The organism is Streptomyces sp. 11-1-2, assembly GCF_003595545.1.
GTDB classification, from domain to species: domain Bacteria; phylum Actinomycetota; class Actinomycetes; order Streptomycetales; family Streptomycetaceae; genus Streptomyces; species Streptomyces hygroscopicus_B.
The window spans coordinates 8,467,864-8,524,904 of sequence record NZ_CP022545.1 but is presented as its reverse complement, the minus strand read 5'-3'; the positions used below and the strand labels follow the sequence as shown (position 1 = coordinate 8,524,904).

General features: G+C 71.0%; 52 protein-coding genes (2 of these 52 only partly in view). 29 read left to right on the top strand and 23 right to left on the bottom strand.

Translation table 11 applies throughout. The features are described 5' to 3' along the window. The 3 genes from CGL27_RS36625 to CGL27_RS36615 all read left to right on the top strand — a co-directional run. Positions 1-1,150, top strand: partial view of a serine hydrolase domain-containing protein gene (locus tag CGL27_RS36625; RefSeq protein WP_119992007.1) — the 3' portion only. 140 nt of this gene lie to the left of the window's left edge; 1,150 of the gene's 1,290 nt are visible here — the last part of the coding sequence; its start codon lies beyond the left edge, outside the window; the stop codon is at positions 1,148-1,150. Positions 1,151-1,222: 72 nt separating this feature from the next. Continuing rightward, a complete protein-coding gene (locus CGL27_RS36620) occupies positions 1,223-1,585 on the top strand; it encodes a MerR family transcriptional regulator (RefSeq protein ID WP_119992006.1) in 363 nt (120 codons plus the stop codon). 410 nt (positions 1,586-1,995) lie between these two features. Beyond that, a complete protein-coding gene (locus CGL27_RS36615) occupies positions 1,996-3,891 on the top strand; it encodes a sialidase family protein (RefSeq protein WP_119992005.1) in 1,896 nt (631 codons plus the stop codon). Between the two features lie 25 nt (positions 3,892-3,916). Here CGL27_RS36615 and CGL27_RS36610 read toward each other — a convergent pair whose 3' ends face one another. From CGL27_RS36610 to CGL27_RS36590, 5 genes are all read right to left on the bottom strand, one after another. Next, the gene (locus CGL27_RS36610) at positions 3,917-4,375 is read right to left on the bottom strand and encodes a VOC family protein (RefSeq protein ID WP_119992004.1); all 459 of its coding nucleotides are present in this window, start codon (positions 4,373-4,375) and stop codon (positions 3,917-3,919) included. A 272-nt stretch (positions 4,376-4,647) separates the two neighbouring features. Further along, on the bottom strand, positions 4,648-5,022 hold the full coding sequence (locus CGL27_RS36605) for a nuclear transport factor 2 family protein (RefSeq protein ID WP_119992003.1): 375 nt from the start codon (positions 5,020-5,022) through the stop codon (positions 4,648-4,650). A 55-nt stretch (positions 5,023-5,077) separates the two neighbouring features. Further along, complete coding sequence (locus CGL27_RS36600; RefSeq protein ID WP_119992002.1) at positions 5,078-5,845, bottom strand: DUF1684 domain-containing protein; 768 nt, start codon at positions 5,843-5,845, stop codon at positions 5,078-5,080. 179 nt (positions 5,846-6,024) lie between these two features. Further along, on the bottom strand, positions 6,025-6,900 hold the full coding sequence (locus tag CGL27_RS36595; protein ID WP_119992001.1) for a class I SAM-dependent methyltransferase: 876 nt from the start codon (positions 6,898-6,900) through the stop codon (positions 6,025-6,027). 130 nt (positions 6,901-7,030) lie between these two features. Continuing rightward, positions 7,031-7,636 carry an XRE family transcriptional regulator gene (locus tag CGL27_RS36590; protein WP_205587807.1) on the bottom strand — a complete coding sequence of 202 codons (606 nt, stop codon included), beginning with the start codon at positions 7,634-7,636 and terminating at the stop codon, positions 7,031-7,033. Positions 7,637-7,727: 91 nt separating this feature from the next. Between CGL27_RS36590 and CGL27_RS36585 the strand changes: the two genes are divergently transcribed. From CGL27_RS36585 to CGL27_RS36575, 3 genes are all read left to right on the top strand, one after another. Continuing rightward, positions 7,728-8,735 (top strand): NAD(P)/FAD-dependent oxidoreductase, encoded by a 1,008-nt coding sequence (locus CGL27_RS36585; RefSeq protein ID WP_162953141.1) that lies wholly within the window; start codon positions 7,728-7,730, stop codon positions 8,733-8,735. Between the two features lie 134 nt (positions 8,736-8,869). Then, positions 8,870-10,468 carry an MFS transporter gene (locus tag CGL27_RS36580; RefSeq protein ID WP_119991998.1) on the top strand — a complete coding sequence of 533 codons (1,599 nt, stop codon included), beginning with the start codon at positions 8,870-8,872 and terminating at the stop codon, positions 10,466-10,468. Between the two features lie 277 nt (positions 10,469-10,745). After that, on the top strand, positions 10,746-11,486 hold the full coding sequence (locus CGL27_RS36575) for a class I SAM-dependent methyltransferase (protein WP_119991997.1): 741 nt from the start codon (positions 10,746-10,748) through the stop codon (positions 11,484-11,486). Between the two features lie 2 nt (positions 11,487-11,488). Here CGL27_RS36575 and CGL27_RS36570 read toward each other — a convergent pair whose 3' ends face one another. Continuing rightward, complete coding sequence (locus CGL27_RS36570) at positions 11,489-12,565, bottom strand: bile acid:sodium symporter family protein (protein WP_119991996.1); 1,077 nt, start codon at positions 12,563-12,565, stop codon at positions 11,489-11,491. 165 nt (positions 12,566-12,730) lie between these two features. Between CGL27_RS36570 and CGL27_RS36565 the strand changes: the two genes are divergently transcribed. From CGL27_RS36565 to CGL27_RS36525, 9 genes are all read left to right on the top strand, one after another. Then, the gene (locus tag CGL27_RS36565; RefSeq protein ID WP_078640227.1) at positions 12,731-13,624 is read left to right on the top strand and encodes a LysR substrate-binding domain-containing protein; all 894 of its coding nucleotides are present in this window, start codon (positions 12,731-12,733) and stop codon (positions 13,622-13,624) included. A gap of 185 nt (positions 13,625-13,809) precedes the next feature. After that, positions 13,810-15,636 carry an AMP-dependent synthetase/ligase gene (locus CGL27_RS36560; RefSeq protein WP_078640229.1) on the top strand — a complete coding sequence of 609 codons (1,827 nt, stop codon included), beginning with the start codon at positions 13,810-13,812 and terminating at the stop codon, positions 15,634-15,636. A 19-nt stretch (positions 15,637-15,655) separates the two neighbouring features. After that, positions 15,656-16,336: a hypothetical protein gene (locus CGL27_RS36555; RefSeq protein WP_119991995.1), complete on the top strand. Its 681-nt coding sequence runs from the start codon at positions 15,656-15,658 to the stop codon at positions 16,334-16,336. Positions 16,337-16,402: 66 nt separating this feature from the next. Then, the gene (locus tag CGL27_RS36550) at positions 16,403-17,218 is read left to right on the top strand and encodes an effector-associated domain EAD1-containing protein (RefSeq protein WP_119991994.1); all 816 of its coding nucleotides are present in this window, start codon (positions 16,403-16,405) and stop codon (positions 17,216-17,218) included. An 88-nt stretch (positions 17,219-17,306) separates the two neighbouring features. Further along, positions 17,307-18,137: an aldo/keto reductase gene (locus tag CGL27_RS36545; RefSeq protein ID WP_119991993.1), complete on the top strand. Its 831-nt coding sequence runs from the start codon at positions 17,307-17,309 to the stop codon at positions 18,135-18,137. Between the two features lie 215 nt (positions 18,138-18,352). Next, positions 18,353-19,528: a S1 family peptidase gene (locus CGL27_RS36540; RefSeq protein WP_119991992.1), complete on the top strand. Its 1,176-nt coding sequence runs from the start codon at positions 18,353-18,355 to the stop codon at positions 19,526-19,528. Positions 19,529-19,711: 183 nt separating this feature from the next. Beyond that, complete coding sequence (locus tag CGL27_RS36535; RefSeq protein WP_078640236.1) at positions 19,712-20,296, top strand: sigma-70 family RNA polymerase sigma factor; 585 nt, start codon at positions 19,712-19,714, stop codon at positions 20,294-20,296. Next, entirely contained in the window at positions 20,293-21,069 is a 777-nt protein-coding gene (locus CGL27_RS36530) for an anti-sigma factor (RefSeq protein WP_119991991.1), read from the top strand. The genes CGL27_RS36535 and CGL27_RS36530 overlap by 4 nt, the downstream gene beginning before the upstream one ends. 59 nt (positions 21,070-21,128) lie before the next feature. Beyond that, a complete protein-coding gene (locus CGL27_RS36525; RefSeq protein WP_119991990.1) occupies positions 21,129-22,493 on the top strand; it encodes a deoxyribodipyrimidine photo-lyase in 1,365 nt (454 codons plus the stop codon). A 48-nt stretch (positions 22,494-22,541) separates the two neighbouring features. Here the strand turns inward: CGL27_RS36525 and CGL27_RS36520 are convergent, their stop codons facing one another. Continuing rightward, positions 22,542-22,853, bottom strand: a complete 312-nt coding sequence (locus CGL27_RS36520; protein WP_078640241.1) for a 4a-hydroxytetrahydrobiopterin dehydratase — start codon at positions 22,851-22,853, stop codon at positions 22,542-22,544. Positions 22,854-22,932: 79 nt separating this feature from the next. On the opposite strand from CGL27_RS36520, the gene CGL27_RS36515 reads away from it, so the two are divergent. Then, positions 22,933-23,736: a helix-turn-helix transcriptional regulator gene (locus CGL27_RS36515; protein ID WP_119994738.1), complete on the top strand. Its 804-nt coding sequence runs from the start codon at positions 22,933-22,935 to the stop codon at positions 23,734-23,736. On the opposite strand, the gene CGL27_RS36510 is transcribed toward CGL27_RS36515, so the two are convergent. Together CGL27_RS36510 and proP are read right to left on the bottom strand one after the other, a co-directional pair. Continuing rightward, entirely contained in the window at positions 23,723-24,094 is a 372-nt protein-coding gene (locus CGL27_RS36510) for a nuclear transport factor 2 family protein (protein ID WP_119991989.1), read from the bottom strand. The two genes, CGL27_RS36515 and CGL27_RS36510, sit on opposite strands and share 14 nt — an antisense overlap. Before the next feature lie 155 nt (positions 24,095-24,249). Beyond that, a complete protein-coding gene (gene proP / locus CGL27_RS36505; RefSeq protein WP_078647257.1) occupies positions 24,250-25,713 on the bottom strand; it encodes a glycine betaine/L-proline transporter ProP in 1,464 nt (487 codons plus the stop codon). Positions 25,714-25,965: 252 nt separating this feature from the next. On the opposite strand from proP, the gene CGL27_RS36500 reads away from it, so the two are divergent. Genes CGL27_RS36500 through CGL27_RS36490 form a run of 3 tightly spaced genes read left to right on the top strand, consistent with a single transcriptional unit; the run spans position 25,966 to position 28,322 of the window. Continuing rightward, positions 25,966-26,829, top strand: coding sequence for an isocitrate lyase/PEP mutase family protein (locus CGL27_RS36500; RefSeq protein WP_078640244.1), 864 nt, complete (start codon positions 25,966-25,968; stop codon positions 26,827-26,829). 16 nt (positions 26,830-26,845) lie between these two features. Further along, complete coding sequence (locus CGL27_RS51125) at positions 26,846-27,283, top strand: hypothetical protein (protein WP_205587806.1); 438 nt, start codon at positions 26,846-26,848, stop codon at positions 27,281-27,283. Continuing rightward, the gene (locus CGL27_RS36490) at positions 27,276-28,322 is read left to right on the top strand and encodes a bile acid:sodium symporter family protein (protein WP_078640248.1); all 1,047 of its coding nucleotides are present in this window, start codon (positions 27,276-27,278) and stop codon (positions 28,320-28,322) included. Before CGL27_RS51125 ends, CGL27_RS36490 begins: the two co-directional genes overlap by 8 nt. Before the next feature lie 62 nt (positions 28,323-28,384). On the opposite strand, the gene CGL27_RS36485 is transcribed toward CGL27_RS36490, so the two are convergent. The 4 genes from CGL27_RS36485 to CGL27_RS36470 all read right to left on the bottom strand — a co-directional run bounded on the left by CGL27_RS36485 (position 28,385) and on the right by CGL27_RS36470 (position 34,841). Continuing rightward, complete coding sequence (locus CGL27_RS36485) at positions 28,385-29,491, bottom strand: PP2C family protein-serine/threonine phosphatase (protein ID WP_119991988.1); 1,107 nt, start codon at positions 29,489-29,491, stop codon at positions 28,385-28,387. A 65-nt stretch (positions 29,492-29,556) separates the two neighbouring features. Next, a complete protein-coding gene (locus CGL27_RS36480) occupies positions 29,557-31,017 on the bottom strand; it encodes an amino acid permease (protein WP_119991987.1) in 1,461 nt (486 codons plus the stop codon). Between the two features lie 37 nt (positions 31,018-31,054). Next, complete coding sequence (locus tag CGL27_RS36475) at positions 31,055-33,490, bottom strand: phage holin family protein (RefSeq protein WP_119991986.1); 2,436 nt, start codon at positions 33,488-33,490, stop codon at positions 31,055-31,057. A gap of 160 nt (positions 33,491-33,650) precedes the next feature. Continuing rightward, the gene (locus CGL27_RS36470) at positions 33,651-34,841 is read right to left on the bottom strand and encodes a methyltransferase domain-containing protein (protein ID WP_119991985.1); all 1,191 of its coding nucleotides are present in this window, start codon (positions 34,839-34,841) and stop codon (positions 33,651-33,653) included. A 115-nt stretch (positions 34,842-34,956) separates the two neighbouring features. Here CGL27_RS36470 and CGL27_RS36465 point away from each other — a divergent pair, with 115 nt between their 5' ends. Further along, complete coding sequence (locus CGL27_RS36465) at positions 34,957-35,670, top strand: AAA family ATPase (RefSeq protein ID WP_078640256.1); 714 nt, start codon at positions 34,957-34,959, stop codon at positions 35,668-35,670. A 224-nt stretch (positions 35,671-35,894) separates the two neighbouring features. Here the strand turns inward: CGL27_RS36465 and CGL27_RS36460 are convergent, their stop codons facing one another. Continuing rightward, complete coding sequence (locus CGL27_RS36460) at positions 35,895-36,971, bottom strand: hypothetical protein (protein WP_119994736.1); 1,077 nt, start codon at positions 36,969-36,971, stop codon at positions 35,895-35,897. Positions 36,972-37,218: 247 nt separating this feature from the next. Continuing rightward, positions 37,219-37,596 (bottom strand): ATP-binding protein, encoded by a 378-nt coding sequence (locus CGL27_RS36455; RefSeq protein ID WP_119991984.1) that lies wholly within the window; start codon positions 37,594-37,596, stop codon positions 37,219-37,221. Positions 37,597-37,751: 155 nt separating this feature from the next. On the opposite strand from CGL27_RS36455, the gene CGL27_RS36450 reads away from it, so the two are divergent. Both CGL27_RS36450 and CGL27_RS36445 read left to right on the top strand, forming a co-directional pair. After that, positions 37,752-38,573 carry a helix-turn-helix transcriptional regulator gene (locus CGL27_RS36450; protein WP_119994735.1) on the top strand — a complete coding sequence of 274 codons (822 nt, stop codon included), beginning with the start codon at positions 37,752-37,754 and terminating at the stop codon, positions 38,571-38,573. Beyond that, positions 38,570-38,806 (top strand): DUF397 domain-containing protein, encoded by a 237-nt coding sequence (locus tag CGL27_RS36445; protein ID WP_119991983.1) that lies wholly within the window; start codon positions 38,570-38,572, stop codon positions 38,804-38,806. Before CGL27_RS36450 ends, CGL27_RS36445 begins: the two co-directional genes overlap by 4 nt. 43 nt (positions 38,807-38,849) lie before the next feature. On the opposite strand, the gene CGL27_RS36440 is transcribed toward CGL27_RS36445, so the two are convergent. Then, a complete protein-coding gene (locus CGL27_RS36440) occupies positions 38,850-40,016 on the bottom strand; it encodes a Dyp-type peroxidase (RefSeq protein WP_119991982.1) in 1,167 nt (388 codons plus the stop codon). 87 nt (positions 40,017-40,103) lie between these two features. Here CGL27_RS36440 and CGL27_RS36435 point away from each other — a divergent pair, with 87 nt between their 5' ends. Continuing rightward, complete coding sequence (locus tag CGL27_RS36435) at positions 40,104-41,450, top strand: right-handed parallel beta-helix repeat-containing protein (RefSeq protein WP_162953140.1); 1,347 nt, start codon at positions 40,104-40,106, stop codon at positions 41,448-41,450. A 7-nt stretch (positions 41,451-41,457) separates the two neighbouring features. On the opposite strand, the gene CGL27_RS36430 is transcribed toward CGL27_RS36435, so the two are convergent. From CGL27_RS36430 to CGL27_RS36405, 6 genes are all read right to left on the bottom strand, one after another. Further along, positions 41,458-42,138, bottom strand: coding sequence for a hypothetical protein (locus tag CGL27_RS36430; protein WP_119994733.1), 681 nt, complete (start codon positions 42,136-42,138; stop codon positions 41,458-41,460). Positions 42,139-42,457: 319 nt separating this feature from the next. Further along, entirely contained in the window at positions 42,458-44,902 is a 2,445-nt protein-coding gene (locus CGL27_RS36425) for an SdrD B-like domain-containing protein (RefSeq protein WP_119994732.1), read from the bottom strand. Between the two features lie 646 nt (positions 44,903-45,548). Then, complete coding sequence (locus CGL27_RS36420) at positions 45,549-46,763, bottom strand: sugar ABC transporter permease (protein WP_119991981.1); 1,215 nt, start codon at positions 46,761-46,763, stop codon at positions 45,549-45,551. Positions 46,764-46,765: 2 nt separating this feature from the next. Continuing rightward, positions 46,766-47,548, bottom strand: a complete 783-nt coding sequence (locus CGL27_RS36415) for an ATP-binding cassette domain-containing protein (protein WP_119991980.1) — start codon at positions 47,546-47,548, stop codon at positions 46,766-46,768. Between the two features lie 12 nt (positions 47,549-47,560). Then, positions 47,561-48,844: a substrate-binding domain-containing protein gene (locus CGL27_RS36410; protein WP_240450756.1), complete on the bottom strand. Its 1,284-nt coding sequence runs from the start codon at positions 48,842-48,844 to the stop codon at positions 47,561-47,563. Beyond that, positions 48,841-51,390, bottom strand: coding sequence for a SpoIIE family protein phosphatase (locus tag CGL27_RS36405; protein WP_240450755.1), 2,550 nt, complete (start codon positions 51,388-51,390; stop codon positions 48,841-48,843). The genes CGL27_RS36410 and CGL27_RS36405 overlap by 4 nt, the downstream gene beginning before the upstream one ends. 266 nt (positions 51,391-51,656) lie before the next feature. Between CGL27_RS36405 and CGL27_RS36400 the strand changes: the two genes are divergently transcribed. The 4 genes from CGL27_RS36400 (at position 51,657) to CGL27_RS36385 (ending at position 54,352) form a co-directional block, all read left to right on the top strand. Continuing rightward, positions 51,657-52,145 carry a GNAT family N-acetyltransferase gene (locus CGL27_RS36400; RefSeq protein ID WP_119991979.1) on the top strand — a complete coding sequence of 163 codons (489 nt, stop codon included), beginning with the start codon at positions 51,657-51,659 and terminating at the stop codon, positions 52,143-52,145. 183 nt (positions 52,146-52,328) lie between these two features. Continuing rightward, positions 52,329-52,988, top strand: coding sequence for a cinnamyl alcohol dehydrogenase (locus CGL27_RS36395; RefSeq protein ID WP_119991978.1), 660 nt, complete (start codon positions 52,329-52,331; stop codon positions 52,986-52,988). A 12-nt stretch (positions 52,989-53,000) separates the two neighbouring features. Next, complete coding sequence (locus CGL27_RS36390) at positions 53,001-53,609, top strand: hypothetical protein (RefSeq protein ID WP_119991977.1); 609 nt, start codon at positions 53,001-53,003, stop codon at positions 53,607-53,609. Continuing rightward, positions 53,606-54,352 carry a fibronectin type III domain-containing protein gene (locus CGL27_RS36385; RefSeq protein ID WP_240450754.1) on the top strand — a complete coding sequence of 249 codons (747 nt, stop codon included), beginning with the start codon at positions 53,606-53,608 and terminating at the stop codon, positions 54,350-54,352. The genes CGL27_RS36390 and CGL27_RS36385 overlap by 4 nt, the downstream gene beginning before the upstream one ends. A gap of 11 nt (positions 54,353-54,363) precedes the next feature. Here CGL27_RS36385 and CGL27_RS36380 read toward each other — a convergent pair whose 3' ends face one another. After that, positions 54,364-55,092: a TetR/AcrR family transcriptional regulator gene (locus CGL27_RS36380; RefSeq protein ID WP_119994729.1), complete on the bottom strand. Its 729-nt coding sequence runs from the start codon at positions 55,090-55,092 to the stop codon at positions 54,364-54,366. Between the two features lie 133 nt (positions 55,093-55,225). Between CGL27_RS36380 and CGL27_RS36375 the strand changes: the two genes are divergently transcribed. Both CGL27_RS36375 and CGL27_RS36370 read left to right on the top strand, forming a co-directional pair. Next, entirely contained in the window at positions 55,226-56,398 is a 1,173-nt protein-coding gene (locus CGL27_RS36375; protein WP_119991976.1) for an NAD(P)/FAD-dependent oxidoreductase, read from the top strand. Beyond that, on the top strand, positions 56,395-57,041 hold the 5' portion of the coding sequence (locus CGL27_RS36370; RefSeq protein ID WP_119991975.1) for an alpha/beta hydrolase. Its footprint extends 121 nt past the window's final position; the window shows 647 of its 768 coding nt (coding positions 1-647); it begins with the start codon at positions 56,395-56,397; its stop codon lies off the right edge, out of view. The genes CGL27_RS36375 and CGL27_RS36370 overlap by 4 nt, the downstream gene beginning before the upstream one ends.

Below are 57,041 nucleotides of genomic sequence, written 5' to 3'. Positions count from 1 at the left end.
GCCCGCAGCGCCCGGCTCCGACTCCCCCGACCACCGGCTCACCGAGGACGAGTTGCGCCGCGAGGTGGCCCGGACCCTTGAGGACGCCGGTTTCATCGGCCTGACCGTGGAGGTGCGCGACGGCCACCGCCGGATCCACGCCCGCGCGGGCGAGGCGGAGCTGAACACCGGCCGTCCCATGCCGTACGGGGCGCACTACCGGGCCGCGAGCGTCACCAAGTCCTTCGTGGCCACGGTCGTCCTCCAACTGGTCGCCGAGGGGCGGCTCTCGCTGAGCGATCCGGTGGACAAGTGGCTGCCGGGTGTGGTGAGCGGCAACGGCAACGACGGCCGCCGGATCACCGTCAGGAATCTGCTCCAGCACACCAGCGGCATCCACAACTACGCCTACAGCGACGACACCGGCGACACGGCGGCGGACTTCGATCGGACCCGGTTCGACCATGTCTCCCCCGAGCAGGTGGTCGCCGGGGCGATGAAGCACCGGCCCGACTTCCCGCCCGCCCCGGCCGATGACCAAAAGCCCGACTGGAACTACTCCAACCCCGGCTATGTCCTCGCCGGAATGATCATCCAGAAGGTCACCGGACGCGCGTGGCCGGAGGAGGTCCGCGACCGCATCATCCGCCCGCTGGGCCTGACCGGCACCCACGAGCCGGGGGACGATCCGCGGCTGAAGGCCCCGTACGCACATACGTATCAACGCTTCCCCGGCTCCGGCACCTGGACGGACACCACGCTCCGGAACGTCTCCTGGGGCGGCGCGGCCGGTTCGCTCATCACCACCGATCGCGATCTGGACCGGTTCTACACCGCGCTGCTGAGCGGCCGTCTGCTGCCCCCGGCGCAGCTGGCCGAGATGCGCCGGACCGTCCCCGTCGGACCGGACTTCGAGGTGGCCTTCCCGCACGCCCAGTACGGGCTCGGGATGATGCGGCAGCCGCTCAGTTGCGGCGGCTACCGCTGGGGCCACGGCGGCGACCTCGAAGGGGCCACGGTGCGGACCGGCTTCACCGAGGGCGGGCGGCGCTCGGTGACCATCAGCTCCAGCGGCAAGACCGCCGACGACGAGCAGCTGCTCCGGGCCGAGGCGGCCCTGCAGCGCCTCACCGATCGCGTCCTGTGCGACGGCGCGCGCCCGAAGCCGTAAACTCTGACATCCATTGGAGAGTTTCGGGGCGTGAAGAGAGTTCCGGGCGTGAGGGCGTGAGGAGGAGGGCCCATGCGTATCGGCGAGCTGTCCCGCCGCACCGGGGTGAGCGAACGGCTGCTGCGCTACTACGAACAGCAGGGCCTCCTCCAGCCCGAGCGGCTGCCCAGCGGCTATCGCGCATACCGCGCGTCCGATGTGGCGGTGGTGCGGCGCATCCGCGCGCTGCTGGCGGCCGGGCTCTCGACGGCGACCATCTCCCAGGTCCTGCCCTGCCTCCGCGACGACGGTGAGCACCTCGTGCCCACCTGCCCGGATCTGCTCGGCGAGCTGCGGGCGGAGCGGGAGCGGATGACCGCGGCCATCGAGGAGCTCGAGCTGTCCCGGTCGCTGCTGGACAGGGTCATCACCGCGGGCCAGTCGGCCATGAACTGACCGAAGCGGGGCGCGGCCCGGGGTCAGTAGGGCAGCCGGGGGGCAGGGCCCGGCCCGGGGCAGTGGGGCAGCCGGGAGGCGGGGCGCGGCCGGGGGCGGGCGCCGCCCTCTCGCGCCCCGCCTCACCTCAACTGGCGTAGTGTCACGAGGATATGACGCACGGTCCTTGTCCCGGACGACCGCAGGACGAGACACTTTCTGCCGCAGTCATGTGTGAGACATGGGATGTCTTGATGTCCTGACGGTGTGATGCCTCCTGGCGTGATGCCCGACGGCCTTGACGTCCAGATGCCGATGCCTCCATGAGGCAGTCTGAAGGGCAGGCCGTGACCATGGCGTCAGTTCTCCGCACACGTCCCCGCACCAGACCATCCCACCCCCGTGCCAGACCATGGCGGCGCCGCGCCTGCGTGCTCCTCACCGCCGCGGCGCTGGCCCTGATTCCGCTTCCGGTACGGGCCGCGGACACGGATTCCTCCGCGTCCGCGGCCCGCGCCGACTCCGGCTTCGAACAACAGGTCCTCTTCAAGTCCGCCCAGGAACAGGGCTACTCGTGCTTCCGGATCCCGGCGATCGTCAAGGCCAAGGACGGCTCCCTGCTCGCCTTCGCCGAGGGCCGGGTCGACAACTGCGGCGACGCCGGGGACATCGATCTGGTCCTCAAGCGCTCCACCGACGGCGGCCGCACCTGGGGCCCGCTCCAGGTGATCAACGAGGGCGGCGGCGACACCCACGGCAATCCCGCACCCATCGTGGACCTGCGCACCGGCCGTATCGTGCTCGCCAGCACCTACAACACCGGCCGCGACGACTCCCAGAGCTGCGACATCCCCTGTGACCGCTCCCCGCATCTGCAGTACAGCGACGACAACGGCGCCACCTGGTCAACCCCGCGCGATCTGAGCTCCTCGCTGATGCCGCCCCAGTGGAACTCCTGGTACGCCACCGGCCCCGTCCACGGCATCCAGCTCCAGCACGGCCGGCACAAGGGACGGCTGCTCTTCACCCTCAACACCGAGAGCTACAGCGGCGGCCGCATCACCGACAACCATGCCGCGCTCGCCTACAGCGACGACGGCGGCAACCGCTGGCGCATCGGCGCGATGGACACCTACCCGCTCGCGGAGGACGGCACCTTCCGTCAGAAGCCGTCCGAGATGACGCTGGTGGAGCGCGCCGACGGATCGGTCTACGTCAGCGGGCGGGAGCAGGACGGCACCGATCTCGGCCATCGCGACTACGCCATCAGCCGGGACGGCGGCCAGAGCTTCACCGGGCCCTTCCGCACCATCCCCGATCTGCCCACTCCCCAGGTGCAGGGTTCGATCCTGCGGCTGCGCGATCCGGCCCGCGACGGCCACAGCCGGCTGCTCTTCTCGGCCCCCGCCGACCCCGACCGCCGCCGCACCATGATGGTCCGCTCCTCCTGGGACGAGGCCCGCACCTGGGACGGTGTCGAGCGCGGCAAGGTCGTCACCACCGACTGGTCCGGCTACTCCGACATGGTCGCGGTCTCCCGCGACGCGGTGGGGCTGCTGTACGAGGGCGGTGCGGTGGACGCCCGCGACGAGATCCGCTTCGCCCGCTTCACCGAGGACTGGCTGGGTCCCCGCCAGGCGCCCGCCCCCACCACCGACGACCGCGCGCCCGGCGCCCGGTCCGCGACCGTGCTCGGCGGCGCGGCGGCGCGCGGCGACGGCCGCTTCGGCGGCGGGCTGTCCTTCGACGGCACGGACGACGCGGTACGTATTCCGTACCGGACCGCCTTGCCGCTGGGCACCCGCGACTTCACCGTGAGCCTGTGGTTCCGCTACTCGGCCGCCTCCGGGCAGCATCCGTTCCTGTGGATGGGCGGGATCGGCACCAAACAGCCGCAGGTCTGGCTGCGCGGTGAGCCCGGGAGCAACCGGATCCGGGCGCTGATGACGACGGTCAACGGCTTCTCCACCTTCACCAGCGCCTCGGTGTCCACCGACGCCGCGTACAACGACGGGCAGTGGCATCACCTCGCCCTGACCCGCAGCGGCGGACGGCTCTCCCTCACCGTGGACGGCGGCACCGCCGTCACCGCCCCCGATGCCCCGGGCACCGTGAGCCGCACCGCGCCCTTCGGCCTCCACCTCGGCCAGGCCGTGGACGGCCGCTCCCATATGACCGGCGATCTCGATGAGTTCCGCCTGTACGGCCGCGCCCTGACCGACACCGAACTGCGCCGCGTCCGCGAGTTCAACGCCCCGCTCGACGACCACCACTCCGGCGCCCTCGTCCACCTCCCCCTGGACCGCGTGCGGTCATCTCATCACTAGCGGCCATCCACGACCGGACACCCGGCTAGACCACACAGAACTCATTGCCCTCCGGGTCCTGGAGCACCACCGCGTAGTACTCCATCCCCGGCTCGTCCATGATCCGCTGCACCGTGGCTCCGGCCTCCTTCAGCCGGTCCACGGTCGCGGTGACCCGCTCGGTGCGGACCGCCAGGGGCACATCGCGCCCGCCGCCCACCTTCAGATCCAGATGCAGCCGGTTCTTGGTGACCTTCGACTCCGGAACCTGCTGGAACCACACCCTCGGACCCTGCCCCTCCGGATCCACGATGGACTCCGGTATCTCCCCGGCCCCGGGAGGCAGCTCCTCCGCGGGCACCCCCATGTCCGCCCAGTACTCCCGCCAGGTGGCATGGCCGCCGGGCGGGGGCTCGGGCACATAGCCAAGGGCCTCGGCCCAGAAGGCCACCATCCGGCGTGGCTCGGCACAGTCGATGGTCAGCTGCAGGGTGAGCGTCGTCATGTCCGAAGCCTCGCAGAGGGGTCTGACAACAGCCTCCCGAGAGGGTCTGAAAACGAGACCCGCCGCGAGTACGTCCCGCTGGACGAGTAGTTCCGAAAGGCTTGAAGCGTGGCGTGAGCGTGCGATAGCAGGGCCGCTGTTGCAGCCGATGCAGAACGAGATTCTTGATCGGGCGCTTGGCGGAGCCGCGAGGGGCTCCGACTGGATGGGGGTCGCACCGCGCGGCGGTTTCCGTAGCGCGGTGACGACGGTGGATGGACGCTTTCGCCGTTTTAGTTGTCTTGGCCTGCGGGGACGAAGTTCGCGTATTCCTCGATGCGGGTGATCAGACCCTTGTCGTCGAAGCGGAAGTACACCGCGGCGTGGACCTCGCCGCGCATGCCGTTGGTGGTGGCGACGTGCACCACGTGCTGCTGGAGGACTTCGCCGGGCTGTGAGAACTGGCGGGTGATGTCGTAGCGCATCAACTCGATGGATTCGATCTGCCCCTCCATCCCGGCGATGTTCTCCTCGATCGACTGCTCGCCCTTGCCGTCGTTGTGCCACACCGTCGTCGTCTCGGCACACATCGCGCGGGCGGCCTTCCAATCCCGGTTCTCCAGCGCGCGGAGGTAGGCGACGGCCTTGTCCTTGAGTTCCTGGCTCATGCGGGTTCTTCCTTCGGTACGAACTGCGGTGAACAGCGGACGGATTGAGGTGGGGTCAGCCCTGGTCGGCAGCGTGAATGAGGGCGCGTTCGCCGACCTCGACGCGCATCGGCAGGTGGTTGCCGAACGGCGAGAGCGGACAGGTCGCCTTGTTGAAGTCGACGGTCACCGCGGAGCCGGGCTCCAGCAGCGGCAGGACCAGCCAGCGGCCGATCTGCGGCGTCGAATCGCCGTTGGTCTCGTCGGTGAAGATGACCAGGCGCTGGCCGGGCGACTCCTCCAGCACAGCCAGGACGTACTCGGTGCCGTGGGTGGTCACGACCAAGTCGACGGGGGCCAGGATCGCTTCCGTCGACCGCGGCGCGGTCAGCCGTTCCACCTCGATCCGACGCCCCGTCTCCGCGGCCCGGTAGTGGCCCTCGAACACCCACGTGGGGTCGTAGGGGAAGCGGTCGATGCCGCTGAGGCCGGAGTGCTCCACGCGAGTCCGGTCCATGACGATGACGCCATAGAAGCCGTCGGCTCCGCCGGCGAACCCGTTCAGGCCGCCGGGAAAGTCCAGCTTGGCGCCGGAGGGGACTTCGGCGGTGCCGTCGACCGTTTCGCCGTTGACGCGCACGCCGTCGGCGGCCTTGGCCGTCACGGTCAGCGCGCCGGTTTCGGTGGTGGTCCAGATGCCGGGCAGGCCGTCCAGCGTGTGCGCATCGTGGCCGCTGATCTTGGCCTTGGCGGTGACCGTGCCTTTCCCGTTGACTCCGGCGATCTCCTCCCACCGGCCCTCGCGCCAGGCGTCGTAGTCGGCGGGAATCCGCGGTGCGGTCATGGGGGTGCTCCCTTCCTCTCCACCGCGCCATGGGGTCGCGGCAGGTAGCGCTGCGTGAGGCGTGCGCGGGGCATGGTTGCTCAGCCCAACGACGCGCACGCCGGTGCGCGGCAGTGGTTGCGTATAAGGCAAGTAATGGGGTGCGGTTGCTGCCCGGCAGGCAAGCCGGGCAGCCGGGGTCAGGCGCGGCGCGCGGCCCACACGGTGCGCTCGGTCCGCACGGCGAGGTCGTCGCGGCGCAGGATGCTCTTCGGGCCGCTTTCGTCCAGGAGTTCGTCGAGTGCGGCAAGGTCCGCGGCGTCGAGCGCGGGGGCGGCGACGCCGCGGATGCGTTGCAGGCTTCCCAGGGCGTAGCGGCCGATGGTCTCGCTGCGGCTGCCTGCGATGTTGACGGTGATGGTGCGCTCGTCCTCGACGGCGAACCTGGCGGCGGTCAGCATCGGCCCCCAGTCGGCGCCACGGTGCGGGACGTGCTCGGCGTGGAAGCTGTCGGTCGCGGCATGCGCGCGCTCCTCGAGTCCGGGCCGCTCTTCGGGGGCGTCGGCGGGCAGGAACCGGGGGAAGCCGTCCAGCTCGACGACCGCGAACAGGCCGCCCGGCACGAGGAGTTCGTGCACGCTGGCCAGTGCCCGCGTGGGGTGGGCCATGTGATGCATCGACGCCGAGGCCCACACCAGGTCGGGTGTGCCGAGGTCAGGCCAGTGGTCGGTGTCGAGGTCGGCCTGCACGGTGCGCACCCGGTCCTGCACGCCGCGGGCGCACGCCTTCTCCCGCAGCAGCTGCAGGTGGCCGGCAGAGGTATCGACGGCGGTGACATGTGCATCGGGGAAGCGTTCGAGGAGCGCGAAGGTACCCGCGCCGGTGCCGCAGCCCAGGTCCACGATCTGGCGCGGCTCGGCCTTCAAGGGCAGCCAGGCGGTGATGTCCGCGATGTGCTCGGCGAGGACCTCGGCGTCCAGATCGAGGATTTCCGCCTGGCCGCTGTCGTCGTGCTGCTCGTGGTGGTGGCCGTGCGAGCCGCCATGGTGGGGGGTGTGCTCGTGTCCTGGGGTCATGGCCCCACCGTAAGCACTCCATGCGTGAACCGCACGACCTCTTGCGTACGAGGCAACCAGGTCGCCCGATACGCTGCCCGCCACGCAAGATCATCCCTCGTGTGGCGGCGCAGCCCCCGTCCCGCGGGTGCTACTCGCAGGGCCCCTTCGCGCCGTCGCACTCGCCGTTCTCGCCTGCGTCGCGCTGGTGGCCGCGGCGGGCATCTCGGTCGAAGATCCCCATGATCTCGCACGGTCCGCCCTCGGCGCCGATCGCGTGCGGCATCATGGTGGGGAACTCGGCAGCCTGGTTCGTCTCGATCCGGAACCGTCGGTGCCCGAGCATCAGGATCGCCGTACCGGAGAGCACGACAAGCCATTCGCGGCCCGGGTGAGCACGCATGCGGGCCGGGTTGTCCGGCGGGGGTTCGGTCATCCGTTGACGCATGACGCTCATGCCGGGGTCGCCCTTTACCGGCCAGCGCATCAAGCCGTGGGCGCCGTCGATCATCGGGCTGATGACGACGTCGTCGGCCGCGTTCTCCACGAGCTGGTCCAGCGTCGTGTCGAGAGCGCGGGCGATAGTCACAAGCTGGTCCAGGGCGAGACGGCGCTGACCGTTCTCGATCCGGCTCAGCGAGGACTGGCTGAGCTTGGCACGGGAGGCCAGTTCCTCCAGGGACCACCCCTGCGCGACCCGCAGGGCACGGATCCGTTTGCGCACGAGGCTGTCCAGCTGCCCATCTTCTTGCGTCATAGGCAACATGATATGCCCTTGCTGCAATGTGGGCTTAACGTCGAATACAGATGGTCCAGCACGGGGGCCACGTACGACGAAAGGGCGCGACGTGTCTGCGCAGACTTCCCGCTACGAGAGCGACACCCTGCCCACCGACACCGTGGACGCGGTGGTCATCGGCGGCGGCGCCGCCGGCCTGAACGGTGCACTCATGCTCGCACGCTCACGCCGCTCGGTCGTCGTCATCGACAGCGGCACCCCGCGCAACGCGCCCGCCGCAGCCATGCACGGCTTCATCGTCCTGGACGGCACCCCGCCGCCCGAGATCCTCAAGCGCGGCCGGGCGCAGGTCCGCCAGTACGGCGGCCAGATCGTCTTCGGCGAAGTCGCCGCCGCCGAGCCCGCCGACCCCGTCGACGGGGACCTGCGCTTCACCGTCACCCTCGCCGACGGCCGCAGCGTGACCGCGCGCCGCGTCTTGGTAGCTACCGGCCTGCGCGACGTGCTGCCCGATGTGCCGGGTCTGGCCGAGCACTGGGGCCACTCCGTTGTGCACTGCCCCTACTGCCACGGCTGGGAGGTCCGCGACGAGCCGATCGGCATCCTCGCCACCAGCCCCGCCTCCCTCCACCACGCGCTGCTGTTCCGCCAGCTCACCGACGATCTGATCTATTTCACGAACGGCACCGCCCTCGATGCGGACACCCGCGCCCGGTTCGCCGCCCGCAACATCCGCATCGTCGAGACCGGGGTGCAGGAAGTCGTCGAGGAGGACGGGGCTCTCGCCGGTCTGGGCCTGGTCGACGGCTCCTTCGTCGCCCGGCGCGTGATCGCGGTCGCCACGCAGATGCGGGCCCGCGCCGAGGGCCTGGACGGGCTGAAGCTGCCGATGGAGGACCTGCCCGACAACATGGGCCGTCGCTTCGCCTCCGCCATGGCCGGCACCACCGACGTCCCCGGCGTATGGGTCGCCGGAAACGCAACCGACCTCACCGCTCAGGTCGGCGCGTCCGCCGCGGCCGGAGCCCTGGCCGGATCCCACATCAACGCCCTGCTCGCGGCTGCCGACACCGACGCGGCCCTCGCCGCCGCCCAGGCCGAGAACGCTCCCGCCTGACACTCCCGCTGCCGTAGCTGGACCGCGCGACCGCACCCAGCCCTCCGCGCGGTGAACGGCCCTCCTGCTTCACCCCCCTTGGCGACCGGCCCTGTCCCGGCGCTGATTCTGCATGCCCTTTTCGGAAGGAAACCATGAGTAGCAACCAGCCTCCCCAGGCGGCGGCCGTGCCAGTGAGCGGCGGGGGTACGCCGGATGCGCGTCAGCTGCGCGCGATCCTGATCACCGTGTCGATCGCGCTGATGGCCGTCATCGCCTCGGTGTCCGGCCTGAACGTCGCCCAGACCCACATGGCCGTCGAGTGGGGCGCTTCGCAGACCACCGTCCTGTGGATCATCAATATCTACACCCTCGCTCTGGCCGCGCTGCTGCTGCCGCTGGGTGCGATCGGTGACCGGCTGGGCCGCAAGCCCATGCTGATCACCGGCCTGATCATCTTCGGTGCCGCGAGCGTCGTCGCGGGGCTCGCCCCGTCGGCCGGGGTAATGATCGGCGCCCGTGTGGCCGCGGGCATCAGTGCCGCGATGATCATGCCGATCACGCTGGCCGTCATCACCTCGACGTTCCCCGAGGAAGAACGGGGCAAGGCGATCGGCGTGTGGACCGGTGTCGCCGGAGGTGGCGGCATCCTGGGCATGTTCCTTTCCGCGCTCCTGGTGGACGTCGCGGACTGGCGGTGGCTGTTCGTGCTGCCCATGGTCCTGGTCGTGATCGCGCTGGCGATGACGTTCAAGTCGGTGCCCAACTCCCGTGAACGCTCCTCCCATTCGTTCGACACCATCGGCGCGCTGGTGTCGACCATCTCCGTCATCGGCCTGATCTTCGTGCTGCAGGAAGGCCCGGAGCGCGGCTGGACCGACTCGATCACCCTGATCAGCCTGGCCGTCGGCGTGATCGCCGCGATCGTGTTTGTGGCCTGGGAGCTTCGCCGCCGCGACGCATCCTTGCTGGACGTACGCCTGTTCCGTGAGCGCGGCCTGGCCAGCGGCTCGATCACGCTGCTCGTCGTCTTCGGCGTCCAGGCCGGTATCGCCGTCGTGCTGTTCCCGTTCTTCCAGGCCGTCCTCGGCTGGTCGGGTCTGCTGTCCACGGTGGCGATGATGCCGATGGCGATCATGATGATGATGGCTTCCGGCCTGGCCCCGAAGATGGCTGCCAAGATCGGCGCCCGCTCCACCGTGACCGTGGGCGTCGCCCTGGCCACCGTCGGCCTCGTGCTGATGGCGCTGTTCGTGTCCGTCGACGGCGGCTACCTGTCCATCCTGGCCGGCATGCTCGCCATGGGCATCGGCATGGGTCTGTCGATGACGCCGTCCACCGAGGCCATCACCAGCTCGCTGCCCCGCGCCAAGCAGGGCGTGGCCTCCGCCCTCAACGACGTCACCCGCGAATTCGGCACCGCCCTTGGCGTCGCGATACTCGGCGCGCTCCTGGCCAACGGCTACCGCAGCGCCATCGACGACAAGCTCGGCGGCATCCCCCAGGGGGCCGCGGACACCGCACGCGAAGGCATTGCCAACGCCGTCGAGGTGGCCCCGAGCACCGGCAGCCACGCCCAGGACCTGATCCACACCGCGCAGCAGTCCTTCGTCGACGGCTGGCAGCAGGCCATGTGGGCAGGAGCCGCCGTCATGGGCGTGCTGCTCGTCTACGTCACTCTTCGCGGGCCGAAGGGCTCAGACCCCGCCATCGTGGAGGCGGCGGAGACCACGGAGACCGTCGCCGTCCGGTGACGCTCAAGAACCGGGCGGATCATCCGTCAGGCGTTGGGCACCGCGATACCGCGGTGCCCAACGCCCCAGCTCAGCAGCGCACGTCGTAACGGGGACGCCCATGCTGGAACAGCATGGTGGACGGACCTTCGAGGGCGTTGCCATCCGTGTCGCCCAGCGCGTTCTCGCGATGGCTGCCGCGATCTGGCACAACCACAAGTCCGGTGCCCCCGTCTTGCGGTCCCTGACCGCATTGACCACTAACCACATCGGAACTACTCGTCTAGGGTGAACGGCCGTGACCGAAGCCGACTTCCTCAGCTCCACCCGGGCGTCCTACAACGCCATAGCCCTCGACTACGACAAGCAGTATCGCGACGAACTGGCTGCCCAGACGCTTGAGCGGGCGGTGTTCGCCGGGTTCGCCGAGCTGGTGCGGAACGCCGGGGGCGGACCGGTGGCCGATGTCGGCAGCGGTCCGGGCCGGGTGACGGCCCACCTCCATGAGCTGGGGCTGTCCGCGTACGGGATCGACCTGTCGCCGGCGATGGTGGAGCTGGCCCGGCGGGAGCATCCCGGGCTGCGGTTCGAGGAGGGGTCGATGCTGTCCCTGGACATCGCGGACGGCACCCTCGCCGCCGTGGTGGCCTGGTACTCGACGATCCACGTTCCGCAGGAGCGGCTGCCGGATGTGTTCGCCGAGTTCCACCGGGTGCTGGCGCCCGGTGGATACGCGCTGGTGGGCTTCCAGGTGGGCGATGAGCAGCGGGTCTACACGGAGGCGTTCGGTCATGAGGTGTCGCTGAGCTTCCGCCGGTGGCAGCCGGACCGGATCGCCGAGTTGCTGGCCGCGGCCGGACTGCCGGTCCGCGCCCGGACCTTCCGGGAGCCGGAGCGCTGGGAACCCACCCCGCAGGCGTCCCTCATCGCCCGCAAGCCGCCGCTGCCGCCTGCCGGCGACCAGAACGCCGGAGACCAGAACGCCGACGACCAGACCGCCGGAAACCAGACCGCCCGAAACCAGACCGCGGAAGGCTGACGTCAGACGCGGGTCAGCGCGGCCTTGTCCGCGCTGTCCGTACGCGCCTGAGCGGCCTCCGATCCCGTCTCGGCCCCCGTCACCGCCGCCTCCGGCGCCCGCGCCGCATAGCGGCGGGCCAGCACCGCGCAGACCATGAGCTGCATCTGGTGGAAGAGCATCAGCGGCAGCACCGCCAGGCTCGCCTGGGCGCCGAAGAGCACACTCGCCATCGGCAGCCCGGCGGCCAGGCTCTTCTTCGACCCCGCGAACACGATGGTGATCCGGTCCTCGCGGACGAAGCCCAGCTTCCGTGAGCCGTACGAGGTGAGCGTGAGCATCACCGTGAGCAGGACCGCCTCGACGCCGAGAAGGATCGCCAGCCGGGCCGGGGTGACCTGGTGCCAGATGCCCCGGGTCATGCCCTCGCTGAACGCCGCGTAGACCACGAGCAGCACCGAGCCGCGGTCGACCAGGCGCAGCACCGCCCGGTGGCGGGAGATGAAGCCGCCGATCCAGCGGCGCAGGAGCTGACCGGCGAGGAAGGGGGCCAGGAGCTGGAGCCCGATCTTGACCATCGAGTCGGCCGAGAAGCCGCCTCCGCCGCCGCCCAGCAGCAGCGCGGCCAGTACCGGGGTGACGACCACGCCGAGCAGGCTGGAGAAGGAGCCCGCGCAGATCGCGGCGGCGACATTGCCCCGGGCGATCGAGGTGAAGGCGATGGAGGACTGGACCGTGGAGGGCACCAGGCACAGGAAGAGCAGCCCGGTATAGAGGGGATGCGTCAGCACGTACGGCACCAGGCCGCGCGCGGCGAGGCCGAGGGCCGGGAAGATGACGAAGGTGCACACCAGCACGGTCAGGTGGAGCCGCCAGTGGCGCACTCCGTCCAGCGCCTCACGGGTGGAGAGCCGGGCGCCGTAGAGGAAGAAGAGGAAGGCGACCGCGACCGTGGTGGCCCCGTCGGTGACGGTGGCGGCCCGGCCGCTGACCGGGAGCAGCGCGGCGAGCGCCACGGTGCCGATGAGTCCGAGGATGAAGCCGTCCAGCGGGAGCCAGGAGGGGAGGGCAATCTTGCGGAGGTGCGGGCGGTGCGGCATTCGTTCTCTTTCTCGCTCTTTCTCATCCGGCGTGGACAGGCGTGAACTGGCATGGACACGGACGGGGCCCCGTCCATAGTGCTCCTGATCAAGGCCATCGGGAATCCTGCATACCGCTCTGACTGCCATCGCGTTCCGTGATGGGTATCGGCATACAGTGGCTCCATGTACGACCCCGCCCAGCTCCGGACGTTTCTCGCGGTGTCCCAGACCCTGAGCTTCACCCAGGCCGCCGACCGCCTCGGGGTGCGCCAGTCCACCGTGAGCCAGCAGGTACGCAAGCTGGAGGCGGCCGTGGGGCGGCAGCTTTTCGCCCGCGACACCCACGGGGTGGAGCTGACCGAGGACGGCGAGGCGATGCTGGGGTTCGCCCGCTCGATCCTGGAGGCGAACGAGCGGGCGGCGAGCTGGTTCCGGGGCACCCGGCTGCGCGGCCGGCTGCGCTTCGGCGCCTCGGAGGACTTCGTGGTGACCCGGCTGCCGGAGATCCTGGAGGGGTTCCGCCGCGATCACCCCGAGGTGGATCTGGAGCTCACCGTCGAGCTGTCGGGCACGCTGCATGAGCGGCTGGAGGCGGGCAAGCTGGACCTGGTGCTGGCCAAGCGGTCCGAGGACCGGCCGGGCGGCCAGCTCGTGTGGCGGGACCGGCTGGTGTGGATCGGCGCCGAGCGGCTGCGGCTGGATCCGGACCGTCCACTCCCCCTGATCGTCTTTCCGCCACCCGGGCTGACCCGGGCCCGCGCGCTGGATGTGCTGGAGCGGCACGGCAGGTCATGGCGGATCGTCTGCACCAGCGGCAGTCTCAACGGCCTGGTCGCGGCGGCGCGTGCCGGGCTCGGGGTGATGGCACACACCCATGGCCTGATTCCGCCCGGCCTTGCGCCGGTGCCCGAACGGGCCGGGCTGCCCGACCTCGGCCCCGTGGATTTCGTACTGTTGTACGGAAAGCGGCGGCAGGACGGCGCCTCGCACGCCGCCGCGGAGCGACTCGCCGCCGCGATCCTGGCCGGGCCTGTGCCACGATCGGAGAGATTTCGTGCAGAAGACCGTTACATATGAGCCACACACGCGGCGCATAGGACCAGACTCCACGCAATCCGCCCTCGTCGGGGCCTGATTGACCGTCTTTCACCTTACAGGCCGCCCGGCATTCCGTGCGTTCCGGGCACAAAACACCTCTCCCGCATCGGGGCCGGATCGGGTACGGTCGCGGCGCTGTGCCCAGCGGCTTCAAGGAGCAGGTATTGCGCGAGTTCACCGTCCCCCCGATGGCGACGGCGCCCCAGGCCGGAGGACTGGCGGATGCCGTCTTCGACCATGCGGACGCCGATCCCCACCGGGTGGCGCTGGCACGCAAGACGGCGGATGACCGCTGGCAGGACGTGACCGCGGGCCAGTTCCGGGACGAGGTGACGGCGCTCGCCAAGGGGCTGTTGGCCCAGGGCGTCCGGTTCGGCGACCGCGTCGCGATCATGTGCCCCACCCGCTACGAATGGACGCTCTTCGACTTCGCCCTGTGGACCCTGGGCGCCCAGAGCGTCCCGCTGTATCCCACCTCCTCCGCCGAGCAGGTCTGCTGGATGCTGCATGACGCGGGGGTCTCCGCCTGTGTCGTGGAGCATGAGGACCATGCGATGACGGTCGGCTCGGTGGTCGGCCGGCTGCCGCATCTGAGGCGGCTGTGGCAGCTGGACGCGGGGGCGCTGGAGGAGTTGCTGGCGGCCGGGGAGTCGGTCGAGGACGATCTGGTCGAGCGGCACCGGCTGGCCGTGACCCCCGAGCAGCCCGCGACCATCATCTACACCTCGGGCACCACCGGCCGCCCCAAGGGCTGCGTGATCACCCACGCCAATCTGATGGCCGAGTGCGACAACATCGTCGAGCGGTACGAGGAGGCCTTCCACTCCAAGCGCGGCGACGAGGCCGCCACCCTGCTCTTCCTCCCGCTCGCCCATGTCTTCGGCCGGATGGTCGAAGTCGCCTCCATCCGCGGCAAGGTCAAGCTCGGGCACCAGCCCCGGCTCTCGGCCGCCGCGCTGCTGCCCGATCTGAAGACCTTCCGGCCGACCTTCATCCTCGCGGTGCCGTACATCTTCGAGAAGGTGTTCGCGGCGGCGCGCCGCAAGGCCGAGGCGGAGGGCAAGGCCGCGGTGTTCGAGAAGGCCGTGGACGTGGCGGTGCGGTACGCGGAGGCGCTGGAGGCCAAGGCGTTCGGCACCGGGCCGGGTCCGGGCGCCGCGCTGCGCATGCAGCATCAGTTCTTCGAGAAGGCCGTGTACGGCAAGGTGCGCGCCGCGATGGGCGGCCGGGTCCGGCACGCGATGTCGGGCGGTTCCGGCATGGAGCGGCGGCTCGGGCTGTTCTTCGCGGGCGCGGGCGTCACCATCTACGAGGGCTACGGCCTGACCGAGTCCACCGCCGCCGCCACCGCCAACCCGCCCGAGCAGACCCGGTTCGGCACGGTCGGCGTGCCGATCCCGGGCACCACGGTTCACCTCGCCGACGACGGCGAGGTGTGGGTGCGCGGCGGCCAGGTCTTCGAGGGCTATCTGGGCGACCCCAAGGCGACCGACGCGGTGCTGCGCGACGGCTGGCTCGCCACCGGCGACCTGGGCACGCTGGACGACGACGGCTATCTCACCATCACCGGGCGGAAGAAGGAGATCCTGGTGACCTCCAGCGGCAAGTCGGTCTCCCCCGGCGGCCTGGAGGAGCGGGTGCGGGCCCATCCGCTGGTCGCCCAGTGCATCGTGGTCGGCAACGACCGTCCGTATATCGCGGCGCTGGTCACCCTGGACTCGGAGGCGGTCGCGCACTGGCTGACGATGCGCGGCAAGCCGGAGCTGCCGCCGGGCGACCTGGTCCGGGACCCCGATCTGGAGACCGAGATCCGGCGCGCGGTGGTGGCGGCGAACACCACCGTCTCCCAGGCGGAGTCGATTCGTACCTTCCGGATACTTGCCGCGCAGTTCTCCGAGGAGCATGGTCTGCTGACGCCGTCGCTGAAACTGAAGCGAAAGGCCATCGAACAGGCATACGCCGTCGAGGTCGAGGCGCTGTACCACTCCTGAGCCGCGAAGGGGGCACGAAATGATCGATGTCATTCTCCCCGAACTTCCCGAACGTGAACTGTCCCTGTTGTCCGAGGAGACACCTCAGCCCAGCGGCCCGAGGCTGGCCGGGCGAGTGGTCCTGGGCGGGCCGGTGGCCTTACCGGTGACGGCGGAGTTCGTCGAACCGGATCCGGAGCTGCGGGACTTCCTGCGTACCGAGGCCGACAACGCCGTCTACCACCTGGTGCATCTGTCGGTGACCTGCGCCCGGGACGCGCCGGACCCCGCCCTGCACTCGGTCAATCTCGATGTCACACTCACGGCCGAACCGGTGCGGCGGGGCACCACGGTCTTCCAGCCGGTGGCCTGGTCCATGACCCCGCGCCAGCTCACCGCGGAGGCGAGGGCCACGCCACCGGCGCAGGCGGCCCACCTCGGCCCGCGGCTCGGTTTCCGGGAGGTTCTGCACACCGCGTACGGCGAGCGGGTCTTCCTGGAAGCGCGGCGTGAACTGCGCTCCGACCCGGGCTGGGAGATCCGGCACACCTCGGCGGCGCGCATCGGCGGGACCTACCGGCTGGCCATGGTGGTGCGGGCACCGCGCGGGGCGGTGAGCCGGGCGGCGGTCGCGGTGGGCGCGACGGTGCGTGAGGGGCACACCCTGCACCGCTTCCGGGAGGAGCTCGAGGAAACGCTGCACCTCACCGCGGATCAGTAGAGCGGATCAGTAGATACGGGGGCGGGGCACGAGCGGTACGAGCACAGGCAAGGAGCGACGGGAACGGTGGACGGCCAGGACGGGGACGGACATCCGGCGCTGACGACCGAGGAGATCCGGGAGTTGGCGCGGGTCTTCCCGCCCGGCCCGTCCGCCGTGGCGCTGCTGCGCAGGGCCGGCCTGACCGCCGAGCACATCCCGGCGGCGACCGGCACCACCGCCGCGGAGTTCTGGTCCGCGGTGGCCCGCGCGGTGGCCGCGGACCGGATCGCGGACGGCAGACTGCGCGTCCTGGCCGCCGCCTGCGTCACCTATCCGCACAACGCGGTGTTCCGCGCCGCCTTACGGGAGCCGGGCGGCGGCGGTCTACGGCGGGTGCTGGTGACCGGCGCCGCGCCGGGGTCCCAGGAGTTAGCCGCGGTCCAGCGGGCCGCGCGGGGCGTCCTGACGGTCGACCAGTGCCCCGCCTCGGCCGCCACCGATCTGCGGCGGATCCTCACCGTGCGCCCGGATGTGCTGCATCTGGTCTGCCGCCGCGAGGGGCGCACGCTGGTCTTCGAGGACGGCGACGGCCAGGCGCATCGCACCTCCGCCGCCCGCCTGGCCGAGCTGCTGACCGCCTATCGCCGGCTGACCGGCGCCCCGCTGCCCGGTGTGGTGCTCGGCTGCCCCGACGGCGCGCCGCTCGCCGCGCTCTTCGCCCGGGCGGCCGAGGTGGTGGTCGCCCATCGCGGACCGCTGGAGGGCGCGGCGGCCTTCGCGGGCGGGCTCTACGGCCTGCTGGGCGAGGTGCCCACGCTGGCGCAGGCGGCGCGGCGGGCGGCGGAGCGCCTCGGGCGGGACGGCGGCGGGGTGGTGGTTCTGCGCGGACGACCCTGGTGAACGGGGCCCGGCGGGAATGCCTGCCGCTCGTTGATCGTTGTATCTGCGGAAGCATGCAATCCACATCCGACGTTAGGATCGACTGCCCGTGAGCAAGGTCCCGTTCATCACCCTCAACAACGGCGTGCGGATGCCGCAGCTCGGCTTCGGTGTCTGGCAGGTCCCGGACGACGAGGCGCAGGTCGCGGTGCGCACCGCGCTGGACGCCGGGTACCGCAGCATCGACACCGCCGCGATATACGGCAACGAGGAGGGCACGGGGAAGGGGCTCGCCGCGTCGGGCATCGCGCGCGACGAGCTGTTCGTCACCACCAAGCTCTGGAATGGCGACCAGGGGTACGACTCGACCCTGCGCGCCTTCGACACCTCGCTGGCCAAGCTGGGCCTGGAGTATGTGGATCTCTACCTGATCCACTGGCCGCTGCCCGAGGTCGACAAGTACGTGGACACCTGGAAGGCGTTCGAGAAGATCTACTCCGAGGGCCGCGCCAAGGCCATCGGCCTTTCCAACTTCCACGCCGCCCACACCCAGCGGCTGCTCTCCGAGACCTCGATCATCCCGGTGATCGACCAGATCGAGCTGCACCCGCAGCTCCAGCAGGCGGAGCTGCGCGCCTTCAACGCCCGCCATGACATCGCCACCGAGGCGTGGTCCCCGCTCGGCCAGGGCAAGGGCCTGCTGGAGGACCCGAAGCTGGCGGCGATCGCCCAGAAGCACGGGAAGTCCCCGGCCCAGGTGGTGCTGCGCTGGCATCTGGATCTCGGCAATGTGGTGATCCCCAAGTCCGTGACCCCGTCCCGGATCCAGGAGAACATCGACGTCTTCGACTTCCAGCTGGACTCCGAGGACCTGTCGGCGATCGACTCCCTGGAGGCCGGCAACCGGCTGGGCTTCGACCCCGAGACCTTCAACGGCTGAGCCCCGGCACTCCCCCGCTACGCCGTCCGCCCCGTCGCGTCCCCCGCGGCGGGGCGGACCCGTATCCACCCGCACCGCGCGTCGTGGCATATCCCGGGCGCATGACCCCTCATCCGGGGCTCACGCGCCCGCCGAGCGAGGCACGTCCCCGGCAATTACGCTTGGCGCCCAGATGGACACACAGCGTGACCATCTCTCGAGCGAGGAGACAGAAGATGTCCCGCAGACGCCGTCACGGCCTTGAGCTGGCCGCCGGTTGCACCGTCGCGATAGCCGCCCTCTTCCTGGGGAGCGGCATACCCGCGGTGGCCGACCCCGGTGAACCCTCCCCCCGCCCCCGGAGGGAGGTGCCCCCCGAGATGCTGGCCTCGATGCAGCGCGATCTGGGCCTGACGGCCGATGAGGCGCGGATGCGGATATCCAATGAGTACCGGGCCGGGGCCACCGAGCCGGGGCTGCGCAAGAGCCTGGGCGGCAGCTACGGCGGCGCATGGGTGACCGGCAACACCGCCGAACTCACCGTCGCCACCACCGACGAGGAGCAGAGCGGCACCATCACGGCCGGCGGCGCCAAGGCCGCGGTCGTCAAGCACAGCCTCAAGGCCCTCACCGACGCCAAGCAGGCCCTGGACCGTACCGCCTCGGAGCGCCCCCCGGCGGCCGATGTCGCCTCCGCCTGGTACGTCGATGTCAAGAGCAACAGCGTCGTGGTGCAGTCGGCCGAGCCGAGCGAGGCGGCCGCCTTCGTCGCCACCAGCGGCGCGGACCGCGAGGTCATACGGGTCGTGGAGTCGGCCGAGCGGCCGAGCCCGCTGTACGACCTGCGGGGCGGCGAGGCGTTCTACATCAACGACGCCGCCCGCTGCTCGATCGGCTTCTCGGTGACCCAGGGCGAGCAGAACGGCTTCGTCACCGCCGGCCACTGCGGCAGCCAGGGCGACACCACCACCGGCTTCAACCGGGTGGCCCAGGGCAGCTTCCAGGGCTCCACCTTCCCCGGCCATGACTACGCCTGGGTGTCCACCAACGCCGACTGGGCTCCGCAGCCGTGGGTGATCGGCCCCGACGGCACCAACGTCACCGTCACCGGCTCCCAGGAAGCCCCGGTGGGCTCGTCCGTCTGCCGCTCCGGCTCGACGACCGGGTGGCACTGCGGCACCATCCAGCAGCACGACACCAGCGTGCAGTACCCGCAGGGCACGATCAACGGGGTCACCCGCACCAACGTCTGCGCCGAACCGGGCGACTCCGGCGGCCCGTTCATCTCGGGCAGCGAGGGGCAGGGCGTCACCTCCGGCGGCTCCGGCAACTGCACCGTCGGCGGCACGACGTACTACCAGCCGGTGAACCCGATCCTGACGACCTACGGGCTCACCCTCACCACCGGTTGACGCCGGGGTGCCGAGGCCGCCGCGGTCGAACGGACCGGCGGCGGCCTCGCGCATGCGCTCGCACGTGTCCTCACGCCCGTCCTCGCGCGTGTTCGGAGCACCTTGACCAATCCGCACCCCTCCGGGCGACGAATGAGGTACGACACCTCCGTGTGCGCCGCATCGTTCCCGGAAGGACGGCTTGTGAGAGAACCCGTGTACATCGGCGGACCGGCCGCGCGCGGACCGGACCTCGAAGAGTTGCTCCAGATGGTGGCCCGGGGGGACCAGAACGCGTTCGGAGCCCTCTACGACGCCGTCAGCGGGCCGGTCCTCGGGCTGACGCGCAGTCTGCTGCGCAACCCGGCGCAGGCCGAGGAGGTCACACAGGAGGTCCTGGTCGAGGTGTGGCGGTCCGCGGCGCGGTTCGACCCGGGCCGGGGCAGCGCCATGGCCTGGATCATGACGGTGGCGCACCGGCGCGCCGTGGACCGGGTCCGCTCGGCGCAGGCCGCCTCCGACCGCGAGGAGCGCGCCGCGCTGCTGTCCCGTACCCCGGCGTTCGACGAGGTGACCGAGCAGGTGGAGGCCAGGCTGGAGCGCGAGCAGGTGCGCCGGTGCATGCGGACGCTGACCGAGTTGCAGCGGCAGTCGGTGACGCTCGCCTACTACCGGGGGCGCTCCTACCGCGAGGTGGCGGAGCTGCTGTCGCTGCCGCTCGGGACCGTGAAGACCAGACTCCGGGACGGGCTCATCCGGCTCCGGGACTGCATGGGGGTCGGCGCATGACCAGAGCGGATCTGCACACCTTGACCGGGGCGTACGCGGTGCACGCCCTGTCGGGGCGGGAGTTGACCGAGTTCGAGCGGCATCTGGCGGTCTGCGACGCCTGCCGTCAGGAGGTACGGGAGCTGCGGGAGACGGCCGCGAAGCTGGCGGTGGCCACGGCCCTGACCCCGCCCCCGACCATGAAGGACGATGTGATGCGGCGGATCGCCACGGTCCGCCAGGAGCCGCCCCGGGTGGCGGCGCGGGAGGCCCGGGAGTCCCACGCCGGCCCCCGGCGGCGCACCGGGCGGCGGGCGCTGAACTTCGCGCTGGCGGCCTGTGTGGCCGTGGCCGCCGCGTTCGGCGGGGCCGCGGTGTGGCAGTACCGGCAGGCGTCCGACGCCCGCGACACGGCCCGCCGCTCCGAGCAGCGAGTGGCCCAGGCGGAGGAGGTGACCCAGGTGCTGGCCGCGCCCGACGCGCGCAGCCGCAGCGGCCGGATGACGGACGGCTCGACCGGCACGGTGGCGGTCTCGCGCGGGCTGAACAGGGCGGTGTTCCTCGCCTCGGGGCTGCCCGAGCCGCCCGCCGGGCGGATCTACCAGCTGTGGTTGAGCGACGGCGGCACCATGCGCCCGGCCGGTCTGATGGACTCCTCGGGCCGGAGCGCGGCGGCGGTCCTGAGCGGTGCGGTCGGGAAGGCGTCGGCCATGGGGGTGACGGTCGAGCCCGCCGGAGGGTCGAAGGCCCCGACGAGCGATCCGCTGGTCCTGCTGACGTTCCCCTCGGCGTGAGCGGGCGACATCGGGTGAAATCCATCGATACGGGAGGCGATGTGGGGTAAGGGAGAGGGATGCGCACGTCCCTCTCCGTCTTCACCTCCGATCTGCGGCTGTCCGACAACCCCGTGCTGCGTGGCGCGACGCGCTCCGCCGAGCGGGTCGTTCCGCTGTTCGTCGTGGACCGCGGTCTGGCCGGGACGGGGTTCGCCGTCCCCAACCGGGTGGCGTTCCTCGCGGACGCCCTGGCCGATCTCGACGCGGGGCTGCGCGAGCGCGGCGGGCGGCTGGTGGTCCGCCGGGGCGACGCGGTGGCGGAGATCCTGCGGGCGGCGCGCCAGTCGGACGCGGACGAGGTGCATATCGCGGGCGGGGTGAGCGGCTACGCCACCCGCCGCGAACAGCGGCTGCGCGAGGCGCTGGAGGCGGACGGACGGCGGCTGCGGGTGCACGGCGCGGTGGTGACGGCGGTGGAGCCGGGCGAGGTGACCCCGGCGGGCAAGGACCACTTCGCGGTCTTCACCCCGTACTTCCGCGCCTGGCAGCGGACCGGGGTGCGCACGGCGCTCACCGCGCCACGCACGGTGAGCGTGCCGTCCGGGCTGCGCTCGGAGCCGGTGGCGGCGGTCACCTCGCTCGCCCCGGGCAGCCCCTCCCCCGGGCTGCCCGAGGGCGGGGAGACGGCGGGCCGCCGCCGCGTCCGCTCCTGGTGGCGCTCGGGGCTCGGGGACTACGCCGACCGGCAGGACGATCTGGCGGGCGACGCCACCTCCCGGCTCTCCCCGTATCTGCATTTCGGCTGTCTGTCCCCGGTGGAGCTGGTGCACCGGGCGCGGGAGGCGGGCGGCGCGGGCGCCGACGCCTTCGTGCGGCAGCTTGCCTGGCGGGACTTCCACCACCAGGTGCTGGCCGCCCGGCCGGACGCCGCACACGCCGACTACCGCCCGCGGGGCGACCGGTGGCGCCGCGACGAGGCGGAGATCGCGGCCTGGAAGGCGGGGCGCACCGGCTATCCGCTGGTCGACGCCGGAATGCGGCAGCTACGCCACGAGGGCTGGATGCACAACCGGGCGCGGCTGCTGGTGGCCGGCTTCCTCACCAAGACGCTCTACCAGGACTGGCGGATCGGCGCCCGGCACTTCCTGGATCTGCTGGTGGACGGGGATCTGGCCAACAACCAGCTCAACTGGCAGTGGGCGGCGGGCACCGGCACCGACACCCGTCCGAACCGGGTCCTCAATCCGCTGGCGCAGGCCCGGCGGTTCGACCCGGACGGCGGGTATGTGCGGCGCTGGGTGCCGGAGCTGGCCGAGGTGGCCGGCTCCGGTGTCCATACGCCCTGGCGGCTGCCGAAGGCCGAGCGGGACCGGCTGGACTACCCCGGCCCGATCGTGGACCTCCAGGAGGGGCTGGCCCGCTTCCGGGACGCCCGGGGGTGACATCGGGTCCTCATCCCGCCGGTCAGCCGGCGACACGCGCCTGGCCGGTCAGTCGGCGCGGGCGCCGTGCTGCGGGGCGATCTCCTCGATCCGGCCGGCGAGCTCGAAGTCGAGCCCGGTCACCTTGCCCCCGGCGCTGTGGGTGTTCACCGAGACGCCGACCTTGTTGTAGCCGAGGGTCAGATCGGAGTGGTGGTCGAGCTCCTCCTGGATCGTGGCGATCTCCGCCACCATCCCGGCCGCCTGCGGATGCCCCTTGAAGACATAGGTCCGCGAGAGCCGGTCGTCCGTGAACGACCAGCCGGGAAGCTGCTCCAGACGCCGCTGGATCTCCTGGTCGGTGAGCGGCTGGACCGCCATGACACATCCCTTCGTCGCGGGTGACCGGTGGCCCTTCCACCCTGCCATGGGCGCACCCGGCGTCGGCTACCTTCAGGTCATGACGACTGCCGCGCCGCCCCGGGTGGGCGCACTGCTGCGCGAGTGGCGGGACCGCCGCCGGTTGAGCCAGCTCGAGCTCGCGCTGCGCGCCGACTCCTCCGCCCGCCACATCAGCTTCATCGAGACCGGCCGGTCGCGGCCCAGCCAGGAGATGGTGCTCCGGCTCGCCGACCATCTCGACGTCCCCGTCCGCGAGCGCAACGCCCTGCTGCTCGCCGCCGGTTACGCCCCGCACTATCCGGAGCGGTCGGTGGACGACCCCTCGATGAGCGCCCTGCGCGCATCCCTGGAGCGGCTGCTGACGGGCTACGAGCCGTATCCGGCGCTCGTGGTGGACGGCACCTATGGGGTGCTGGCGGCCAACCGGGGCATCGCGGCGCTGCTGGAGGGGGTGGCGGAGCATCTGCTGAAGCCCCCGCTGAACGCGATGCGCCTCACCCTGCACCCCGAGGGGCTCGCCCCGCGCATCCGCAACCTCCGCGAATGGCGTGGCCATCTGCTGGACCAGATGGACCGGCAGCTTGCGCTGATGCGCTCCTCGCCGCTGCGCGCGCTGTACGACGAGGTGGCCGCCTATCCACTGCCCGAGACCGGCGGCCGGGAGACGGCGGCCGCCGGTGACACCCCGCCCTTCGCCCTGCCGATGATGATCGAGCACGGCGGGCGGGTGCTGTCGTTCATCTCGACGATCGCGACCTTCAACACCCCCATGGACGTCACGGTCTCCGAGCTGGCCATCGAGACCTTCCTCCCGGCCGACCCGGAGACCGCCGCCGCCCTGGGACAGTTCAGCCGGTCGTAGGGGCCCGGTCCAGGAAGCCGAGGACGGAGCGGATCCGGCCGTCCTCGGCCAGGGTGATCACATCGGTCGCGGCGACCGGGGCGGAGCCGTCGGCCGTGGAGACCAGCTCCCAGCAGAAGCGGGCCGTGTGGTGGTGGCCGTCCACGGCGCCGGTGAGCCGGAACTCATGGCCGGGGAACTGCTCCTGGGCCCCGGCGATCACGGCGGCGAGCTGCTCATGGCCCCGCGCCTCGGCCAGCGGGTCGGTGTAGCCGCCGTCCTCGATCCAGGCGGCGGCGATGGCCTTGGCGCGGGCCTCGGGGCCGGTGGCGTTCCACGCCTCGAAGTAGCGGGCGACGGCGCTGTCGTACTGCGTCATGTGGTCACTCCTCCATGAGATGCCCTGGTCGGACCCGGGTCCCGGACCGGAGGGCGCCGGCCCGGAACCCGATGCCTCAACCCTGCCGCCGTCGCGGGCGGGGGTCGATTACCGCCGAGGTAATGGAGGCGAGGGGAGACACCGCCCCGGGGAGTTCAGGAGCGCTGGGACTCCACGAGCGCGATGGCCTCCTCCTTGGTGGCCACGGCGGGCGGCGAGCCCTCCAGCGGCTGCCGGGCCGTCTCCTTCATCACGGCGGCGGCGATGATGCCGACGACGGCGGCGAGCATCGTGTAGTAGGCGGGCATCAGATCGTCCCCGGTGCTGCTGATCAGGCCCTCGGTCACCAGCGGCGTGGTGCCGCCGAAGAGCGAGACGGAGATGTTGAAGGCGATGGAGAGCGAGCCGTAGCGCACATTCGTGGGGAAGAGCGCGGGCAGCGAGGCGGACATCACGCTCACATACGGCAGCAGACACAGCCCCAGGAGCAGCAGCCCGGCGAAGACCGGGACCACCCCGCCCTGCTTGATGAGCAGGAAGCACGGCACGGCGAGCACCAGGAAGCCCACGGACCCGGCCATCAGCACGGGCTTGCGGCCGATGCGGTCGGAGTACCGGCCGACGAAGGTGATGGCCGCCATGAGCACCAGCATCACGATGATGATCGAGACCAGGGCGCTGGTGCTGCTGTAGTGGAGGGTGTCCGACAGATAGGTCGGCATGTAGGACAGCAGCATGTAGTCGGTGATGTTGTACGCGGCGACCAGCGCGATGCACAGCGCCATCGCACGCCACTGGGTGCGGAACACCTGCCAGAACGGCAGGCTCTCGCGCTCCCCCGCGCTGGTGGCGCCCTCGTCCTCCAGCTTCTGGAACGCGGGGGTGTCATCCAGCTTCAGCCGCAGATACAGGCCGACGAGACCGATCGGCGCGGCGGCCAGGAACGGGATGCGCCAACCCCAGGAATTCATCGAGGAGTCGGCGAGCGTCACGGTCAGGATGGTGACCAGTCCGGCCGCCGCGGTGTAGCCGATCAGCGTGCCGAACTCCAGAAAGCTGCCGTAGTACCCACGGCGCTTGTCGGGCGCGTATTCGGCGATGAAAGTGGAGGCGCCGCCGTATTCCCCGCCGGTGGAGAATCCCTGGAGCATACGGAAGAGGATGAGCAGCGCCGGCGACCAGAAGCCGATGGCGGCATAGCCGGGAATCAGCCCGATGGCGAGCGTGCTGGACGCCATCATGATCATGGTGAAGGACAGGACCTTCTTACGGCCGATGCGGTCACCCAGGGGCCCGAAGAACATGCCTCCCACCGGGCGGACCAGAAAGGCCACCGCGAATGTCGCGAGGGAGGAGAGCACCTGGACCGTGCCATTACCGGACGGGAAGAAGACTTTACCGATGGTGACCGCGAGATAGCTGTAGATCCCGAAGTCGAACCATTCCATGGCGTTTCCCAGCGCGGCGGCCTTCACCGCTTTCCGGACGGTCTTCTCTTCAGTGACCGTGATGTCGCTCCGGCGCAGTGGAGGGTTCTTGCGTCGCTGGACAGCACGCCAGAGCAGGCGGTGCCGGGAGGGCGCGGGCGCGGAGGCTTCGACATCGGTTTGGACAGGCACGAGCAACTCTTTTCAGTGGACAGGCTTGTTGCGCATACCCCGCGAAGCCCGTGGCATGCCAGGCGTGTCGCAGACCACCCGGGAACGCCGGCCGCGGCGCTCAAGGGGTGTTCGACCCCAACCCGAGCCGGGCCGGGCATCTTCAGGGAACCCGGCGGGTTGCTTTACTGTTCCTTGGCCTTCCGTAAACCAAACCGCGCGGACGCATAACCCTCACACAACGCCGAAAGGCACCGAACTCAAGGGGACATCATGCTCTATGGCAATGCCCTCCGAAAGGCCATCAGTTCATCCGGTACCACACCTCTCATCGGCATCTACGACATGTACTCGGCGTCCATCGCCGCACAGCACTACAACGGCTTCTTCGTATCCGGATTCGGGTTCGCCGCATCGCATTACGGGCTGCCCGACATCGGCTTCATCGCCTGGCCCGACATGCTCGCCTTCGTGGAGCGGCTGCGCCTCGCCTTCCCCGAGCACCAGCTGCTCGTGGACATCGACGACGGCTATGTGGATCCCGAGGTCGCCTGCCATGTGGTGCAGCGGCTGGAGCGCACCGGGGCCTCCGGGGTGATCCTGGAGGACCAGCGGCGCCCGCGCCGCTGCGGCCACGCGGAGGGCAAGCTGACCCTGCCGCTCGAGGAGTACCTCGAAAAGCTCCAACTGGTGCTGAGCAGCAGGAAGGACATGGTGGTGGTGGCGCGCACGGACGCCACCGAGGAGCCCGAGATCCTGCGGCGGGCGGCCGCGCTGGCGGAGACCGACGCGGATGTCGTCCTCGTCGACGGGGTGCGCAGCGTGGAGTGGATCCGCAAGGTCCGCAAGGTCATCGGCGACAAACCCCTGCTGTTCAACCAGATCGCGGGTGGGAAGTCGCCGCGGCTCTCGCTGTCCGAGCTGTCCGACCTGGGGGTGGACGTCGCCATTTACAGCACCCCTTGTCTGTTCGCCGCCCATGGGGCGATCGACGGGGCGCTGAGCGATCTCAAAACGGCGGACGGGCGGCTGCCGGACACCCGGGAGGCCGCGGCCATCGGGGTCAAGGGCGCCACGGAGCTGCTGGAGAAGAACATCAGCAGGCACCACGGCCTTCGTCAGCCCGCCAGGGTCTGAGCCGAGGCCGCGCGGTATGCCCTCGACATTCCTCGGGCCCGGCCCCGGCCGGCGCCGTAAGCCCAGAAAAGACACCGGCTCGTCCCGTCCGTCCACGGCCGGGCTCATCCTCGCGGCCACCGCGGGCGTCCTGTGCGCGGGCGCCGCGGTCTCCGCCAAGGCGACGCCCACGCCCGCGGGCAGCACCCCGCGGGAGGACTGCGAGCCGGACGACACCCCCACGGTGGTCACCGGGCCGCACAACGGCCTTGTGGTCATCGACAACTCCGCCGCGGACTCCTGGCTGGAGGTCGACCGCACCCTCAATACCCTGCTGCTCAGCCGTGGCACGGCGGGCAGCGACCACGACGGGGGCGGCGGCGCCATCGACGTCGTGACCGGCGGCCTCACCGGTGCGGATCCGGTGCTGCCGCAGATCGGCCACCCGCCGTGGCAGGCCGGGAGCGGTGATTGATGTGAAGTGGAAGTCCTGGCCGCTGTCGTGGCCGGGCCGGCTCGGGAGGGCGGTCGACCCCTATGTCGCCGCCCTCCTCGGGACGGTCGCGCTGGCGGCGCTGCTGCCCGCGAGCGGGGCGGCGGCCACGGCCGTCGGCGATGCCGCGGACATCGCGATCGGGCTGCTCTTCTTCCTCTACGGTTCGCGGCTGTCCACCCGCGAGGCGCTGAACGGCCTGCGGCAGTGGAGACTGCACCTGGTGGTGGGCGCGAGCACCTTCGCGCTCTTCCCGCTGCTGGGGCTGGCCGCGGGCGGCCTCGCCCCATTCCTCCTCACCGACCGGCTCTACACCGGACTGCTCTTTCTGTGTGTCGTGCCCTCGACCGTCCAGTCCTCGGTCGCCCTCACCTCCACCGCCCGGGGCAATGTCCCGGCCGCCATCTGCGCGGGCACGTACTCCAGCCTGCTCGGCATGATCGCCACCCCGCTGCTCGCGGCGTGGCTGATCGGCTCGGACGTCCGCTTCTCGGCCGAGGGGCTGCTGGCCATCGCCACCCAGTTGCTGCTCCCCTTCCTCGCCGGGCAGGCGCTGCGCCGCTGGACCGCGCGCTTCATCGGCCGCCACAAGAAGGTGCTCGCCCTCCTGGACCGGGGCTCGATCCTGCTCGTGGTCTATACGGCGTTCAGCCGGGGCATGACGGAGGGCATCTGGAGCCAGATCACCCTTCCCCGGCTGTTCGCGCTGCTGGGTCTGGCCGCGGCGGTGCTGGGGCTGGCCCTCACCACGACGTCGTTCACCGCACGGCGGCTGGGCTTCAGCCGGGAGGACCGCGTCACCATCGTCTTCTGCGGCTCCAACAAGTCCCTGGCCACCGGGCTGCCGATGGCGGCGGTGCTGTTCGGCGACGCCGCCGGGCCGGTGATCCTCCCGCTGATGCTCTTCCATCAGCTGCAACTGATGGTGTGCGCGGTCATCGCGGGCCGCTGGTCCCGCCGATTGCCGGAGGCCGAACCCGCTCCTGGCGGGCAGGTCCAGGTCACCGAGGCGACGGGGTAGGGGCAGGCGACGGCGCGGCCTGGGAGAGGGAGATGAGGTGATGAGGGCGAGGGGGCGGCGGCTCAGGCGCAGCGGGCGATCACCACGATGGCCGCGTCGTCGTTGACGACCCCGCCGGTGTACCGGAGCAGATCCGCGTGGAGATAGTCCACCAGCGCCTGCGGGCTGCCGCCCTTCCAGGCCGCGAGCCGTTCCGGGAGCGGGTAGAAGGCGCCGCTGCCGTCCCGGGCCTCGACGACCCCGTCGGTGTGCAGCACCAGAAAGTCGCCGTACTCGAAGCGGAACATCTCGACCTGGTAGTCCAGCTCCCTCAGCACCTGCAGACCCAGTGGCACCGCGGGATCGTCCACGTCCAGCGTCGCGACCTCGCCCTTGTGCAGCAGCAGTGGCGAAGGGTGTCCGCAGTTCACCATCCCGGCCACCGGGCCGTCGTCGTAGACGTCCAGCACCACGGCGGTCACGAAGGACTCCAGGAAATTCCGCTCGTCACCGGTGGTGTGGTGCCAGTTCCATGACATGGCGCTGTCCATGTGGTCGACGATGCCCGGCAGCGAGAGGTTGCGGTACGCGGACCCCCGGAAGGCCCCGATCAGCACGGCGGCGTCGCCGATCGCGGCCATCCCCTTTCCCCGTACGTCCCCGATGACCAGCCGGGTCGCCCCCTCGGTCCGGACGGCCGCGTACAGATCACCGCCGATCTGCGCCTCCTCATCGGCCGCGAGATACAGGGAGGCGATCCTCAGCTCCCCGATCCGTTCGGGCAGCGGCCGCAACAGCACCTCCTGCGCCGCCACGGCCACCGTACGCACCTGGCTCAGCTTGCGCCGGTGCCGGTCGGTGGCATAGCGGAAGCTCGTCACCAGCCCCGAGATCACGATCAGGGCGACGAGCTGCGCCTGGTGGTTGGCGGTCGTCAGACCGCCCTGAAGCACACCGATGAGGACCTGAGCCGCCACGGCGAGGGCTCCGATGGCGGCGGTCCCGCCCGCTCCCGCGAAGGAGGCGGTGATCGCGGGGGCCGCGATCAGAAAGGGGCCGAGGTGGACGGTCGATGGCGTCTGGAGGTCGATCACCGTGATCGCCGCGATGATCACGAGCGGGACGGCGAACAGCGCCCGGCTCGACCGCGTTTCCCCACCAATGCGAGTGAGGTCCGGCGAAACGCGCATATCTCTTGCTTACACCCGATACGCACGCAACACCGACCCGGGCCGCGAGACGATCGCGGGTGCGCTCAGGCGACGCCGTCGGCCGCGACCGCCGGGCTCCCCGCCATGACCGCCGGGCCGGATGCCGGACTCGCCGCCGCGACGTCGACGGCCTGCGTGGCGTCGGCGCTCTCCCTGGCGTCGGCGCCCTCCGTCTGGTCCGCGCCCGCCGCCCGGCTGGTGCGCCGCGCCGCCATCCACACGTACACCAGCACACCGGCGAACAGGAACAGCACGCCCTGGTACACCGCCGCGTACCCGGCGCCCGCGACCAGCCAGAACGAGAAGCCGAAGCCCGCGAGCGCGAGCACCAGGTCCCGGACGAAGCGCCCGGTCCGCACCTCCGCGCGGCGCCCGGACAGCAGGAAGTACAGCTGCGCGCCCGCCGCCAGCAGATACGGGACCGTCGCCGAGAAGGTGGTGATCAGTACGAGGATCTCGAAGAGCCCGCCCGAACCCGAGGTGTAGTTGACCACGGTGAGCAGGGACGCCAGGAGCACGCCGACGATGACACCGAAGGTCGGCACCCCGCGCCGCCTGGTGGCGAACGCGGCCGGGAAGAGCCCGTCCCGCGCTGCCGCGTACGGGGCCTGCGCGCTCATCAGGGTCCAGCCGTTGAGCGCGCCGATGATGGACACCACGGCGGCCAGCGCGATCAGCGTGGGGCCCCAGCCCCCGCCGAACATCGCGTCGACCGCGTCCGAGAAGGGGGCGGTGGAGTCGACCAGGTCCTTGTGGGCGACGGTGCCGAAGACCGACACCGTGCCGAGCAGATAGACCACGGCCGCGCCGACCGTGCCCAGCACGCTCGCCCGCCCCACATTGCGCTCCGGGTCCCGGACCTCGCCCGCGCTCATCGAGGCCGACTCCACGCCCACATAGCTGTAGAGCAGGATCGCGGCCGCCGCCGATACGCCGCCGAGCGCGCTGCCGCCGCTCTCGTTGAACGAGCCGAGGTTGTGCGGGTCGAAGAAGAAGAGGCCGACGATGGCGACGAAGAGCAGCGGGATGAACTTCAGCACGGTGGAGACCAACTGCACCGCGCCCACCCAGCGCGTCCCCGCGAGGTTGGCGAGCGCGGGGAGCCAGAGCGCCAGCAGCGCCACGGCCAGGTTCGCGCCCTTCGAGTCATGCCCGGGGACCAGCACATGCACATAGCCGACCGCCGCCACCGCGAGCGCCGCGTTGCTCACCCAGGTCATCGTCCAGTACGACCAGGCCGACAGAAAGCCGGCGAAGTCGCCGAAGGCCGCGCGGGCGTGCACATACGGCCCGCCGGTGCGGGGGTCGCGCTCCGCGAGCCGCCCGAAGACCAGCGCGAGCGCGATGGCGCCCAGCGTCAGGACGACGAAGGAGAGGAGGCTGAGGGTGCCGAACGGGGCGACGGAGGCGGGCAGCAGAAAGATGCCGCCGCCGATGATGTTTCCCATGACGAGCGCGGTCGCCGTGGGCAGGCCGAAGCGGCGGGAGTGGGGCTGGTCGTGCATCTGACTATGGTCACCGAGCGTGTAGGGTGCACCCAAATCACCGGGTTTTGTTCGGCACAACCGGGCTGACCACGGTAAATGGTGCGGCGTGGGCGCCGTCCCACCGGGAATCCTGCACCGTGCGCGCCACGCCGGGCGCCCTCGGCAGCCCCGTGTCGGCCGGTACCTCCACCTCCATCGGCCCCTGCGCGGCCGGGGCCGCTCCCGCCGGGGCCTCAGCCACCGGGCCCGCTCCCGTCAGCGCCTCTGCCGCCGCCGACGCATGCGTCTCCCCCGTGGCCGCTACCTCCTCCTCCGGCACCTGGGGCCCGTCCGCCTCCTCCAGCCAGCGCCGCAGCACCCGGTGCACCCGCTCCGCCCCGACCAGCTCCTCCCCGGCCGCCACCGGCGGGGTCAGCTCGGCCGGCCACAGCAGAAACGGATGCCCCTGCTCCCCGCCGAGCCCGCCGTGCGAGCCGATCTGCTCCTCGAAGGCGTGCACCGTGCCGGGCGCCGGGTCGTAGGCGGAGTTGACCATGATGTCGGGGGTGTTCCGGAAGTGCGCGGTGCGCCGTACGGCGACCTCGGCGCCGGGCCCGAAGACCGTGAGCGGGCTCGCCCCGAAGACCTCCCCGGTGTCCAGACGGTGCTCGGCGCCCTCGGCGCCCAGCACCACCGCGCCATGCTCCTCGGACCGTACGAGCAGGAAGCCCACCCCGGGGTGGTCGGCGAGCGTGCGCAGCAGCGCGGGATGACGGGCGTCGATCTGCTCGCGGCTCATCCGCCCCGGCACATCGGGGAAGGAGACCAGGCCCAGATTTCCGGACGCGAGCACGATCGGATCGGATACGGCGGCGCCGCCCGCGACACCGGCGACACCGGCGGCACCGGCCGCGTCGGCTGTGTCGGCGACCCCGGCGGCGTCGGCCGGACCGCGCCCGCCGCCCTGACCGCCGCGTCCGCCCCACGCATCCCGTCCGGCGCACCGCCCGTCCCCGTCCACCTCGGGCTTCTCCGGACGGTGCAGCGCCGCCCGCCCCGCCTCGCGCGCCTCGGCCCCGCTCGGGGTCCGCCCGGCCCGCCGCGACACGGGCAGCCCGCAGCCGACCCGCACCAGGTCCTCCAGCGTCAGCCCGTACGCCCCCGCGAAGGTTTCACCGGGGCTCTGCCCGTGGTCGGACAGCAGCACGATCCGGTAGTCGCGCGGGGCGCGGTCGGCGACCTTGGCGATCAGCGCGATGGAGCGGTCGAGCCGGGCCAGCACCTGCCGGGCGTCCCGGCTGCGCGGCCCCGAGTGGTGGGCCACCTCGTCGTACGCCACCAGATCGGCGTAGATCGCGGTACGGCCCGAGAGGATGTCCCCCATCACCGCCGTCACCACCACGTCCCGCTCCACGACGGTGGCGAACGCGCGGATGAACGGATACAGCCCGCCCCGCTTGACCCGGGGCGTCTCGCGGCGCAGCTTGGCGCGCGTGGACTGGCAGATCTCCCGGACGACTTCGGCCAGGAACGACACGGCGGTGCGGGTCGCGTTGGCGGGGTCGGCGAAGTACGCGAAGTATCCGGAGCGGGAGCGGTTGTGCGGACCGCGCCGCGCCGCGACCGAAAGGACCAGGGCAAGCTGATCGGCGCCGCCGGTGAAGAGATTGCCCCGGCTCGCCCCGTCCACCGTGAGGAGTCCGTCGTGTCCGGCCCGGACGGCCGCGCGGCGCTGGAGCACCGCCGCGCTGGTCGGCCGGTTGCTCACCATCACCTCCCCGCTCTTCTTCTCGTACCAGCGGAAGGCGGGCACGTCCTCGTTGGAGCCGTGCAGGATGCCGAGTTGGCTGGCGCCGGTCTGGCTGGACCAGTCGGTGCGCCACGGCGTGACCTTGTGGGTGCTCCGGATCAAGCGCGCGACGGTGGGCATCACCGGGGGCCGGTTGTCGCGCTCCCGCAGCGCCTCCCGCAGGACCGCGTGCCCCACCCCGTCGAGCTGCAGGAACACCGTCCCCGGGGGCTCTTCGCTCCCGCCGTCCTCACCGAGCCGCCGCCTGCGCCGCCCGACCAGCCGGGCCAGCCGCCGCCGGTAGGCGCCGTCGTCCCGCACGGTCAGGAAGGTGCTCGTCGCCGACGACGCGGCGGACATCACGGCCGCGACCACGACGGCGGTCTCCGGCTCGACGGCGCCGCGCCCGTCCGGGATCAGGCTGAGGGCGAGCAGCAGCATCGAGCCATTGAGCACGAACACCAGCAGCCCCAGCACCAGCGCGGGCATCAGTAGCAACGCCCGTACGAGCAGCGGCCACACCAGCGCGCTGAGCACGCCGAAGGCTCCGGCGCCGATGGCCGCCGTGATCGCGATCCGCGTCGCGCTGTCACCGCCATCCGACTTCAGGCTGAAGTCGGGGAGGATCCCGGCGAGCGCCAGCATGGTGAGCGTGGCCACCGCCCACACCGCCGTCACCCGCAGCAGGGTTCCCCCCACAGTCTTCCATCGGGGCTTCTGCACGCCGCGGCCTCACTTCACGTCACCGGCCCGCACCATGCGCGCGAACCGGCTTCAAGCGTTGCACAGCGCCCCCGCGACCCGGCGGACGGCGGGTTACCAGGACGGATCGATTCCACTTACGGCAGCCCATGAGTTGGCCAGGAGCGCGTCGCGCTCGGCTCTACGGGGACCAGGAATCGGCCGGATCGTCCAGCCACACCCGCTGACCGGCGGGGCCCGGGCCGACCGTGAGGCCGAAACGGGTGTGGTCCGGCCTGCCATGGCCGACCCACCACCCGTACGCGGCCTCGACCTCGTCCCACAACCGCCGCTCCCCCGCCTGCCAGACGCGCGCCTCCGCCTCCCCCTCGCGGAACACGACACACGCCCAGGAACGGTCGGTCAGCCCGTAGAACCACACGGGTCGCGCGCCATCGTGCGGGGCGGCCACCACCTGGACGCAATGCCGTACCCGGAGCCCCAGCGCGAAGGGGAGGGCGGCGTACGCCGGGGTGATGAACTCCCCCTCGGGGATGCCGGTGCTGGACGTATCGGCGCCGCCGCCCTCACCCTCGCCCTCGTCCGGGACGTAGGCGCCGTGCGGCGGCAGCGACAGCCGCTGGCCGCGCAGCTTCATGAACTCGACGGGGCCGGTGAATCGCCCCGACGCCGTCCCGTCGCCTCGCACCACCAGCCGGGCCACGGCGTCCGCATGGGTGTAGTGCGTCCCCCAGGGGGCGACGATCACGCCCCCGGGCCGCGTCTGCCCGATCCATGCCCCGGGGATCTCCCGAAGGCCGACGGTGGCCAGGACCCGGTCATACGGCGCGCTGCCCGCACAGCCCCTCGCGCCGTCGCCGAGCACGACCTCCGGCCGCAACCCCGCTGCGGCCAGCCGCCGACGCGCATGGCGCGACACGGCGGGGTCCACCTCGACCGTGGTGACCTTACGGCCGCCACAGCGATGCGCCAGTGCCCCGGCGGTCTCGCCCGTGCCGGTGCCCACATCGAGCACGGCCATGCCCTCGTCCACGGCCAGGTCCCGCAGTAGGCCGTAGACGACAGAGGGCATGGAGGATGAGCTGGTGGACACCCGCCCCGGCGCGGGGCCGATGTGCTCGCCGTCGTCCCACTGCGTCACGATGGGCACATCGCTGTCGGCGGCGGCATACCAGGCGTCCGGGTCCTCGGCCTTGTCGATGGCGACGGCCCCCTGTGCCCGCGTGTCGAACGGCCACATCAGCTCCGGCAGGAACGCGGCCCGGTCGACGGCGGCGAAGGTCGGCGCCCAGCCGTCCCCCATCACCCCCGCGTCAAGAAGCACCCGCCCCAACGCGGCCCGGCCGGTCCGAGCAATGCCCTCGAACGTCATGCGGTCGGTCTCTCTTCATCGTCATCCAGCCAAGCAGCGCGCTCACGATAGGGCGAACCCCTAGAGGCCCGCCCGAGCCCGGCTCGGCTTCATGGCTCCATGAGAGACTCGGGCGATGATTATCGAACGTGCGTACGCACACATCGACGCGGACTCGCACGAAGAGGAGAGGTGGCCCTGGTCCGTGCCGTGCGTGCGGGGGCTGCTGGCGGACGGGCTGCGCTTCACCGCGCCCGTGACGTTTCTCGTCGGGGAGAACGGGTCGGGCAAGTCGACGCTGGTGGAGGCGCTCGCGGAGGGGTTCGGGCTGGATCCGTACGGCGGCTCGCACGACTGGCAATACGCCAGCCACCGCCCCAAGTCGGCGCTCGGCGAGCGGATCCGCTTCGACGCGGCGCCGCGCGGGCGGCGGATGCTGGGGAGTTGGTCGGCCCGTAAGGGGTTCTTCCTGCGGGCCGAGACCGCGTTGGACGCGCTGCACCGGGAGGGTTTCGCCCCGCATTCGGTCAGCCACGGTGAGGGGTTCCTCGCGGCGTTCCGGGACAAGTTCCTCCAGCCCGGGCTGTACGTCATGGACGAGCCGGAGGCGGCGCTTTCCTTCGCCTCCTGCCTTGAACTCATCGGCCATTTGGATGAGTTGGTGAAGAACGGCGGACAGGTCATCTGCGCTACGCACTCGCCACTGCTGACCGCGTTGCCCGGTGCGGACATCGTCGAGGTCGGCGAGCACGGGATGCGGCGGGTGGCCTGGAGCGAGCTGGCGCTGGTCGATCACTGGCGCCGGTATCTCGCGGATCCGCGTAGCTATCTGCGGCACGTCCTGGAGTGAGGGTCGGGGTCGTTTGCCGTCTGCGGCGCCGTTTCGCGCCTTCGGCGCATTTGAGCATGGGGCGGCAGGTGGGGGGCGCGGGCCGCGTCGCCGGCCGCCGGGCCCGGTCCCACGAGCCCGGATGCCACCACTCGCATCGCCCGGGCATCCGGAACCGGGCCCCGGCGCCCCCGGATGTTCCTGGGGGCGCCGGGGGCCGGCCGGATCGGCCCCGCGTCAGCGGCCTAAGGTCGGCTCAGCAGGTTCAGCGTGTTGGTCGCGTCGTCGACGAAGTAGACGCGGTCGGGCTTCTCGGCGATCGCGAGCCCGAACAGTGCGCCCGCTCCCGGCGGGGTACCGCTGGTGTCGAGCGTGCGCACGGCCACCTGGGCACCACGCGGGGTGGTCTCCACGATGTTGCCGTCGCCGCTGTTGACGGTGAGGATGTTGCCCTTCGGGGTGGTCGCCAGCCCGAGCGGGCCGTTGAGGTGCTGGTCGGTGCTGACCACGCGGCCGATACCGGCGCTGGTACGCCGGGTCAGCGCGTCCGGGATCGCGGTGATGCGGTTGTCGACGGTGTCCGCCACATAGAGCGTCCCGTCCCGCAGGCCGACCCCCGTCGGCCCGATCACGAGAGCCGCCGGGTCGGTCTTCTGAGCGAAATCTGAACCGATCACGGTCGTGGCGGTCCGGGTCGGCGGCCGGTTGTCGTGGGTGCGCAGGGTGATCCGTAGCACGGTGCCCCGCCGTACGACATCGCCGCCGCCGGCCACCGTGCCGTTGAGCACGTTGGTGACGAACAGATCGGTCTTCTCACCGCTGCTTTTCGCGGTCATGTCCCAGGGACCATTGATCCCCTGGCCGCTGAAGGTCTCCCGGACCTTTCCATGGCTGTCCAGCACGAGCAGACACCCGGCCTGCGCCGTGGCGGATGTGCCGTCGGCCGTGGGCAGACTGCCCACCACCACCCAGCCGCCCGGCAGGATGGACAGTGCGGTGGTCAGCCCCACGCCTCCCGGGCACGGCCCTGGCAGGTTCTGCGGGTCGATCTGGGCGAACAGCGTGGTCGTGCCCCGGGGACTGATCTGCACCAGAGTGGTCCCCGTGCCCTGCTCGTTCGCGGCGTTGTTGAAATTGCTGACCAGCACATTGCCGTGCCGTAGGTCACCGACGCTCTTCTTGACCAGGGCGGTGCCGTACGGATTCACGTCGCCGTTGGCCGGAACTGTCGATGCGACGGTCGAGACGGTGTGCAGCGGCCCGAGGAACGGTTTCCCGTCCCCATCCGCCGGCACGGCGGATGCCGTCTGACCCAGCGTCATGATCGCTGTCACCGCGGCCACAGCCGCCACCGCGAGTCGCGAAGCGAAAATAAGTCTCATTGGGGTCATACCTCCTCAGCGCCGCACGGCCGTCCCGCGGCCCAACGACGGTCACAGAGAGTTGCCGTCTATCACATAATCGGACTCAAAGACGCAGCGCACGTCAGACGGAGCCAGATGCGCGACTCGGCCAGTTCCCGCTCCGGTCATTTCGCGCACGACGGCACGGGCCGGTCGGCGGGCACCGCTAGAGGCGGATTCGGGCCCAGACGGTTTTGCCTACGATGCGTTCCCGGACGCCCCACGCGTCGGCGAGCGCGTCCACGATCGCCAGACCGCGTCCGGACTCGTCATCCGGTGTCGGGTCCGCCAGGGCGGGGCACTCCTCGCGCGGGTCGGACACCTCTACCCCGACCAATTTTTCTGCGTCATATGCGATACGCACTTCGAAGTACCGCCCCGGTACGCGTCCGTGACGGACGGCGTTGGTCGCCAACTCGGAGACGACGAGCAGGACAAGGGCGGCCGAGCCCCGGTCCAGGCCCCAGGCGCGGAGAGCGGCATCGGCGGCGCGGCGGGCGTGGGGACGGATGGGGGACGGGTGTAAACCTCTGCTTCCAGCCATGGAGCGGGTTTACATCGTGACTTTCCGCGTTCATGCTCCCACTGTCAGTGCAGGCGGCTACCTTCACCAGTAACAGAGCGTCGACTGCGGCGACCGACAACTCTGGTCGAACGCAGGTTGATTGGCGTTGACCGATGTTGAGGGGGGTGGCCTGCATGGCCCAGACGAAGAAGAAGGACTCCGCTCCGCCGACCGTGCAGTACTTCGCCGCTGTCCTGCGGCTTCTGCGCGAGCGGGCGGGGCTGACCCAGGACGAGCTCGGCGCGCTCATGAACTACACCGGGTCGGCGGTGAGCGCCGTGGAGACATGCGCCAAGCCGCCGACGGACGAATTCATCGACGCGGCCGAGAAGGCACTGGACGCGGGCGGGTTGCTGCGGTCTGCGATCAAGTATCTGCGGCTTGAGCGGTATCCGGCTCACTTCCAGGGTTTCGTTCAGCTGGAGCAGGAAGCGCTGAGTGTGTCGTCGTACTGCACGCAGTTGATCGACGGTCTGCTGCAGACCGAGGATTACGCACGTGAGGTGCTGCGATGCGCCTTCCCGCCGCTGACCGAGGAGGAGATCAACGAGCTGACCGAGGCCCGTATGGACCGCAAGGCGTTGTTCGACCGCAAGCCGATGGCGTTAATCCACACCATCCTCGAAGAGTCGGCACTTCGACGAGAGCTGGGCGGTGTCGACGTCATGCGCGCTCAGCATGCGCAGCTCCTTCAGTACGCCAAACTGCCCAACGTGGTTCTCCAGATCATGCCGCTCAAGCGCGCCGGGCACGCTGGGCTTCAGGGCCCGATCTCGCTGATCGAGAGCCCGGACCTGATCACCTTGGCTTACATGGAGGGCCACGGGAAGAGCATCCTGATTACCAAACCTGATGAGGTGGGCGTGCTCGCCCACCGCTATGCCATGATCAGGTCGCAGGCCCTCCGGCCGGATGAATCCGTACGGCTCATCGAGGAGTTGATGGGAGAGCTATGACCAAGCTGGCCTGGTTCAAGAGCAGCTACAGCGATTCCAGCGGCGGCCAGTGCATCGAGGTCGCCTACGACTGGCACAAGTCGAGCTACAGCGACAACACCGGCGGCGACTGCATCGAGGTCGCCACCACCCCCACCACCGTCCACATACGGGACTCCAAGAACCCCGACGGTCCCCGCCTCCGCATACCCGCTGCCGCCTGGGCCGACTTCCTGGCCTTCGCGAGGGCTTGAGAAGAGCCGCCGGATCGTTTCACGACCGCAGCCTTGATCGTGATCAGCCGAACAGCTCGGAACCGAGCGGGTGTTGCCGGTCGAAGCCGGGGAGGATCAGGAATGTCGCGCTGGCGGTTGTGGTGGTGAAGGACAGCAGTGCGTCCGAGGTGTCCATGTGGGTAAGGGTGGCGGTGAAGGTCCGCAGGTCGTTCTGGAAGCTGATGAAGAGCAGTCCGGGGGCGGGCTCGTCGGTGCTGTAGGAGCGGCGGAGCATGAGCCCGACCCCGACCACGGTGGCGTGCGCTCTGCGCACGTGGGCATCCGCGGGGACGAGATAGCGCCCGTCTGGTGTCTTGGCTCCGAGTTGCGGGCCCGAGGCGGCGGTGCCGCCGGAGAGGGGGACGCCGCTGGCCCGGCGCCGCCCGAAGACCGCTTCCTGTTCGGCTACGGACAGGGCGGCGAACCGCGGCAGGTCGAGTTCCATACGCCGCAGTACGGCAAGGGTGCCGCCGGCGACCGCAGGGGGCCCCGCCAGCCACAGGTCGCGTTGTTGTTCGGCGGTCGTGTGCGGGCCCACGATGCCATCGATGAAACCGAGCGGGTTGCGTGGCGCGGTAAGGCCCTTGCCGACGGACACGTTCGTACCGCGGCGTGCGGACTGGCGCCAGCGTTCGCGGATGCGGTCACCGGCCTGGTCCAGAAGCGCGGCGGCGACGACCGGTAAGAGCAGCGCGTCGCTGGCGCAGATCTGTATCAGCAGGTCACCGCCGCGTGCTCGCCGGGCGATCCGCTCGCGGGAGAATCGCGGGAGGTCGGCCGCGCCGGGCAGCGAGGCACCGGCCCTGCGCACCAGCCGGGGCCCCACGCCGACGGTCACGGTGAGGTCGCCCGGCGGCAGGCCCAGCAGCCGCGTGTCGGTCCCCGCCGTGAGTGTGCGGATGGCCCGGCCGAGTTCGGCCAGCAACGGGCCGGGAGCCACGGTGGCACCGAGGTCGGCCACCACGGCGAGCAGGTTGGGCTGGGCCGGCTGGGGGAGCGTGATGCCTGCCTGATGGCGGCCCGTCGCCGGAACCGGCATTGGCGTGGCCCCTGGGGTACCTGAGGTAGGGGCGTGCCGGCCCGGCTGGGCGGAGTCCGATGTGCACCCGGCGGTCAGACCAGCGGCCATCATGGCGCCGGTGACATCGAGGAACGTGCGGCGTGACGGGTGGTGATCGGCGCGGCGCATGGGGTGCAGAGTGCCACACCCGAGTCGCGCGCGCCGGTCAACCTCGCGATTCTGGCGTGGAATTGTGCGTCATGCCAGACTGGGATCATGCCTCGATTAGCTCTTCGCGTGTTGGCGGCGGTAGTGGGCACGCTGACACTGGTGGCCGGCTGCGGCGGCGGCGATGGCGATGGCGGATCGGGCAAAGGCCGACGTCCGGCCGGTGCGCATGTGACGATCGGAGTACCTGCCGATGCCCCGACGATCTCGGATGCGGTGTCCTTGGCTCACCCCGGTGACCTGGTGCTGGTCGCGCCGGGCGTGTACCACGAGTCGGTGAAGATCGACACGGCGCGCATCACTCTTCGCGGTTTGTCCCGGCACAAGGTCGTCATCGACGGGCGGTTGCGGCAGCCGAACGGCGTCGTCGTCTCGGCGCCCGGGGTGGCCGTGGAGAACCTGACCGTGAAGAACAACACGCAGAACGGGGTCCTGGTCACCGGTTCGGCGAAGGCGGCCGCCGGCCTGCCGAGGGGAAGCGGCGGCTACGACACCGGCGACGAGCCCGTCACCTTCCTGAAGTCGTTCCTGGTCTCCCACGTGACCGCGACCCGCAACGGTCTGTACGGCATCTACGCGTTCTCCGCCCAGAACGGTGTCATCGAGCACTCGTACGCGTCGGGCGGCGCCGACTCGGGGATCTATGTCGGCCAGTGCAAGCCCTGCAACGTCGTGGTGCGGGACAACGTCGCCGAACTCAACGCGGTCGGTTACGAAGGCACCAACGCCAGCGAGGACATGTACGTGGTCGGCAACCGCCTGGTCGGCAACCGGGTCGGACTCACCACCAACTCCGACCACCAGGAGAAACTGCTCCCGCAGAAGGGCTCCGTCATCGCGGGCAATCTGATCGCCGCCAACCAGCAGACGGCCACCCCGGAACAGGCCGACGGCGGTTGGGGCACCGGCGCCGGCATCGACGGCGGCAGCGACAACCGGTTCATCCGCAACCGCATCGCCGGTAACCGCAACGCCGGACTGGTGATCACCGCGACCACCGACATACCTCCGGTCGGCAACCAGATCGTGGACAACACGTTCACCGGCAACGGCGTCGACGTCGGCTGGACGTTCCCCACCGCCACGCGGGGACGGGGCAACTGCCTGCGGGGCAACGATCTGCGCAGCACCGTGCCCGCCCGGCTCGCGACGACTACGGCCTGCCCGCTTCCGGCCGGGTCGTCCTCGCCGACCGGCACGTGGGCGGCGCCGAAGGCACCCGGTGGCATCCCGTTCACCGAGGTCGCGGCGCCTGCTCCGCAGCCGCAGTTCCCCGACGCCGCCACCGCGGGCGCCACCGCTCTCCCGCCCGTCCCGGCGCTGCCGAAGACGGAGGGCATCCGGCTGCCGCCGACGTCCCTGCTCGCCGCGAACGCGCGGGTGCAGACGTCCTGAACAGCGGCTACCGGTTCGGGGTGGTTCCGGGTACCGGCTTGACCGGAACGTACTTGTGGGTGTCGAAATCGATGACTACCGGCTCCGGCTGCGAACCCACGCTGACGCGGACCCGGTACATGGTGCCGTCGGAGCCGATCCAGTAGCGCACGTTGCCCGCCGTACCGGAGCGGTCAGGAGAGGACGGTCCGGTCATGACGTCCACCCTGTGCCCGTCCACCTGCTCCCGCCCCCGCCAGGCGGCGCCGTTCTGCGCCAGCAGTTGGGCGTTGTCCGGCCGGTCGCCGCCGAGACCGAGCACGATGTTCAGGGAGGTGTCCAGCGCGCTGCCGGACGACAGCAGCGGACGGTCGTACCAGCCCGAACGGGGCGGCGACGCGGGTGCGTGCGCCGGGGCGTCCGGCATCGGGCGGACGTGCACCGAGGTGGGCGTCCACTGGACCAGCCCGTCGCTGGACTTGTCGCGCCCGGTGCCGTGCACCACGCCGTAACCGACCTTGCGCCGATAGTCGACGGACCCGGTGACGGTCAGCCCGCCGGCAGTGCCCGGCACGGTGATCGTCACCGCGCGGCCCTGCGCCTGGTAGTTACGGAATCGCGTGATCGCCAGCCGGCCGGCCTCATCCGTTGTCAGCGCGCGCGGACCGCCGGCGCCGGAGCCGCCATCGGCGACCAGGAACGCGGCCACCGCGGCCACCGCGGCCACCGCGACGGCCGCGATGCCGATGACGGCCGCGGCCCGGCGCGACCGCGGCCATCGGCGCCGGTCAGCCGGACGGCCCGGTGGGGCTTGCCGGATTCTCACGCTCCGCACGCGGTTCGACGCTGACACTCTCCGATTCATCCTTTCGATCACCACACCGTCCGGCCGCCGCGGGCTCGCGGCGGCACTCGGCAGTCCGGTGGCAGACCACGCCAAGGCCGGCCCTCGTGGACCGGCCGAGACGTGAGCTGCCCGTCCGCGCCGTCCGGATCGCGGACGGGCAGATCAGCGTTGTGCGGTTCGTTCAGTGTTGCCGGGCGCGACGATTCCGGGTCACGAACGCGATGACCAGGCCCGCACCCACCAGCAGACCGACGATGCCGATCATCTCCACCAGCCCGGGCGTACCGGTGTTCGCCAGCGAACCCCCGCCTCCACCGTCCGGGCCCGGGTGGTTGGCAGACGGCGCGGGCGGCGGCGTGGAGGCAGCGGGCGGCGTCGGAGTCGATGTCGGTGCCGGTGTCGGTGTCGGTGTGGGAGTCGACGTCGGGGTGGGAGTCGGCGTCGGGGTCGGGGTCGGCTCTTCCTTCGGGATGTACACCCCGGCGTCGATCGTGTGATCGACCCCGCCCGGCCTGTCCGGCGCCGTGACAGGCGCGTAGCCGTCGCACAACGGTCCGGTGGTCGGCGGGGTCACATTGGAGTCGTGCCCACGGTTGGCACCGGCCCGCGGGAGCGTGAACCTCAGCTCGCTCGCCGGGGGCTGCTCGGGCACCTGGCTGGTGTCCGCGGTGCACACGTCGAACTGCACCCTGTACTTCGCGCCCGGCGTGAGCTCGTACTCGGCGCCGACACCCCCGAAGTAGTACTCGCCGGCGGCATTGGTCCTGGTCGTGGCGACCTGTTTGCCGTCCGCGTCCAGCAGGTTGATCGTCGCCCCCGGCAGCAGCACGTGCCCCGGGTCCTGAATCCCGTTGTGGTCGCCGTCGAACCACACGACGTTGCCGATCTGGATCGGCGCGTTCGCCGCCGCGTACGCGATGTCACCGAGCCCGCCGGCCTTGCCGAACCCGCCTTGTTGCTGGCTGACGAACTGGAACCCGTTGGCGGTCGGGTTGTTGCCCGGGCCCTGACCGGTCGTGATGTCGTGGTACCCGGTCCCTGAGGTCGCGACGTTGACGACCGGGTCGAACTCCGTGCTGACGACCCACTGCTGCTGCGGGATATAGGCCACCGACCCCAGCGCTGTCTCCTGGTGCGCGTTGGCGTAAAAGTCGCCCGGGAAGTATTCGACGACACCGGCGGCCTGGCCGCCATTGTTGGCGGGGGTGGCGTGGTTGGGGCAGCTCCCGGTGCCTTCCCACTGGTATTCGCCGGTGGGAGTGGCGCAGACCATGGTGATGTCACCACCGGACATGCCGTTTTCCGCCGTGTCGTTCCCCGGGCGGGGGTCCAGCCCTCCCCAACTGAGCACGTCCATGAACCGGTCGCGGAAACCCAGGATCATCGAGCCGTCGCGGGCGAAGGCGAGGGAGGCCAGCTCCGGCTGCGGATCGATGAAGACGTTGCCCGACTTCCGGTCGTCCCACGTGTCCAGGCTGGTGTTCCACGGGTTCCAGTGGGTGGCCTTGTCGCCGGAACCGAAGACGGTGCCGCGTTCGTCCGTGAGCGGGTGGCTCAGCACCGTGGTGAACCGCTTGCCGTCGTAGGTGGAGACGAAGGCTTTCAGGTCCGCGCGCTGCTGCGTGCTCTCCGCGCTGCACACGCCGCCGACGTACAGCGTGTTGTTGTGGGCCTGGAGACCGAACGGCCGCCAGTCGTCGGGGCTCGCGCACCCCGGGTCCGGGATCGGGACCGTCGACTTGGGCGCCGCGGCGGTGGCCCCTGTCGCGTCGAAGCTCACCAGGCTGCGGGTCCGCAGATTCACCGCGTACAGCGTGGAGCCGTCCTCCGACAGGGCCAGACCACCGATGCTCTCCTTGCCCGGCACGTCGGTGAACCCGGGATCCTTGATCATGTTGGCGGTGTCGTGCCGCGTCACCGCGGCGTCCGGCACCCGCGCGAACAGCTCCGGCGCACCCGAGCCGTTGACCGGCACCGTGTAGATCGCGCCCCCGCCCTGCGGCCCGTACGGGGCGTACCGGCGGGCGAACGCGCCCTGGAACAGCCTGGTCCGGTCCTTGTCGTACGCCAACCCGAACGTCGTGCCCACCTGGTCCTGCGTGGCCAGCGTGGTCGGGCACGCCACATCGGTGGGACACGTGCCCCGGGTCTTCGTCCCGAACGCCACCAACGCCCGGTTGTCGGTCCCGTTGGCGCCGTTGTGGATCGGCACGAAGTACCGCGAGTCCGGCAGCGTGTAGTCGGCCGGATCCCACACCCCCGTCACCACCGAGGCGTTCTTCTCGTCCGACACATCCACGAACGACGTGAAGCTGTCGAAGTGGTTCTCCGCCGTCGACGCGGGCGCCGCCCGCAGATAGTCGCTGTACGGTGCCGGGATGCTGACGTCGACGCGGTAGTGGCCGCCGCTCAGCACGGTCGACTGCGCCACCACGACCTTTCCGGTGGCATCCGTGACGCCGGTGACAACGTGCCCAGCGGGGTCGGAGATCTCCACCTTCATGCCCCGCTGCGGCACGTCCATCGTCGCGTTGATCACGCCGGTGCCGAAGAAGTCGCGCAGCACCTCAACCGTCAGCGTGCCGTCGGCGGTCGAAGCGGCGGCCGGTCCAGCCGTCGCTCCCACGGCGCCGCCTGCCAGCAAAAGAACAGATAACGCGATGCGCGCCGGCGGCTCCACGAGCCTCCGGGCTAACCGGCGCGAGTCTCTGCCGAGTCGGTTCATGGCATCACACTCCACACTTCTCTTGTCGTGAAAACAGACCGCAGGCGCGGACGCCGGCCGCGAACGTCACGGCAGAAAAAGGGGCCCACTGCTGCTGCGTGGACCACTTTGTGATGATCGTATGAGGATATTGCGGGTGAGCTGCAAGCGCCGTAGGCCAGGAAAAGCAAACGCGCGTTCACGACCTCGGGCAGGACCGCGCCGGGTTGCGTGTTTTTGCAGCTCAATCACGGTGCCTTCGCCCCCACCCCCACCTCGCCGACCGCCATCGCGAGCAGCGCGCGATATCCTATCCCCTGGAGTCTCGCCGCCACCAGCGGAACCCCTCGCATTCATCGGGATCCGCGATAGTCTCCGGACGCCCAGGGAATGGCGACCGAAAGAATGTGCGACAGTGAAGTGATGGCCGAAAGCAGGCCAGAATCGTCGCCACCCGGTACGACAAGCTCGAATTCGGTCGGCCAAGGTTGCCCCGCAGCCTGCCCAACGGCCGCGATCAGCGGCAGGCACGACACGACCGCTTGGTGCGAATGGTCGCGCCGGAACATCAGGCCCGGCCGTGGGCCCGTTGTGCGCGGCGGGACAGGGAGTCGACGACGACGGCGAGCAGCAGCACACCGCCGGTGATCATGAACTGCACGGCGGTCTGGATGTCCATGAGCGCCACGCCCGAGGCGATCGACTGGATGACCAGCACGCCCAGCAGGGCGGACCAGGTGCTGCCACGGCCGCCGAAGAGGCTGGTGCCGCCGATGACGGCCGCGGCGATGGCGTTCATCAGCAGGTCGGTGGTGACCGATGTCTGGCTGACCGAGTTGATCCGGGAGGCCAGGAACAGGCCGCCGATGGCGGCCATCGTGCTCGACATCATGAACGCCGAGGTCCGCACCCAGGCCACATTGACCCCGGCGCGGCGGGCCGCCTCGACCCCGCCGCCCAGCGCGAAGATCATCCGCCCGTAGGCCGTGCGACGCAGGACGTAGTCGAGGATGACGAGGACGACCAGGAAGATCAGGAGGGCGAGGGGCAGGCCCTGGAACTGGTTGAGCACATACGCGGCGGCGAAGGCGATCAGCGCGAGCACCCCCGTGCGCAGGGCGATCTCGGCCGGGGAGCGGGAGGGCACTCCGGCGGCGCGGCGGCGGGTGACATCCCGCCAGGCGGTCAGGAAGTACCCGGCCGTGCCGAGCGCCGCCAGTGCGTAGGCGGCGACGACATCGGAGAAGTAGTAGTTGGTCAGCTTGGCGACCAGGCCCTGATCGTCGAGGTTGATGGTGCCGTAGGGGCCCATGATGGCGAGCATCAGGCCGTACCACCCCAGCAGTCCGGCGAGGGTGACCACGAACGCGGGGACGCCGACCACGGCGGTGAAGAAGCCGTGGACGAAGCCGACCGCCGTACCGCCGAGCGCGGCCAGGACGATGGCGGGTGGCTCGGGCATGCCGTAGTTGACGTTCAACACGGCGAACAGGGCGGAGGCCAGGCCGCTCACCGAGCCCACCGACAGATCGATCTCGCCGATCAGCAGGACGAAGATCACGCCGACCGCGATCATGCCGGTGCCGACGATGTCCACGCTGAGGTTGGAGAGGTTGCGCGGGGAGAGGAAGTGAGGGTTGAGGATCTGGAAGATCAGCCAGATCGCGAGCAGTCCGAGCGCGACCGGGACGGAGCCGAGCGCTCCACCGCCCAATTTCCGCCCGAACGCGTCGGCGAAGCGTTCGGCACCGTGTGCGCTGGGTCCGCCGATCCCGCCGGGCACGCTCACAACTCCCCCTCCCGCGTCGCCCGCCGCGTCACCGCGTTGTCCGAGGCGCCGGTGATGGAGGAGACGATCTGCTCCTGGGAGGTGGTGGTGACGTCGAAGAACCCGTTGTTGCGGCCCAGGCGCAGCACCGCGACCCAGTCCGCGACGGCCTTGACATCACCCAGGTTGTGGCTGATCAGCAGCACCCCGAGGCCGCCTTCACGGAGCCGTTCCACCAGATCGAGGACCTGGGCGGTCTGCTCGATGCCAAGGGCGGCGGTGGGCTCGTCCAGCATGACCAGGCGCGGCTCGCCGAGCAGCGCCCGGGAGATGGCGACGGTCTGCCGCTGGCCTCCGGAGAGCGAGGCGACGGGCCTGCGCACATCGGGGATGCGGATGGCGAGGGTGGCCAGCAGATCGCGGGTACGGCGCTCCATCTCCACCTCGTCCAGGATGCCGATCCGGGTGATCTCCCGGCCGAGGAAGAGATTGCCGACGACATCGAGGTTGTCGCAGAGCGAGAGGTCCTGGTAGACGGTGGCGATCCCCAGATGCTGGGCGTCGTGCGGGCGGCCGACGTGGACGGGGTGGCCCTGCCATTCGAGGGTGCCCGTGTCGGCCGGTTCGACCCCCGCGATCACCTTGACCAGGGTGGACTTCCCCGCGCCGTTGTCACCCACCAGGGCGATGACCTCACCGGCGTGGATCTCCAGATCGACGTCCGTGAGCGCCTCGACCGCGCCGAAGCGCTTGAAGACGCCACGCAGCGCCAGCAGGGGCGGGGCCGACGGTTGGGCCATCCACTCCTCCCTTCATCCCGCGTCGTGCGATGAGCCGTCCCGGCCGATGAGCCCGGCCTTGCGGCAGTCATCCGCATACTTCTTGGTGCATATCTGATCGACGCGATACAGACCGTCCTTGATGACAGTGCTCCTGATGTTGTGCACGGTCAGGGCCACCGGGTTGAGCAGCACCGTGGGGATGCCACGGGCGCTGGCGCTGTTGACCCGCTGCTTGGCGATCCCGCTGAGCGATCTGCCGTGCCCCAGCGCGACGGCCATCTCCGCGGCGGTGTACGCCTCGGGCTTGAACGGCTTGTAGACGCTCATGTACTGCTGACCCGCGACAATCCGCTGAACGGCCGCCAGCTCGGCGTCCTGGCCGGTGACCGGGGGCAGCGGATGGATCCGGGCCGTCTTGAGCGCGGTGATGACGCCCGAGGCCAGGCCGTCGTTGGCGGCGAGGACGCCGTCGATGGCATGGGGGCCCAGGGCGGCGATGGCGGCGGACATGTTGCGGTTGGCGTTCTCCGGCCGCCAGCCGACGGTCTCGTAGGACTTGACGATCCTGACCTTGCCCTGGAGCACGGACCGCGCGCCCCGTTCGAACCAGGCCGCGTTGGGGTCGGTCGACGAGCCGTTCATCATGACGACCTGGCGGTTCCTGGGGTTCGGGCCCAGCGCCTTCAGCAGCGCCGCGCCCTGGAGCCGTCCGACGCGTCCGCCGTCGAAGGAGACATAGCCGGAGATGGGCCCCTCCGCGAGACGGTCGTAGGCGACGACCGGGACGTTGGCGCGGCGGGCCTGGATCACGGAGTGGCGGACGGCCTTGGTGTCCACCGCGTCCAGGATGAGCACATCGATCCCGTTCGTGATCATGGCTTCGATCTGGTTGCGCTGGGCGACTGGATCGTGCTGGGCGCTGGAGTAGTCCACCGTGCAGCGCGGGCACAGCTCCTCGACCCGCTTCTGGATCAGGCGCCTGTCGAAGCGCTCGAAGCGGACGATCTCGTTCTCCGGGAGCAGCAGCCCGATCCGCAGTGCCCCGTGGTGGTGCCCGGTCGCGCCGACCCTCTCTCCGACCTGGGCCGCCTCGCCGCATGCGGCGAGGGATACGGCAAGGACCAGGCCCACCGTGACGGCGACGGCCGCGCGGAGGCGATCGCGCGTACGGGAGCGCGTACGGGGATGCGTACGCGAGCGCGTGCGCACCCGCGTACGCGCGTACGTACGGGCTCGCGCCTGAGCGTGCGTACGGACTCGCGCCTGAGCGTGCGTACGGACTCGCGCCTGAGCGTGCGTACGGGAGCGGCTCATCGCCTCGCCCTCCTCCGTCTCATCCCCCTCCTCCCCGGCTCCCCCTCCCTCTGCCGTTCGGCGCTCGCCTCGGCCGGTCCTTCCGGGAGCTCCGCCGGGGGGCCGTCAGGAGGTCCGCCCCGAGGCCCGCCGCGGGGCTCCTCCCGCGGGGACGACAAGCCGATCTCACCCCAGACCTGCTTGCCCCCGCTCAGCGGCACCGAGCCCCAGGTCTGCGACATGGCCTCGATGAGCAGCAGCCCCCGCCCGCCGGTCGCCTCCCAGTCCACGGTCGCCGGTTTGACGGGGGTGCGCGGCGAGGGGTCGTTCACCGCGATCCGCAGCCGGTCCGCGGTCAGCGTCAGATTCAGCCGCACCTCGCCCCGGGTGTGCACCAGGGCGTTGGTGACCAGCTCGGAGGTGACCAGCAGCGCCACGTCCAGCTCATCGGCCAGGCCCCAGTTGCGCAGGGTGCGCGCGGTGAAGCGACGGGCGTGCATCACGGCGTCGGGCAGCCGCCACACCGTCCAGCTCGCCCGGATGGGCCGCACCCGCATCCCGTCGTAGCGCAGCAACAGCAGCGCGACATCGTCGTCGCGGCGGCTGTGTCCGCCGAGCAGTTCGTCCGCCACCCCTCCGGGGTCGGCGGCGTCGGCGCGGGCGAGCGCCTGGCGCGCCCGGCGCATACCGTCGTCCAGGTCGAGCCGGGCGGACTCGACCAGGCCGTCCGTGAGCAGGGCGAGCAGAGTGCCGGCGGACAGCCCGGCCGCGGTCATCGGGAACTCGGCGTCCGCGACCACGCCCAGCGGCGGGCCGCCCTCGACGTCGAGCTCCTCGGTGGTGCCGTCCGGGTGGCGCAGCAGCGGCTGGATGTGTCCGGCCCGGACGAACCACGCCTCGCCCTCCTCCATGTCGAGGTCGGCGTAGCAGCAGGTGGCGAAGAGATCGGTCTCCATGCCGACGAGGAGGCGGTTGGCGTGCGCCACGACCACATCGGGCGGATGGCCCTCCACGGCGTAGGCCCGGATGGCGGTGCGCATCTGGCCCATGATGGTGGCGGCCGCGGCGCTGTGGCCCTGCACATCCCCGATGACCAGGGCCACATGGCCGTCGGCCAGCGGGATCACGTCGTACCAGTCGCCGCCCACCTCCAGGCCCATCGTCGCGGGCAGATAGCGGGTGACGGCCACCCCTCCGGGCAGCTCCGGCAGCTTCCGCGGCAGCAGGCTGCGCTGGAGCATGGTGGCCAGCTCGTGCTCGGCGTCCAGCGCGTGGGCGCGCACCAGGGCCTGCCCCACCAGACCGGCGGTCGCGGTCAGCAGTGAGCGCTCCTCCGGGCCGAACTCATGCCGCCGCTCCCATCCGATCAGGCACACGCCGACGATCCGGCCGTCCGCCGGAAGCGGGAGGACGGCGAGGCCGCCGGGGCCGATACCGGCGAGTCCGGGTTCGAGGGCGGCGCCTTCGGGCCAGATGCTGACCTGGCCCTCCCGCAGCGCCTCGGCCAGCGTGGGCAGGGCGTGGCTGGGCAGCTCGGGCCATTCGGACCGCCAGGCGGCGCGCCAAACCTCGGGCCAGGTGGCGGGTTCGGCGGGGGCGAGGACGCCGACCACCAGTTGATCGGCCTGGACCTCGGCGACCGCGACCCGGCCCGCCCCGAGCGGATCGCGCAGCGCGCCGACCACCGCCCGGCCCACGTCCCGGACGGTCGTGGCCCCGGCCAGGGCGGCGGACAGCCGCTGCACCAGGGACACCTCGTCGGCGCGGGGCCGCAGATACGAGGTCTCCGCGACCACGCCGAGCATGCGCCGGGGTGTGCCGTCCGGCCCCGTCTCGACCTGGGCGCGCAGGCCCAGCCAGCGAAGTTCACCGTTGGGCCGGCGGATCCGGAACTCGAGCTGCGCGGTGCCGGAGGTCAGCAGGTCGGGCTCCAGGGCCGACATGAGGGCGGGCGCGTCGTCCGGGACGGTGACCGCCAGCAGGGTCTCCACCCGTCCGTCGAAGTCCTCCCCCGCGATGCCGAAGAGGTCGAGCACCTGGGTGTCGGCGGTGATCCGCCCGCTGCCGAGGTGCAGCACGAACGAGCCGACCCGCAGCCGGTCCAGGGTGGGGCCGGGGAGGTCGGGATGCGGCTGGGTGAGCGCCTGCGGCCCGGCCGCCTCGACCCCGGCGGCCACATGGTGGGCGTAGAGCTCGATGAAGCCGCGGCGGTCGGCGTCGATGCCGCCGGGTGCCTCGTCCACGACCACCAGGCAGCCCAGCCCCTTGCCGTCCCCGCCGAGCGGCAGCACTCCCAGCGAGACGCCGGGCGTGGTGGGGGTTTCAGGAGTGGTGGGGCCGGTGGGGCCGTACGCGGCGAGTTCGGTGGGGGTCAGCCACAGGGGGTGCCCCGCGCGGAAGGCGTCGGCGACGGGTGAGCCCCCGGACAGCGGGTAGTGGGCCGGCAGCGCGTACGACCGTCCGGCGCTGCGCACCGTCTCGGCCAACCGCAGCTCGGTACCTTCCGCGTCCAGCACATAGACAGCCACCACCGCGGTCCCCGTGAACGTCAGCACATGCCCGGTCACAGCACGCCTGCACCGCCTCCGTGCGCGGACCGCCGGTCTTGTCGGGCGTACCCGGGCCCTTGATCGGCCTTCGCGCGGCGGCCGGTCACGACCACCGGCGGGGCCTTCGCTGCCGCGCCCCCTCGAAAGGGTTGGCGCCTCTCCTCAAAGCATGGCACAGCGGGCTGAACCCGGCCATCTCCCCTCGGAATCGGCGGTGCGCGACGGCGAGTCGATGGCGATCGGTGGCACTCGGCGGCGATCGGCGCTGCGGGAGACTGAGCGGCATGGTGCGTCTGCGGGTGGTCACGACGGACGACTGGCCCCTGTGGCGGGACGTCCGCCGGGCCGCGCTGGCCGAGGCGCCGCACGCCTTCAAGTCCCGGCTCGCCGACTGGCACCGCGGCGGCGAGGAGCGGTGGCGCGCCCGGCTGGAGATACCGGGCGCCCACCACGTCATCGCACTGCTGGACGGCCGGGCCGTCGGGATGGCGGGCGGCCTGCCCGGGGACGGCGGGCCGCGGGAGCTGAGGTCCGTCTGGGTCAGCCCCGAGGCGCGCGGCCACGGCGTGGGCGACCGGCTGATCGCGGCGGTCGAGACCTGGGCCCTGCGGGCGGGCGCCACGGCGCTGCGGCTCGCGGTGCTCCCGGGCAACGACCCGGCGATCGCCCTCTACGAGCGGCACGGTTTCGTCGCCACCCAGGAGCCGGGGGATCTGCTCGCCGACGGCGTGACCAGGGAGCTGGTCATGGTGAAGGCGCTGCGGCGGAGTTGACCCCGACGACCCACAGTCGTGAATTCTGTTCATTGATATGGACACGCCATCATCCTTGCCCTACGTTGACTCTTGGTCTAGACCATGATCCATCCAGGGAACGGAACGGACCGGAGGTGGGCCCATATGCCCGCGTTACGCACCACCAGACGCGCCAGACGCTCCCCACACACCAGGACGGCCATGGCCGTCGCCGCACTCATGGGGATCCTGACAGCGGGGGTCGCGTCCGGAGGGACGGCCACGGCGAAGGAAGCCGCGGCGTCACCGACGGACGGATGGACGCAGACGTCGTTCACATACTCGATGCACAAGCCGTGGAATCTCGACCTGAGCGAGCGCTACCGCTACGACTCGGGCTCGAAGACCCACACGATGTGGGTGAATTCCACCGATGAGCCGCTCGAAGAGGGCAGCGGCACCGATCCGCGCACCGAAATGCGGTGGAAGCAGGAGTACACCTCGGGGCAGCACATGTGGGACGCCGATGTGTATGTGCCGTCGGGTACGAACGGCGCGGACATCATGCAGATCCTGCGGGTCAAGCACCCGAGCGGAACACCGGCCACCGACATCATGTTCCGGGCGTCCAGTGAGAACGGAGGCACGCTCAGGCGCTATACGGACACCGTCATCAAGTCCGGTATCTACAACAAGTGGTGGAACCTGAAGGTGGCCCATGAGGCGGGCACCGGAAAGATCCAGGTCTACGCCGACGACAAACTGGTGCTGACGGTCGACGACCGGGGCCCGGCGACCCGCCACTTCAAGAACGGCGTCTATCACCACGGCAACGGCCGGGCCGAGGCCCGGTTCCGCAACATCCGCTATTGGGTCAAGTAGAGGAGTCGGACGGTGTCCACCAAATACCGCGTCATTGCCGGAATCTCGGCCGCCTGCGGACTGCTGCTGGCGGCCTCGGGCGCCGCGCACGCCGAGGTCGAACCGGGCGGCTGGTCGTCCGAGTCGCCGGGGTTCAAGGTGCAGGAGCGGGGGTGCGGGCAGGTCGACAACCTCACCTTCACCCTCACCTGCTCCACCGCGAGCGGGGACCAGCGGGCCGAGCGGCGCTATGACACCTACGCCGGGGGAACCCACCAGTTCGAGGGGTACTTCCGGGTCACCAGCATGGGCGGTACCCGGATCAGCCTGAAGCAGACGTTCAATGACACCGACGGCGACGCCGGTCCGTATTTCATGCTCGCGGTCGAGCGGGGCGGGCGGCTGTACGCCGTGCACGGCGGGGACACCCTGTCCAACGCCGGGACGGTCGGGGCCACGGTGCGCGTCAATACGGTGCACGAGGTGGGCGAGGAGCACCGTACGTACATCAACGGCTCGCTCAAGCACACCGTGGACAGCCCCGGCGGCAGCTTCTACGACAAGTTCGGGGCGTACCGCACCAGCAGCGGCAACGGCCCGGCCACCGTGGTGTGGAGCAACGTGAAGTTCTGGCGCAAGTGAGCGGCTCGGTACGCGCCCTGGCGGCGGCGGTCCTCGCCGTCGCCGGGCTTTCCGGAGTCAGCGGATGCGCCTCCCCGGATGCTCCCCGGGAGCCCCGGACCGGCACCGTGCTCACCGTCACCCGGGTATCCCCCGTCGACGCGAAGCTGAGCTGGCACGGGAAGGCGCCGGGCGCCGCGGGGCGGATCGTGGAGTTCGCGACCGAGCCCCGGGGGCCCTGGACGATCCTCACCTACGCTCCACTCAGTCAGACCACGTACCAGCACCCGGATCTGCTACCGGAGACCCACTTCTACTACCGGCTGCGGCCGTACTACGGACCCGCGTCCCGGCCGGTCGACGTCACGCTGCCGAAGGGGTCGTTCACCAAGGCGGAACAGCGCGCGGAGCACGATTGGGCGCCGCCGCGCACCATCCGGCGGGCCGGTGTCCGCACCGGCCCCGCCCGGCGGCCCGCCGCGACCCCGACCGATCTGCGCGCGAAAATCATGCACGCCAACGGCATCCGGTTCACCTGGACCGACCACGCCGAGGGCGAGCGGGGCTATCTGCTGGAGGACCGGCCGCGGGGCGGCGGCTCCTTCCGTCCGGTCGCCGTGCTCGACCCGGACATCAACTCCTTCGGGCTGATCACCCTGCCGAACGAGAAGCGGGCCTCCTACCGGGTCCGGCCGGTCACCTACGGCGAGCGGTCCAACATCGCCCGGCTCACCACCGGCGAGCGGCCCGCCGGGCGCGGCTGAGCGCCGCCGCCTCAGCCCCCGATGTCCGCCGGGGACGGGGCGAGCACCTCCGGCACCGGAGTGTCCCGCGCCCCGGCGATGAGGACATCGAAAGCCCAGGCCAGCCGGTCCTGGGGGGACCCGGACAGCAGCCGCGGGCCGAGCGCGGCGATATGCGGATGGGTCCGCGGTGAGACGTCCCGCACCACCGTGGCGAGCGCCTGCCAGTCCGCCTGGTCCTGGGGGGTGTCGCCGGGGGTCCGGTGGGCGTGCTCGGCCGCGGTCGCGGTGGCGTGCTGCAGCAGCAGGTCGAGCAGCCACGCTGCCCGGCCGGGTTCCAGGCCGCCCTCGTCCAGCAGCGCCAGCAGCGTCTCCACCAGGTCCAGGTAGTGCTTCCCGAAGGGGCGGGCCACCAGGGCGGACTGGGCGAGACCGGGGTACTCGAACAGCACCGAGGTGTACGAGGTGAGGATCCGCACCAGCCGGTCGTGCCAGTCGCCGTCCGCCCCGGCCGGGCTCAGGTCGACCCCGCCGAGGAGCTCGTCCAGGACCGCCGCGTGCAGTTCGGCGATATTGCGGACGTAGACGTAGAGCGAGGCCGGCCCGGTGTCCAGCTCCTTGGCCAGGCGGCGCATCGTGACCCGCTCCAGACCCTCGGCTCGTATGAGTTCGACCGTGGTGGCGATGATGCCTTCCCTGGTCAGGGCCGGTTTCGCCGGACGTTCCCGGCGGCTCCGCGGGGCGGTGGGATGCGCTGTCATGGCGCCATCGTACCTGTCGGCGAACGCGTTCCTGACGAACCCGTTCGTACCGAACGCGTTTGCCACGAACGCGTTCGTCATCCTACGCTCGTCCCATCGCCGCGCACCGGCGTCGAGCCAGGGAGGCATTGCCATGTCCGCAGCACCCCGTATCGCCATCGTCGGAGGAGGGCTGGGCGGATTGACGCTGGCGCGCGTTCTGCACGTCCACGGCATCGCCGCGACCGTCTACGAACTGGACGCCTCGGCGACCGCACGCGACCAGGGCGGCTCACTGGACATGGATCCGGAGTCCGGTCAGCGGGCGCTGCTGCACGCCGGGCTGCTCGAGGAGTTCCGGCCGCTCAGCCGCCCCGAGGACGGGGAGCTGCGGCTGCTCGACAAGGACGCCGCCGTCGGCTTCCGCATCCCGGCGCCGGAACCGGGCGAGCGGGACGAGGGAGAAGAGCGGCCCGAGATCGACCGCAGGGCGCTGCGGGATCTGCTGCTGGGCTCGCTGCCCGAGGGGACGGTCCGCTGGGGCCACAAGGTGCGCGCGGTGGCCCTCGGCAGGGCGGGGCGGCCCACGCTCACCCTGTCCGACGGCCGGACCGTCGAGACGGATCTGCTGGTCGGCGCGGACGGGGCGTGGTCCAGGATCCGGCCCCTGGTGTCCGACGCCGACCCGGTCTACTCCGGGGTCTCGTTCGTGGACTGTCTGCTGCACGACGTCGACGCCCGGCACCCCGCCGTCGCCGAACTCGTCGGCCGGGGAACGATGTTCGCCCTGGCGGACGAGAAGGGGCTGATCGCCCAGCGCAACGGCGGCAACCGCGTCCGCGTCTACGCCGCGGTCAAGGCGCCGGAGGAATGGAGCCGCTCGGGCCTGATCGACCCGGCGGACCCGGTGGCGGCCAGGAAGCGGCTGCTGGACCTCTTCCCCGACTGGGACGAAGGACTGCGCGCGCTGATCGCCGACAGCGACGGCCCGCTCGTCCCCCGGCCCATCCACGCCCTGCCCATCGGCCACCGCTGGGACCGGACGCCCGGCGTCACGCTCCTGGGCGACGCCGCCCATCTGATGTCCCCCTTCGCGGGGGCGGGCGCCAACCTCGCCATGCTCGACGGCGCGGAACTCGCCCTCGCCCTCGCCACGAACGACGACCTGGAGACGGCTCTGAACGCCTACGAGACACCCATGTTCCCGCGCGCCGAAGAGGCGGCCGCGCAATCGGCCGACAACCTCACCGGCTTCTTCCACCCGGACGGTCTGCGGATCGCGTGCGACACCTTCACCGCGGTCACTTCCGGCGGTGAGGCCCGATGACCACCCACCAGGCCACCGGATTCACCATCGAGCCCTACCCCGGCCTTCCCCTGACGGTGCGGGACGTGGGCGCGGGCCGGCCCGTGCTCGTCCTGCACGGCGGCGGCGGACCCGCCTCCGTGACCGGCATCGTGGACCACTTCGCCGCCACCTCCCGGGTGCTGGCGCCGACCCATCCGGGCTGGGAGGACACCCCGCGGCCCGAGTGGTTCTCGGACGTGGGCGACCTCGTGGAGACCTATCTGGACCTGCTGGACGACCGCGACCTGCGCGATGTCCTGGTCGTCGGCGCCTCGTTCGGCGGCTGGGTCGCCGCCGAGATGACCGTGCGCGACCGGGCCCGCCGCATCGGCGGGCTGGTCATCATGGGCGCCTTCGGACCGGAGGTCGAGGGGCACGAGGTGCGGTTCCCCACCGCACCGCCCGGCCCGCCGCCCGGTCAGGGCTCCGGCGCACCGGCACCGGCACCGGCACCGCGCCGGGGCCCCTCGCCCGCGGCCCTCCAGGCGATGGTGGCCTACGCGGGCCCGACGAGGTCCGATCCGAAGCTGCTGCACCGGCTCGCCCGGGTGAGCGTGCCCGCCCTCGCGGTGTGGGGGGAGCAGGACACCGCCGTCTCGCCCGACTTCGGCCGCGCGTACGC

Excerpts from the sequence above, each read along its gene's own strand:
- CGL27_RS36480 (WP_119991987.1), bottom strand. The coding sequence starts at position 31,017 with ATGCACGACCAGCCCCACTCCCGCCGCTTCGGCCTGCCCACGGCGACC.
- CGL27_RS36470 (WP_119991985.1), bottom strand. The coding sequence starts at position 34,841 with ATGACGTTCGAGGGCATTGCTCGGACCGGCCGGGCCGCGTTGGGGCGG.
- CGL27_RS36595 (WP_119992001.1), bottom strand. The coding sequence starts at position 6,900 with ATGACCCCAGGACACGAGCACACCCCCCACCATGGCGGCTCGCACGGC.
- CGL27_RS36510 (WP_119991989.1), bottom strand. The coding sequence starts at position 24,094 with ATGACGCAGTACGACAGCGCCGTCGCCCGCTACTTCGAGGCGTGGAAC.
- CGL27_RS36530 (WP_119991991.1), top strand. The coding sequence starts at position 20,293 with ATGACCAGAGCGGATCTGCACACCTTGACCGGGGCGTACGCGGTGCAC.
- CGL27_RS36465 (WP_078640256.1), top strand. The coding sequence starts at position 34,957 with ATGATTATCGAACGTGCGTACGCACACATCGACGCGGACTCGCACGAA.
- CGL27_RS36525 (WP_119991990.1), top strand. The coding sequence starts at position 21,129 with ATGCGCACGTCCCTCTCCGTCTTCACCTCCGATCTGCGGCTGTCCGAC.
- CGL27_RS36515 (WP_119994738.1), top strand. The coding sequence starts at position 22,933 with ATGACGACTGCCGCGCCGCCCCGGGTGGGCGCACTGCTGCGCGAGTGG.
- CGL27_RS36520 (WP_078640241.1), bottom strand. The coding sequence starts at position 22,853 with ATGGCGGTCCAGCCGCTCACCGACCAGGAGATCCAGCGGCGTCTGGAG.
- CGL27_RS36445 (WP_119991983.1), top strand. The coding sequence starts at position 38,570 with ATGACCAAGCTGGCCTGGTTCAAGAGCAGCTACAGCGATTCCAGCGGC.
- CGL27_RS36620 (WP_119992006.1), top strand. The coding sequence starts at position 1,223 with ATGCGTATCGGCGAGCTGTCCCGCCGCACCGGGGTGAGCGAACGGCTG.
- CGL27_RS36455 (WP_119991984.1), bottom strand. The coding sequence starts at position 37,596 with ATGGCTGGAAGCAGAGGTTTACACCCGTCCCCCATCCGTCCCCACGCC.
- CGL27_RS36395 (WP_119991978.1), top strand. The coding sequence starts at position 52,329 with ATGGCCGTCGCCGCACTCATGGGGATCCTGACAGCGGGGGTCGCGTCC.
- CGL27_RS51125 (WP_205587806.1), top strand. The coding sequence starts at position 26,846 with ATGCCCTCGACATTCCTCGGGCCCGGCCCCGGCCGGCGCCGTAAGCCC.
- CGL27_RS36570 (WP_119991996.1), bottom strand. The coding sequence starts at position 12,565 with ATGCCGCACCGCCCGCACCTCCGCAAGATTGCCCTCCCCTCCTGGCTC.
- CGL27_RS36485 (WP_119991988.1), bottom strand. The coding sequence starts at position 29,491 with ATGCGCGTTTCGCCGGACCTCACTCGCATTGGTGGGGAAACGCGGTCG.
- CGL27_RS36375 (WP_119991976.1), top strand. The coding sequence starts at position 55,226 with ATGTCCGCAGCACCCCGTATCGCCATCGTCGGAGGAGGGCTGGGCGGA.
- CGL27_RS36380 (WP_119994729.1), bottom strand. The coding sequence starts at position 55,092 with ATGACAGCGCATCCCACCGCCCCGCGGAGCCGCCGGGAACGTCCGGCG.
- CGL27_RS36435 (WP_162953140.1), top strand. The coding sequence starts at position 40,104 with ATGCCTCGATTAGCTCTTCGCGTGTTGGCGGCGGTAGTGGGCACGCTG.
- CGL27_RS36540 (WP_119991992.1), top strand. The coding sequence starts at position 18,353 with ATGTCCCGCAGACGCCGTCACGGCCTTGAGCTGGCCGCCGGTTGCACC.
- CGL27_RS36440 (WP_119991982.1), bottom strand. The coding sequence starts at position 40,016 with ATGCGCCGCGCCGATCACCACCCGTCACGCCGCACGTTCCTCGATGTC.
- CGL27_RS36565 (WP_078640227.1), top strand. The coding sequence starts at position 12,731 with ATGTACGACCCCGCCCAGCTCCGGACGTTTCTCGCGGTGTCCCAGACC.
- CGL27_RS36555 (WP_119991995.1), top strand. The coding sequence starts at position 15,656 with ATGATCGATGTCATTCTCCCCGAACTTCCCGAACGTGAACTGTCCCTG.
- CGL27_RS36400 (WP_119991979.1), top strand. The coding sequence starts at position 51,657 with ATGGTGCGTCTGCGGGTGGTCACGACGGACGACTGGCCCCTGTGGCGG.
- CGL27_RS36600 (WP_119992002.1), bottom strand. The coding sequence starts at position 5,845 with ATGACCGCACCGCGGATTCCCGCCGACTACGACGCCTGGCGCGAGGGC.
- CGL27_RS36460 (WP_119994736.1), bottom strand. The coding sequence starts at position 36,971 with ATGACGCTGGGTCAGACGGCATCCGCCGTGCCGGCGGATGGGGACGGG.
- CGL27_RS36450 (WP_119994735.1), top strand. The coding sequence starts at position 37,752 with ATGGCCCAGACGAAGAAGAAGGACTCCGCTCCGCCGACCGTGCAGTAC.
- CGL27_RS36605 (WP_119992003.1), bottom strand. The coding sequence starts at position 5,022 with ATGAGCCAGGAACTCAAGGACAAGGCCGTCGCCTACCTCCGCGCGCTG.
- CGL27_RS36415 (WP_119991980.1), bottom strand. The coding sequence starts at position 47,548 with ATGGCCCAACCGTCGGCCCCGCCCCTGCTGGCGCTGCGTGGCGTCTTC.
- CGL27_RS36610 (WP_119992004.1), bottom strand. The coding sequence starts at position 4,375 with ATGACGACGCTCACCCTGCAGCTGACCATCGACTGTGCCGAGCCACGC.
- CGL27_RS36590 (WP_205587807.1), bottom strand. The coding sequence starts at position 7,636 with ATGACGCAAGAAGATGGGCAGCTGGACAGCCTCGTGCGCAAACGGATC.
- CGL27_RS36580 (WP_119991998.1), top strand. The coding sequence starts at position 8,870 with ATGAGTAGCAACCAGCCTCCCCAGGCGGCGGCCGTGCCAGTGAGCGGC.
- CGL27_RS36500 (WP_078640244.1), top strand. The coding sequence starts at position 25,966 with ATGCTCTATGGCAATGCCCTCCGAAAGGCCATCAGTTCATCCGGTACC.
- CGL27_RS36410 (WP_240450756.1), bottom strand. The coding sequence starts at position 48,844 with ATGAGCCGCTCCCGTACGCACGCTCAGGCGCGAGTCCGTACGCACGCT.